Source organism: Clostridium sp. TF06-15AC (genome assembly GCF_003481165.1).
Lineage (GTDB): Bacteria > Bacillota > Clostridia > Lachnospirales > Lachnospiraceae > Otoolea > Otoolea fessa.
Genome location: NZ_QUKS01000010.1, coordinates 1 through 57,671, shown reverse-complemented (window position 1 = coordinate 57,671; position 57,671 = coordinate 1). Strand labels below are relative to the sequence as shown.

Below are 57,671 nucleotides of genomic sequence, written 5' to 3'. Positions count from 1 at the left end.
CAGCCATGAGCCGGGGGAAATCCGGGTGTGCCGCCAGCTCACACAAGAGGGAATTATCCACCCGCCCACTTTTCAATAGTTCAATCATATCATCGCTCAAACGCAGGTCTGCAAGATCGGCGTTTGGGTGATTTTTTGTTTGAGAACGCCCCAGCAGATAATCAACAGTCACTTCATAAAACTTTGCCAACTCAATAAGGGCATAATGGCTGATGTCCTTGAAATTATCCCCCTCATAACTGCCCAACGCAGACTTGGAGAGGTGCGTCTGCTCCGCAAGCTGTTCCAGCGTCAACCCACGCTCCACACGCAGGTCTTTCAATCGTTCTTGTATGGATAGTTCCATGCACTCCCCCTCCTTGTCTGTTTATGTTACCTGTTATATCAAAGTTTGTTCAGATACCCGATTTCATCTAATTCTGCCTTAATCTCGTCCCATTCACTACGCTTGGGGTTTAATGCAACAATCATCTCTTTTGTCACCGGCACCCCGTCTGCAAGCTGGCGCACAACTTCCAAAGGCAGGTCGGCGGGATAAAACCACTTCCCGTATTCCACATAGGTCTGCGGATTACCATCAATCATAGAGAGTAAATCCTTGGAAGCGTCCTCACCAGCCATAGGATTACAGTGCCAAACAACGCCATCTTCCGTCCAGACGCAAAAAGTGCTTTTCATCTTTTTGACTTCTCTGCTATTCATGAGCTTTTGCAAAGCGGAAGGCATCCCATTTGTCAAATCCTCTATCCGAGGGAGTTTTTCTTCCCAATCGTAAAGTTCAGAATCTACACCATTGATAACACAGCCTTCAGATGTGAACATGATAATCATGCTTTGCTCACTGCCATCGGTAGCCCAAAATGCTTCTTTTCCCTTTCTCCATATGGGATTGTATGTATAGTGACGGATGAAACTCCATTCCTTCTCTAACATGATGATGTCCAAAGCTGCAAGCCCTTTGCAGAAAGCCTTTAGGCGATTTACATCAGGTAATCCAGACAAATTTTTCGTTGAAATCATATCGCCACTCCTTTCAAACTTTAATTGCCATCCAAGTACTTTTATTTTACCACAATTCCGAGAGCGTGGAAATAGAGAGTTTTCCGAACTGATTTCCGACCTTATGGATATACGGGGCGGGCGGTCTTTTAGGTGTAGACTTAGGGTAGTTCATCGATGAGCTGCACCTTGAAAAATGAATGACCGTCCGAAAAGGAATACCCAGGCAGGGGAAGCACCGCAACGAGCCACTTCGGGACAAAATGTCCCGAAGTCCGGGGAGCGTGCCAACGCCGGAACACGCCGCAGAAATGGGGCAGGAAGCTTTTTCGGGGAGAACGGCAAAGGAAAAATGGAGGGAACACATGAGAGAGAACCCATATAAACGACTGCCGCCCATAGAGCGCAAGCAGGACGGTTCCCTTTACCGCATGACACCGGCACAGAGGAAACAGGCAAACGCCCTGATCCGCCGGGAGTGCTGCTGTTATGAGGACGGGAACTGTATGCTCCTTGACGATGGGGACACCCACACTTGCCCCCAAACCGTTTCTTTCTCGGTCTGCTGTAAGTGGTTCCGCTGGTCGGTCTTGCCGCAAATCGGGACGCTGGAAGCGGAGATTTTCCGGGATAAGGAGCTAAAACGCTGTGCGGTCTGCGGCAGAGTGTTCGTCCCAAAGTCCAACCGGGCGAAATACTGTCCCGACTGTGCCGCCAGAGTTCACAGGCGGCAGAAAACAGAAAGTGAACGGAAAAGGAGGTCTTGTGTGGACAGTTAGGGGCTGAAAAGTCCTTGATTTACAAGGCTTTACAAGCACAGAACAGGGGCAGGCAATAGAAACTACCGTCTGCCTCCGAAAACGGACTTCTAACCGTCCACAAAACACAATATGACAAACACCATTTATATCCATCAGCCGGAAAAAGCGGTCAGCTTTACCCGGCTTCCCAATTTCCTTTTTGAAGCCCCCACATTCATGCCCCTGTCCAACGAAGCAAAGGTACTGTATGCCTTTATCCTGCGCCGGACAGACCTGTCCCGAAAAAACGGGTGGGTGGACGAATACGGGCGGATTTACCTCTACTATCCCATCAACGAGGTAGTGGAGCTGCTCCACTGCGGGCGGCAGAAAGCGGTCAACACCCTGCGGGAACTGCAATACGCCGGACTGGTGGAAATCCAGAAGCAGGGCTGTGGAAAACCCAATCGCATTTACCCAAAATCCTACGAAGCGGTTCCAAACACCGACTTCAAGAAATACGGTTATGGAACGCCGGAGGACTGAAAACCGCACTCCACAAGTACGATAATCAATCCTCTTGAAGTACGAAAATCGGACGGTATATAGAAATACAGAGATTAAAACGATTTTATTTATATCTTATCCATTCCTATCCGATCCGAGATATTTTCTGCGGGATTTTCCTGTGGAAAAGTCCCGGAAAGGAACGGAACGGGGAAAGGAGTTTCATGGCACAACACGCAATTTTGCGATTTGAAAAACACAAGGGCAATCCGGCAAGACCGCTGGAAGCCCATCACGAACGGCAAAAGGAACAGTACGCCAGCAATCCCGACATTGACACCAGCCGGAGCAAGTACAATTTCCACATCGTCAAGCCGGAGGGACGCTATTACCACTTCATTCAAAGCCGCATTGAACAAGCTGGCTGCCGCACCCGCAGGGACAGCACCCGTTTTGTGGATACGCTGATTACCGCCAGCCCGGAATTTTTTAAGAAGAAGTCCCCAAAGGAGATACAGGAATTTTTCCAGAGGGCGGCTGATTTCTTAATCGGGCGTGTAGGGAAAGAAAATATCGTGTCGGCGGTGGTACACATGGACGAGAAAACGCCCCACCTGCATTTGGTCTTTGTCCCTCTGACAGAGGACAACCGCCTGTGTGCAAAGGAGATTATAGGGAATAGAGCCAACCTCACAAAATGGCAGGACGATTTTCACGCCTATATGGTGGAGAAATATCCCGACTTGGAGCGTGGGGAAAGTGCCAGCAAGACAGGCAGGAAGCATATCCCCACCCGTCTGTTCAAGCAGGCGGTCAATCTCTCCAAACAGGCAAGAGCCATTGAAGCCACGCTGGGCGATATTACCCCGTTCAACGCCGGAAAGAAAAAAGAGGAAGCCCTCTCCCTGCTGAAAAAATGGTTTCCGCAGATGGAGAACTTCTCCGGTCAGCTCAAAAAATACAAGGTTACAATAAACGACCTTTTAGCAGAAAATGAACAGTTGGAAGCCAGAGCCAAAGCCAGCGAAAAGGGCAAGATGAAAGATACGATGGAACGGGCAAAGCTGGAAAGCGAGCTGAAAGACATTCAGCGGCTGGTAGACCGTATCCCGCCGGAGGTGCTGGCAGAACTGAAACGGCAACAGCGGCACACAAGGGAACGGTGATTGATGGCAGAAAACATTTCACGCCGCAGCATGGCGGCACTGCACTTTGAAAATTAAATACGGAGGTACTATGGAGCATATCAGATACAAGAAAGAAACCGAAGTCGTGACTTTTCAGGGAAAGGAAATCACGCTGGAAAATCTCTCTCCGGTGTTCACGCCGGAGCAGGAAGCGGCAAAACGCCGGGAGCTGGAACAGCAGCTTTATGAGGTGTTCCGCAAGTATGCCGACAAACGGCAGAGTGAGGAAGCCGGGGCATAAGGTTTTCCGAAGCCATCGTTGATTTGCGGGGCTGCTGGCGGTATAATAAAGCTGTCAGCAGCTCCGTTTCTTTTTTAAGAAAAGGAGCGACAATATGAATAATCGAATAGACGCAATCTATGCAAGACAATCGGTGGACAAAAAGGACAGCATTTCCATTGAAAGCCAGATTGAATTTTGCAAATACGAGTTGAAAGGCGGTAACTGCAAGGAATACACAGACAAGGGGTACAGCGGCAAGAACACAGACCGTCCGAAGTTTCAAGAACTGGTGCGGGACATCAAGCGGGGCTTGATTGCAAAAGTCGTGGTTTACAAGCTCGACCGTATCAGCCGTTCCATTCTGGACTTTGCCAACATGATGGAGCTGTTCCAGCAGTACAATGTGGAGTTTGTGTCCTCTACGGAAAAGTTTGATACCTCCACCCCGATGGGGCGGGCGATGTTAAATATCTGTATTGTGTTCGCCCAGCTTGAACGGGAAACGATACAGAAGCGGGTAACGGACGCTTACTATTCCCGCAGCCAGCGAGGTTTCAAGATGGGTGGGAAAGCCCCTTATGGCTTCCATACAGAGCCAATCAAGATGGACGGTATCAACACAAAGAAGCTGGTGGTAAACCCAGACGAAGCGGCAAATATCCGGCTGATGTTCGAGATGTACGCCCAGCCCACAACCTCCTACGGGGACATTACCCGGTACTTTGCCGAACAGGGAATTTTATTCAACGGCAAGGAACTAATACGCCCCACGCTGGCGCAGATGTTACGCAATCCTGTCTATGTGCAGGCAGACCTTGATGTGTACGAATTTTTCAAAAGTCAAGGGACAATCATTGTCAATGACGCTGCCGATTTTACCGGCATGAATGGCTGCTATCTGTATCAAGGGCGGGATGTGAAGCCCAGCAAAAAGAACGACTTGAAAGACCAAATGCTGGTGCTGGCTCCCCATGAGGGCATTGTCCCCTCCGACATCTGGCTGACCTGCCGCAAGAAACTGATGAACAACATGAAAATCCAGTCTGCCCGGAAAGCCACCCATACATGGCTGGCGGGAAAAATCAAGTGCGGAAACTGCGGGTATGCCCTTATGAGCATTAACAATCCTGTGGGAAAGCAATATCTCCGCTGCACAAAGCGGCTGGACAATAAAAGCTGTGCCGGGTGCGGGAAAATCATCACTTCGGAGCTGGAAGCGGTTGTTTATCAGCAGATGGTGAAGAAGCTGGCAAGCTACAAAACGCTGACGGGCAGAAAAAAAGCGGCAAAGGCAAACCCGAAAATCGCCGCCCTGCAAGTGGAGCTTGCCCATGTGGACGGCGAGATTGAAAAACTGGTGGACAGTCTGACGGGCGCAAACAATGTCCTGCTCTCCTATGTGAATGTGAAGATAGCGGAACTGGACGGACGCAAGCAGGAACTTCTGGCGAGGATAGCGGAGTTGACGGTGGAAGCCATCAGCCCGGAACAGGTCAATCAGATTTCCGGCTACCTCGACACTTGGGAGGATGTATCCTTTGATGACAAGCGGCGTGTGGTGGATTTGATGATTACCACCATAGCCGCCACAAGCGATAGTTTGAATATCACATGGAAAATCTGACGGGCGGAACCCCTCCCGCCAGATACCTACCCTGTGTAGTCCCTTGTAAACTGTACTTTGTAGCGTTTAAAATAAATCCAAGACCTCGATACTGATAAGAAACGATAGAAACCATCGCAAGTGCTATGATAACCGCTGATATTGTTCTAGCTTTAGAACCATATTTCGTTTCAAGAAGCTGTGATACCGTGTAGCAGTTGCTTTCCCGGATTTTAGGGGTCAGATAACATAAAACACTCATACTGATAACCGGACAAATCGTAAAAAACAAACCACTCCACAATCCATAATTAAAAGCTAGGCTATTTCCACCACCGGTTACTGTACCACCACCTGTATATGTAGCCAAAATCGTACCAACTGCTACAATCTTTCCAAGACCTCTTCCTGCTAAGAAAAAATCTTCTTTTCCTTCTTTTTTTACAGCTGCTTTCTTTGCGAAATAAGCTCCCGTTCCAACCAGAGCAAGTAAATAAACAATAACAACCAGAAGCATTTTAGGCTGAGCAATTAATTCATGCATAATGTATCCTCCTTTAATGTCAATATCATTTTCCATATTCTATTACTAAAAGACCTTCTTTATATACCGCCGATAAATGTTCTGTAAACGCATGTAAATCTACCAATGGATTGGCATCCAGAACTACAATGTCTGCAATTTTTCCTTCTTCTAAAACACCTCTGTCTTTCACCCCAAGTTCCTCCGCTGCAGCCAAAGTTGCACAGCGAATCACCTGAGCAGCTGACATTCCATTTTCCTGCATTGCAACTAATTCTTTAAATATGGATGGGTGCGGGCCAAAATTCGGAGAACCTGCATCACTTCCCGCAACAATCTTCGTACCGATTTTCATGGCTGCTGAAAAAGCCTTTTTTTGATTTTCCTCAACAGCTGATGCCTTCTCTACGATAACATCTGCGATCATTCCTTTTCCTCGAGCCAGTTCTTTATATACCTGCAGAGTCGGAACCCACACCTGCCCATTTTCTTTCATCTTATGAAGAAGTTCTTCATCTAATGCACCTCCGTGCTCAATTGTATCAATTCCGGCATCAATACATTTTGAAATAGCATCTCGTGAAAGCGCATGTGCTGCGACCTTCATATTTAAACGGTGTGCTTCATATGTAATCGCCTTCAACTCATCCGGTGAATACATACATGGACCTACATCTTCCAATCCAGCTGCGCCTCCACTCGCCATGATCTTAATCCAATGAAGTGGTGGAATGCTCATCTCGATATTATAACCTTTCAAACGTTTAATTTTATCAATCAACTGCTCCTTTGTATTCGCAATATAGCCAATCATCGGACAATGTCCATAGGAACCTTGAATTGCACTTCCCGCCGGAACAATATGACTTCCTTTAATCAGTCCAATATTCACAGCTTTTGCCAGAGGAATCGAGCAATCATCATTACAGCCCAAATCGCGTACAGTCGTTACCCCGTTCTTTAAGGATTTTTCCGCCGAAGAAACACCTTTGGCAAAATTTAAATAGTTTCCGTCCCGTACAGTCTCATACATGGGGTCCTTGGCTGTTCCTTCCCATACAAGATGCACATGAGCATCCATAATACCTGGAATCAGATATTTTCCACTGCAGTCCACCTTCTTTGCTTCAGTCGGCGCCTTTTCCTGAACTGATGCAATTTGCTTACCAGTAATTTTTAAATCTGCCTTGATAAATTTTCCTGTTCTTACATCCAGAATTTCACCATTAACCAAATAGAATTCTTCCATCCTTCCAGCTCCTTCCTGATTTTTAATCCATGTTGAATGTAAATATCTGTAGCTAAAATCAAAATAATATAATAAAATGAGGATTAAGAATAATTATTTTGATGAACAGATTATAAAAAAAATATAAACTGATTACTTCGTATATCTGATACAATATCAAAAAAACATCTTGTGCAGAATGCACAAGTAGAAAGGAGTCCCTTATGCTATCATTCCTATCATTCATGCAAAAGCTTTCTGCTTATCACGCTTTAAAAAAAGAAAGCATCCGCTATCCAGATTCCCCAATTTTTCACGTTCAAAACAACCTCCCTGTAAGAGAAACATTTACAGAAGCTACCGCATATATTATTCATTCTGATGATTGCCTTCAAATCCCCAAAGACAACCAAAATATACTTTGGATCATTTTGCCGAACGGCACAGATGACACAGAAATCCCTAATTGGATCGAAAACTATGTTATGCTGGCTGAACCTACCATTCAAACTGAGCTTACATTCCAGCTGCAGCATATACTAAAAGTAGAGCGACGAATCGAAGAAGCTCATTACAAACTCAGCCAATGCCTGATAAACCGTAAAGATGTGAATACCATCCTATCTACAGGTGCAGAACTTCTCAAAAACCCCTTATTTTTATCGGATACATCCACCCGTGTTCTTCACTGGTCTGATCTGAACGAACTAAAGAAAGTTGATGACGAACTGATTCAATGCATCATCAAACACAATTTTGTAACCTCCGATCTATTCGAAAAATACGACTATAAAACACTTCTGCCCAGTATCGAACAAACCGAACATGCCTTTATTGAACATTCTAATTACCAGAAGAAGAAAGAACGTCTGATTGTAAAAATTGTTATTGAGCACCGATATTTTGGCTGGATCGTAGTAATTCCACAGAAACGTCCCTTTGAAGACGGCGATTGTCAAATACTAGATATTTTGGCAAACGTCCTATCGTTAGAATTAGAGCGAAATAAAATAGGCTTTGCACTCAGTTATCGTGAAAATCTTCTATTTGAACTTATTTCGGGACGCATCCGCAATCAGGAAGAATTTAATTTACGGGCAAAAGGATTTGGCTGGATTCCGGGAGAACACTTCTATACCATGGCTATTGGCTTCCGGGATGCGTACCAATCGGACAATCAAGAACGTTCCATCGCTGCTTACAAAAATCATCTTGGTATGATTTATCCAACCTATAAAGCAGTCTGTATCGGCAATATCTTATATCTGCTTCTTGAAACCGAAGATCTGGAATCAGTTGCCAATAACTTGGATAACTTCTTTCAAACTTATCATCTGGCCGCTGGTTGCAGTCACCATTTCTCAAATATCATTGAATTTAGTGCATCTGTAGAACAATCCTTAGAGATTCTACGAATTGGAATGAAACAGAATCCAAGGCAGAATATCTATCGATTTCAGGAATACAATATGCCTTACCTGGTTTCCACTTTGAAAAAATATAGTCAGCCGAACTATTTCTGCCTTCCAGAAATACTCAGATTACAGGCCTATGATCAAGAATTCGGAACCGATTATTTAGATACATTACAAACCTATCTCTTCTTCCGCAATGTAATAACTGCAGCAAATCATCTTCACATTCACAGGAACACTATGAATTACAGAATTCAAAAAATCATTGAAATTACGGGATTAAAGCTTACCGAAGGCGAGGATTTGTATAAAATATGGCTTAGCTGCCTCATTCTTGATGTTAATGGGTTCTGCCCCCATTAACTTTGAATCACTTTTTCTTTACCATGCAGCGTTTCTTAAAGAATGAAATACCATGCAAAGAATCTGACCAACGCCCCCACTGTGTATCACACACAGCGAGGGCTTTTTTTGCACTCCAGGAGTTCATTTTATTTCCGTCATAAACTATACACTTCCACCATAAGCCGTATCCCGACTTTCAGACCTTCCTGCTTCGGCTTCAGCTTCTTCCGACCTCCACCGGACTTTCTGACTTTATATGCTCTTTTCTCTCCCATAATTATTCGTGCAGCTCCAGCGGCAATCCGTCCAGGTCAAGGCAAAATCAAAATATAAAATTCTAAACTTGAAATTTCCAAGGTAATTTTGCTTGAGTAATTTCACAAAAAGCCGTTTTTCTGAAATCACTTCCGTTCTTTATTTTCACAATAAGTTGATTTCATGAAATTTCTATGCTAAAATAGCCTCAAAAATTTCAATTTCCATTTTTCGGAGGAAAAAACAATTATGACAAACCGAGCAGGAACACTCGTGAGTAATCTGTCAGGCGAAATGGCGTATGAATCCTTTCGACCAGCTCCTCTTCCACCAAATCCTCCTATTGAGGTATCTGGTGAGCTTCTCACGAAACTTATTGATGCAAACAAGAAAATAGCAACACTTGAAGGGATTTCCTCCCGTATACCAAACATGGGACTTTTTGTTTCCATGTATGTCCGTAAAGAAGCCCTTCTTTCCTCACAGATTGAAGGTACACAGTGCACCCTTGAGGATATCTTGAATCCTCTAATTGAAGACAACACCAATCGAGATGTTTCCGATGTTGTTAACTATATCCGTGCGACTGAGTTTGCGCTTGAGCGGCTGAAAACACTACCTCTGTGCAATCGTCTAATTAAAGAAACTCATGCAGTTCTTCTGGAAAGCGCGCGAGGACAGGAAAAGAATCCTGGCGAATTCCGGTATTCACAAAACTGGATTGGCGGTCAGGGAAGTACTCTCAAAAACGCTCGATATATTCCGCCAAATCCTGAAGATATGCTGACAGCCATGTCCGACCTTGAAAAATATATCAATAGTGATGATACTCTTGACCCTTTGATTCAAGCCGCATTAATCCACTATCAATTTGAAACCACTCACCCTTTCCTTGATGGTAATGGACGTGTTGGACGACTTCTCATTACGCTCTTCCTAATGGAAAAAGGCATTCTGTCTACTCCCGCACTCTATATTTCTTATTACCTCAAGATGAACCGTATTGAGTACTATGACCGTATGACTCAGGTGCGACGTACTGGTGATTATGAGCAATGGATTTCTTTTTTCCTTCAGGCTTTTGCAGATTCCGCAGAAGATGCGATTCATACAATTGATTATCTTACTGCATTACACGATAAAAGCACAAAATTATTTGATGCTCTCACAAAGAGACAGCGTACCAGCGTTCTTAAAGTGTTTGCCTATTTGGAATCAAATCCTATTATTGATATTCAGAAAACCTCTACAGCTCTTGAAATGTCCTATAATACTGTGTCAAAGGTAGTCTCCATTTTGGTCAATGATGGAATCTTGGAGCAAACAAACAAATCTGGAAAGGCGAAGATATATTCTTATACCGAATACCTCGATATTCTCCGTAAGGACACTTAACGCCTTGACTATCACCGCTAAAAGCGCTCCAAACAATGTCTTTTTCTCAATTTCTTTCACAATCTTCACTCTTATTCTACCACAGGATTACTACAAATGTCTTTCTTCCGTCAAGTCGCGCGAAAAAGCGCCTGCACATTTGCACAGGCGCCTTTTTCTAAAATAAATAGGTTGGTGAATAAGTAGTTATTGTATATAAAAATATAATGGAGGCATAATTAATAAATGACTACGCTTCTTTCTCTGCTTCCAGCTGTTTTTTCAGTGTTCTCAGCTGTCCGCCATTTAAGACAACTTCGATTTCTTTATCCGTCAATTCTAATTTAGCCCAGAAGGAGAATCCTTTTGTCTTATCGGTAATCTGTACACGGCGTGCTGCAATCTGCTCCCGCAGGTTATCGATATGAAGCTCATCTGTCTGCTCCAGGCGGTCATAATCAGCTCCATCCTCAAACAACATTGGAATTACGCCATGATTTACCAGGTTTCCCTTATGGATACGGGCAATACTCTTGGCAATGACCGCTTTTACACCCAGATACATGGGATTAATAGCCGCATGCTCACGGGAGGAACCCTGTCCATAGTTTTCACCGCCGATGATAACGCTCTGTCCCATTTCTTTTGCGCGAGCTGCAAATTCCGGATCATATCGATGATAGCAATACTGGGACATCAACGGAATATTGGAACGCATACTGCTGAACTCAGCACTTGCCGGTGTAATATCATCGGTGGATACATTATCACGGGCTTTTAAGCTGATAGGAGCATCCAGTGTCTCCTGCGGCGGCTCCGGAACCGGAAGAAACTTGATGTTCGGTCCGCGGACAATCTCCACCTTCGCAGCTTCCTCCGGAGACAGCGGCGGAAGAATCATCGAATCATCAATATCGTACTGATCCGGCTCGTGAATTGAATCCAGGATCTTCACATTTTCACCCATAATATCTTCTGCCGTTGCGAAGGTCCCCATAATCGCTGTCGCTGCAGCACTCTCCGGGCTTACCAGATAGATCTTGGCAGTCGGATTCCCGGCACGTCCCTTGAAATTACGGTTGGAGGTGCGGACTGCCACACCGTCGGTCGCCGGAGTCTGACCGATTGCGCAGCACGGACCACAGGCAATCTCCAAAAGACGGACACCTGCATCCAGAAGCATCTCCACATATCCATCGCGCATCAACTGACGGTACACCTGCTTGGAAGAAACCGCACAGGTACAGCTTACATCCTCATTCACATGATGTCCCTTAAATACAAGTGCTGCTTTTGCAATATCGGCATAGCTTGCATTGGTACAGCTTCCGATAAATACCTGCTGTACTCTCTTCTTTTCCGCCTGATGCAGCGGCATAACATTGTCCGGCTGGTGCGGACATGCGATCAACGGCTCTAACTCGCTTAAATTGATATCGATCGTCTCGTCGTACTCGGCGTCCTCATCCGGAAGAAGCTCTGTGTATGCTTCCGGACGTCCCTGTGCAGCCAGAAATCTCTTTACCTGTGCATCTGCCGGGAAAATGGAAGTGGTCGCGCCCATTTCCGCACCCATGTTTGCGATAGTCGCACGTGCCGGAATCTCCATCTCGGCAACTGCCGGTCCCACGTACTCATATACATTTCCCAGACCGCCCTTGATGGTCACGCGGCGAAGCATTTCCAGGATAACTTCCTTCGAGTTGCAGCCCGGTCTTAATTTACCGGTCAGGTTGACACGGACGACTCTCGGCATCGTCAGACGCATCGGAACACCCGTCATCGCCGTTGCTACATCCATGCCGCCGACACCGATACACAGCATACCGATCGCGCCGCCATGCGGTGTGTGACTGTCTCCGCCCATCGATACCTTGCCTGGCACACCAAAACGGGATACATGAACGGTATGGCAGATGCCGTTGCCCGGTCTGGACACATACACGCCGAATTTCTTTGCTGCGGACTGCAAATAAATGTGGTCGTCCGGCGTCTTATTATCTACATATAATAAATTGTGATCGAGGTAGCTGACGCTGCACTCCGTGCGGACACGGTCCAGCCCGATCGCCTCGAATGCCAGATAAGTCATAACGGCATTGATATCGTGTGTCAATGTCTGATCCACCTTGATAAAAATTTCTTTGCCCGGCGTCATATCGCCCGATACGAAATGTGACTCAATAATCTTTCTGGTAAGTGATTTCCCCATGTTTTGATTTCCTCCATTTGGTTTGTCATATTCTCTCGGAGTCTTTCCTGCACTCCGCCATCTCTATCAGCCCCGCAGCCTTGACCCGGCTGCCCGTCTGTTTTTTCCGTCCTTATTGTAACGCCTGCCTGCGGGGAAAATCCAATTAAGAAAGGGAATGAAGGTATAACTTTCTGTTATCAGGGCCTTTCCCCGTACTCCTCCCTACTCAATTCTTCGCTTCCATTTACGCCTCCTTATTTTCGCTCATTTTTCGTATATCTACAAAATTATATTATATCTTTTAGGTATCATCAAAAATTATTTTATTTTATTTTGTAATTTTATGTATCTTTTTGTATTTTTCTGACTGTTTTATGTTAGAATCCAGCCATGTTTGGGAGGACAATTTGTATTAGGGAGGAAATTCGAATGAGAAAAATTAAAATGATGACCAGTGCAGTGCTTCTTTCTTTATCCCTGGCTTTTTCTTTAACAGCTTGTGGAACAAAGTCTGAACCGGCAGCCGATACAACAGCGGCTGAAGCCGAAGTAACCGAGACAGAAGGCGAAGCAGAGACTGCCGAAGAAGCGGCGAATGACGAAGAAGAGAAAGTCAAAGTCGGCGTTTCATGGAATGCAGACGAAATCGACGAAGATGCACAGTTATATAGAGATGCCGTTACCAAAGCTGGCGGCGAAGCAATTTATCTTCCTCAGATCAAAACCGAGGATGACGCGAAAAATGCTCTGGCAGAAATCGATGCTCTGGTTATGACCGGCGGCGAAGATATTGATCCGAGCTACTACGGCGAAGAGCCAAACGAAAAATTAGAGACTGTAAACGAAGTCAGAGATACTTCTGATTCTCTTTTAATCAAGGCAGCTCTCGATGAGGATATCCCGATGCTCTGCACCTGCCGTGGCATGCAGTTCTTAAACGTATTAAGCGGCGGTACCTTATATCAGGATCTTCCGACTCAGAATCCGTCCGATATCGAACATCGCGATCCGGACCGTAAGGTATTCGCAAAACATGAGATTACCGTAGACAAAGATAACATCGTTGCTGCCGCATTTGGCGGAGAAGGCACCTACACTGTAAACTCCTGGCATCATCAGGCAGTCGATCAGTTAGGTGACAACCTGAAAGTCGTTGCTACTGCTCCAGATGGAATCATCGAAGCAATCGTCAGAGAAGATAAAGACTACGTGATGGGCTTACAGTTCCATCCGGAAGCTATGATCGCTGAAGGTGATGACAGTTTTCTTGCTTTCTACACCAACCTGATCGATCAGGCAAAAGAGGCAGAATAATCACATTTCTCCCAGACAAAACAATATTTTTGATGTTTTAATAACCTCCAGGCGGATGAATCAATCTTTCCGCCCGGAGGTTTTTTGTCCAAGACGCTCTTTTTTAATAAAAAAGAATGTGCCTTGGCACATTCTCGCGCCGAGCGCGGTCGCTTGCGACAAACTACATCTTCGCGCGAGTGCGCATCATTGGCACGTTAGTGCCTTTTTGTGTAATAGGGGATCCAAGGAATTTCCTATTACATAAAAAAGCAGAAGCCCCACGCTCCCGCATGAGACTTCCACCCTACTTTGAATCATTGAATCTTAATTAAATTGTCTCTGCTCCCAGCCAATCACATCCCAGACGTCGCTGGTTTCCAGCCCCAGCCGCCATCCGGCTACGCCTGCCAGGTCGTATTTCTTGATTAAATCCATCTTGAGTCCCAGAGACCTTGTCTCCTCCATCCAGAGCTGCTGTTCGCCGTTCTGGCTGTCCAGCCTGCCGTAATACTGACCAGCCGAATCATCCCAGGTCAGATCCATGCCGCTCTCCGACACCCATTTTGTCGCCTCGGAGATTCCCATCGCACGGGAGGACGCATTGTCGCCGCTTCCCGTCCAGAGCCTTGTGTAGAACGGGACTGCGTTGATTACCTTTTCCTTCGGAACCAGGGAAAGCATATCTTTGATGCCGTTTTCGACATATCCGATCGAAGAAACAGAACCGGCTTCACCGCCTGCATAGTGCTCATCATAACCCATGATAATCACATAATCTGCGACGTTGCCCTGCTCTTTCTGGTTGTAGAAACGGTTATATACCGCCGGAACATAGTTATCGACCGACAGCACCAGCCCTTTCTTTCGGCAGGAAACCGACAGCTCGCGGATAAACTCGATGTAATGGACGCCCGCCGCCGTCTTCAAACTCTCAAAATCCAGATTGATACCGTCAAACCCATAACGGTCCGCCTCTGTCATCATATTTTCAATCAGTTTTTCGCGCACAGACGTCCTGGAAAGAAGCACCTCCGCCTGCACGTTCTTGCTGCATTCGCGGCTGAAATTGTCGAGTACCGCCCAGACCTGAAGACCTTTTTCATGCGCCCGATCCACATAGGACTTATCTGCCAGAGATTCATACGCGCCGCTGTTGCTGCTAAGCGTAAACCACGTCGGCGCGATGACATTGACACCTTTCGTCTTTGCAATCAGAGAATCCATCGCCTGGTTTGCCGCCGCGATCGTTACCTGATGCCAGACCATCACAATCTTCTGATCCAGTGAAATATTCTGGTAGACCGGAGCAGTAAAATCACTCTTTAATGTCTCCTCGTGCAGATTTTTCATCTTCCACTTGTGCATATATCCAATATGACCGTCCGGTGTCATGACTCTCGCCCAGTTGTCATACTGTTCCAGCACCGTCACTGTCCCGCCGCGCTTTATCTCAGTCACAATCGGGCTTTTCAAGCCGCCTCTTAAGCGGATCTTGGCGCTCCACGCCGCATCTGCCACCGTAACCGGATCCCAGTTATTTTCCACGAAAACCCGCTTCTGTGCCTCACCATCATACGCCTGCAGACGCACATCGGTGTATTTCTGAATCAGAGCCAGTGAAAGATAAACTGCATCGCCATCCCGGTAAAGGATCTTTTTTCCGTCCTCATCCACTGTCGTCTCGTCGCTTTTCACGATCTCCTCCGGCAGGGTGTACACCAGTATTTCCTCATTGGCATCCCAGTAAAAACGTTCATTTAAGTTCGCATCTACCCACGCAGCCGGCAGATATGTCTGCCCGTCCACGTAGACCCCGCTCTCCTCCTGACGTTCATAGTTCAGATACAGCGCCACCCGGTCGCTGCCGCCCGCCGCGTACAGAGCATCCAGATCCGCCCTCTCCCGGCTTGGCATATATTTGACCGCTGCAATCACACCAACGGCTGCCACGATTAAAAACAGCACAAACCCGAAAATCCGTCCCAGACAGCCCGAACGTGCTTTCCTTGATCTTCCTCTTTCCATGTTTTCCTCCGGTGTATGTTAAGGTAATATCATAAGCACTAAGCTCGAAAATACCTCGCTAAGTGCCCTTATTATATCACACCAGCTCCATGGAATGTTGACTTTTTTCTTAACTCCTCTTTCATTTTCCCTGTAATAGGTTACTGTTTACGCATACGTGCCCAGTAACTGTAATAGCACCATCTAAACAGTTCTCACCATTTTCTCCGAAAGAAAAATCCGGCGGACTGTCCAGATACGGACAAAACGGCACCTCTCTTATCACCGGTTGTAAACCCGGTCAAAATGTATCTCTGTCAGCACTCCTGTCTCCGCTCCGACGTAATCAGCCATATAAAACGAGCCGTCCTCCCGGAACTCACACAGCTTCCTGTATTCTTCTGGCCTGCACTCCCTCCCATCAATTAAAATCTGGATTCCTTTGCTTTTATATCGCTGTAATCCCTCGACAAATATTCTCTGCTGTTCCCTACGCCTCCTCTCCGCTTCTTCTTTTTTACTTTTTCTTACTACCATTCCACACCTTCTCCATTCCGCGAAAACAGACCATTCTGCCTTTTCTGACCTTTCGGAGATAATCGGTAATTTATAACCCCTGGTCTGCCTCGCTTATCGTAGGAATTTTCCAAAAAAAGTCATGGACTCTCCCGTAACCATCAATGCGTTCTTCTGCAGTGGGATTCGCCGGATCCGGATATCCAGATATTGCTCTGCCATTTTTACAGCTTCCTCTTCTCCAAATGAGACGAAATACTCACACCATTTTTTCCATTTTTGCTTTTCTGCTGCCAATGCCGCAAAATCTGCCAGCTGCCATCCGCTGACCGAACCGACCAGAAAACAGCGGCTGCATCGAAAAAAGGCATCCTGATTCTTCTGTGTCAAGGCTCCGAAGTCGATCACCATCGCCTCCATCCCCCTTTCCGAACAATCGTACCATTCTGCACGTTCACCCTTTTGATAGAAAAAAATTCCCCTAATTTCAAACGGCTGTCCTGCCCCGTCTATAACCGGTTTTTCCCTTCTTTTTCCCGTCCGGTATATCTTTTCAAGCTGTGCAAATGAGCCGCTCTCATTTTGTTCCAGAACCGCCGTTCGCCGGCACAGAACCCCGGACAGATATGCTGCCGTCATAAGCGAAAAGTGTGTCACCCCAACCGATGGTCCGCTCCCGGCTATCCCGATACATTCCAGGCGTTCTGTCCCGGCCTGCTTTGTGTCTGGCACTGGTTTTTGCCTGAATTTCCGCCCCACTTTTGAGCCTTCGCCCCGTTTTCCGATTCTAATCTGTATTTCCTCCTATTTCCACTGCCACGGGAATCCACCCATAAAGCGCTCCCACCTTCGCCGGATGTTCCGCCAGAGTCCCCCTTCTTTTGCTGCCTGTCTGGTCCCCCGTCCTTTTTTGAGAGCTGCCTCCCGGAAAATCCTTTCAAAAAATTCTGTCTCCTCCGCTGCCTCATTTTCCTGCCCCCGCCTTCCGCCTGCATCGAACGGCGGAGTTAAAAATGGAAGCCGCAGATACCTAAGATGCCGGACCTCCTCCGGAAGATAATCCCGCCCGCATTTTCTGTGATTTAATAAAATCTGGAGTCCCTCTTCTCCTCCCAGAAACCGGATCGCCCGCAGAGAATCTTCTTTCTCCCACGGCTGCAATCCACAGACGAAAAGAATCAAATCATACTCCCCCTCCAGAACCGTCTGGAGCCCGGTTCCGCAGTCATCTAAAATCACTTCAAACACCGGCTGTTCCAGCTGCACCACATCGCTGTATCTGGGTTTCAACGCCAGACCGTCCATGTAATAAATCCCATGTTCATCCGGCACCATCCCATACCAGGATACCAGCCTGCGGACTGCCCCCGTGTCATTCTGCTCCCTGTAAAGGCAGGAAACTCCTTTCTGCCGCAGATATCGGACCGCGCCAAGTGCGGTATGTGTAACCCCGATTCCGCTCCGGCTGCCTGCTGCGGCAATCCTGAGAAGTGGTATATGACGTTCTGCAAATATGCGCGCCTCCAGTTTTTCCAATGCCTCTAACACTTCCCGGACACTCTGGCAGCGCTCTTTTTTCTCTGTTCTGAGACATCGCCCCATAAGAATGTACAGATCTCCCCGACAGCTTCCCTGTCCTGCTTTTATCTCCCCCTCTGGGGCATGCCCTGTCCCCATATAGTACAGGAGGGCGCCAATGGCATAGATGTCGGTCCTCTCATCCAGAGTCCCTCCCTCGTACTGTTCGGGGGCTGCAAAGCCTTTTGTTCCATAGCAAACAGATCGTTCCTGGCTCAAAGACGCCAGTGCCGCCTGATCAAAATCAATCAATTTTAATTGTTCCCGGCAGATTAGAAGATTCCCGGGGTGGAGATCTAAATATAAGATTGGATTTGGTTTGAATGAATGCAGATAATTCATGATCCGGCAAAGCTCAATTCCCAGACGGATAAGCTCTCCCGTTTGCAGACTGCCCGTTCTCTCAATTCGGGCATACAACGACTCACCGCACAGATATTCCTCGATGAGATAATAATAATTTTCGTCAATTTCCAGATCGTAGATGATCGGGATTCCCGGATGGCGCAGCCGCTTCAAAAGCGCTGCTTCCTGAATGAAACCGCTCTCTGTCCGCCTGACACGCTTAATCGCTCTCTCTTCATCAAGCCCCAGATGCCTGGCTAAAAAAACAGTTCCGCTCCGACCGCGTCCGATCACACGTTCCAGCTGGTATTTTCCAAATAGAACGGCTGTTTCCGTACCGCGCCTCCTTTCGGTCTATACCACCTCTCAAGATTCATTGTATACGATCCCCTCACTTCCCGCAACCGTTTTTAGAAAGATTTTATGCTTTTTTTTCATATTCAAATTGCCAAGTGATTATATTATATAGTATGATGAATACCAAGGTTCCAAAGTCCAAAACATGAGTAAGCAGCCTTTTTCCGCAGAAAAATGAGCGGATTACGAATGTCTTGCAAAATTGCGGAAGTGCGAAGCACGAAGCATTTGGTATCTTAACCACCCAAAAGACAAGGAAGTGAAAATCCATGAAAATAGAACGCATCAACGAAAACCAGATCCGCTGCACCCTGACAAGCAGCGATCTGAGCGCCCGCAACTTAAATCTGGGCGAACTCGCCTATGGCACAGAAAAGGCGAAAAAACTGTTCCATGAAATGATCCAGAAGGCATCGAATGAAGTCGGCTTCGAGGCGGACGATATTCCTCTGATGGTGGAAGCAATTCCGCTCTCCAGTGAGAGCATCATGCTGATCATTACCAAGATCGAGGATCCAGAAGAGCTGGACACCCGCTTTTCACGCTTTTCCCCGGGAAACGAGGACGAGCCTCTGACAACGCTTGCCAACGAGCTTTTAGAGGGCGCGGACGGGCTTTTAAGCCTGTTTACTGACAATGGCAAAAATACCGCCGCAAGCCCGCTGACCGGTTCGGACGCGCCTTCCACTGAAAAGGCAGAGCCAGGTTCCAAACTGCCGGCAGCGCGTATTTTTACTTTCGGCTCCCTCGACGAGGTCTGCCGGGCAGCGCGCATCGCAGCTCCAGTCTGCGAAACACCGAACACGCTTTATAAACACCCGTCCGACGGTCGTTACTACCTTGTTGTCCGCCAGACAGCCGACAGCACCGACGCATTCAACCGCCTGTGCAATCTCCTGTCCGAGTACAGCGAACCATTAAAGACTGCCGCTGCCCCGAATGCATTTGAGGCATACTATGAGGAGCATTATGAGACGATCGTCCGGGAGCACGCGCTCTCAACGCTCTCGACCTTGTAGGAATGCTGACTTCCAGAAAAATCGTTTTTTTCCATTGCTTCTATTTTAGAACATGAAAACCATCAATTTCTCCTTGAATATTTCGCATTTTTAGTATAGAATATAGCCAAACGCATAAATATAAAAGGAGGATTTTATCATGGCATTTGTAATTACTGATTCTTGTGTAAGTTGTGGTTCCTGTGCTGGCGAATGTCCAGTTGGAGCAATCTCTCAGGGAGATGGCAAATACGAAATCGACGCTAACAGCTGCATCGACTGCGGTACATGTGCAGGCGTATGTCCGACCGGCGCTATCGAGCAGGGCTAATTAAACACAAACAAAAACGAAATATCTACATAAAAAAGCCTGTCGTTTCCGACAGGTTTTTTTATGCCCTTTTGCAGAACTTATCACATCTTATTTCCATTCCGTCCAAATTTCTTTTTCTTTACACGGGACCGGAAAAATGGAAACCGCCCTGGCGCAGCAGCCGCTGCTTCCGCTCGCCCCTGGTTTTCCCGCTGATACGCGCGGATGACCTCGTCGAGGCGCTTGAAGCGCTCTTCCTCCCGCTCATCAGAGACCCGCATCAGGTATTCCAGCTCCTTCATCAATTTATCATGCACCAGATAGCTGACATCCTGGCTCAGTTTTTCGCTGTTTTCCTCGATCGCGCGCCCGATGACCTGGTTCATGATCTCCTGAAACTGGCGCATCTTCTCCCCCGCCAGAGGCTGGGAAACCTCTGCCTGCGGCAGTTCTGTTTCCTTGTTTTCTACCTCTGTATTTTTTTTCATTTCCATATTTTCCTGCCTGCTCATGTTACGCTCTCCTGTTCCCGTTTCCCGGAAAACCGCCTGTGCCTGCGCTTCCAGAAGCGCTTCCGGTTCTGTTTTCTGATTTTCTTCCACTTTTCCGAGGATTCCCCGTATGGCTTTCAACTGGTACCCCTGTTCCTTCAACTGCTTGATCTGACGGAACAGCTGGATATGAAACTCCGTATAGTACCGATGCCCCAGTTCATTTCTCGGAATCGGAAGCCCCAGCTCGTCCTCCCAGTACCGGAGCACGTGAGCCTCCACCTGCACCTGTCTGGAAGCATCCGAAATCAGGTAATGCTTGTTCTTATTCATTCTGCTTGTCCTCCCCGGTACCTTACTACTACTATATGCGGGGTTCAAAATAAATATGAATAGCATTTACATAAAAAACAAGTTCCGGAACTCCTTCACCATCGGTCGGAACGATTACCATATCGTAGCTAAATGCCATCTCGCTGACGGTAGAAGGCGAATGAATGACATAAATAAAAAGAGGGGATTAAATTTCCCCTCTCCATTCTACAGCTTCTTCTCAAAGCACCAGTAATCATGCCCCTGCAGCACATACTCACCGACCTTCTCAAAGACCAGCTTCTCGTACGACCGCAGCGCTTTCACATTGTCCTTCGCCACCAGCATATGGGCACTCTTGCAGCCGCGTCTTCTAAGTTCCTCCATCGCGCCTGCCAGAAGCTCGCGTGCGATGCCTCGGTTCTGGTACTTCTCCGCCACACCCAGTCTGGAAATTTCTGCCGACGGCTGCAGCTCCTCCGACCAGCAAGCAATCGATTCCACCTCCGGATCATCATCGATCGAAACCAGCCCCGCGATCTCCCCCGACACATCATCCCGGATACAAAAAAGCGAATCCCTGGAAAAATCCGACTGTAGCTCCGGCTCCCCTGGATAGATGTCCGTCCACGCGCAGAACTCGGTTCCAGCTAAGGCGCGGTAAAAATGGCGGACGGTATCCAGATCCGATTCTTTTATCAATTCAAACATTTCTCATATTCCTTTTTACATAATAATCTTTTATCAATCATATATTTATCCGGTCCCGTCCCTTACACGATTCTATCGTTATTTCGCCAAATTCGCAAACTTCGTCAGCTCCGGTCTCCACATCAGCTGCACCGTTCCAATCGGACCATTACGCTGTTTGGCAATGATTACCTCCGCGATATTCGGCGTATCCGTATCCTTGTTGTAATAATCATCACGGTACAAAAACATAACCACATCGGCATCCTGCTCAATCGCACCAGACTCACGCAGATCCGAAAGCATCGGGCGGTGGTCCGGACGTGTCTCGCAGGCACGGGAAAGCTGCGACAGGGAGATAACCGGCGCATTCAGCTCTCGCGCCAGCGCCTTTAGTGAACGGGAAATCTCCGAGATCTCCTGCTGGCGGTTCTCTCCGCTCTTTCCGCTGCCGCTCATCAGCTGTAAATAGTCGATAATGACAAGGCTTAAACCGTACTCCAGCTTCACCTTGCGGCATTTCGAGCGCAGCTCCGAGATCGAGATACCCGGCGTATCATCGATGATCAGCTTGGAACTTCCGATCGTGCCGATGCCTTCCACAACGGCATCCCAGTCGGAATCCGTCAGCGTACCGGTACGCAGCTTCTGGGAATCGACATTCGACTCCATCGACAGCATACGGTTGACCAGCTGTTCCTTCGACATTTCCAGGCTGAATACCATGCACGGAAGCCCTTTTTTGACCGCCACATGCTCGACGACATTCAGAACAAACGCCGTCTTACCCATCGAGGGACGCGCCGCAATCAAAATAAAATCGGACGGCTGGAATCCCGACGTCCGGTAATCCAGATCGATAAATCCGGTCGGAATACCCGTGACGGTGCTGTTGCTCTTCGACGCCGCCTCAATCTTTTCCAGAACATTCAACGCCACCTGCCGGATCGGCACAAACTCTCCGCCTCCGCGGCTCTGGAGCAGGTCAAACACCGATTTCTCCGTGTGCGCCAGAATATCCTCCAGCTTGTCCCTTCCGCCGTAACAGAGGTTTTCAATCTCCTCATTCACTTTTATCAAACGGCGCAGGACTGCCTTTTCCCGCACGATATTGGCATACGATTTGATATTGACCGAGGTCGGCACAGATGTCATGATATCCCGGACAAAGTCCAGGCTGCTGACCTCCGGCGGAACATCTTTTTCGCGCAGCCGATTTTGAAGCGTCACCAGATCGACCGGCTTTCCTTCATTGAAAAGCTCGACCATCGACTCAAACATGACGCCATACTGGTGCTGGTAAAAATCGGCGCCTGTGATAATCTCAGACGCCGCGATAATTGCTTCCCGATCCATAAGCATGGATCCGATGACTGACTGTTCCGCCTCTACACTGTGCGGGAGAACCCGCTTTATCAGGGCTTCATCCATGATTCAGTCCTCCATATTAAGCTTCTACAACCTTTACTGCCAGTTTTCCGGTTACTTCTTTGTGAAGCTTGATCGGAACTTCGTGTGTGCCAAAGGTCTTAATCGGCTCCGGCAGAACCAGTTTCTTCTTGTCAATATCCAGATTTAACTGATCTTTGATCGCCTTTGCAATCTCCTTGGAAGAAACAGAGCCGAATGCTTTTCCGCCCTCGCCTGCCTTGATGGACAGGGTGATGGACTTATCCTCCAGATGTTTTGCCAGATCCTTCGCTGCTGCCAGGTGCTCTGCCGCGATCTTCGCCTCATTTGCCTTCTGCAGCTTCAGATCATTTAAGTTCTTCGGTGTTGCCTCGATTCCCAGTTTCTTTGTCAGAATAAAGTTGCGTCCATAGCCATCGCTTACCTTTACAATCTGACCTTTTTTGCCAAGTGCCTTTACATCCTCTAATAATACAACTTCCATCGTTATATTTCTCCTTTCTCCATCATATCCGTAATGAGATCTTTTAATTTCTCTCTGGCTTCATCGATCGTCACACCCTTAAGCTGTGCGCCCGCAATCGTGCGGTGTCCGCCGCCGCCTAAGCGCTCCATGATAATCTGCACGTTGATCTCATCGATCGAACGCGCGCTGAAATAGATCGTGTCGCCCATCTGCGTCAGGATAAATGACGCCTTGATGCCTACAATATCCAGCAGCTCATTTGCCGCCTGTGCGCCAACCACGGTAGGACTTTCAAGTCCTTCGGACGGACACACGGAAATCGCAAATGCGCCGTGATAAATCTCTGCTTTCTGGATCGCCTCAGCTCTCGCCCGGTAGTCCTCCAGCCGGTCGCGGAACAGCTTTCTCACACGCACGACATCCGCGCCGTTTCTACGCAGGAACGCCGCCGCCTCAAAGGTGCGGACACCTGCCTGGTTCATGAAATTGTTTGTGTCAATCACGATACCGGCGTACATCGCATCCGCCTCCGCCGGCTTGATCTTGATGCCGTCGTCGCCGATATACTGCAATACCTCGGCTACCATCTCACACGCCGAAGACGCATACGGCTCGACATAAGATAACACCGCATTGTCGATGATCTCGCTGCTCTGGCGGTGATGGTCGAGCACCACGATCGTTTTGATCTGCTTGAGCAGTTCCGGTGCCTCCGTGATACTCGGGCGGTTGACATCAACCACAACTAACATCGTGTTGGAATCCGCCCACTCTGCCGCTTCCTCGCCGGTTAAGAACAGATCCTCCGGGTAATCAGAGCTGTTTTCAAACCGCGCCATCATCGGTTTCACGGAAGAATTGACCCCATTGATGACGATCCGCGCCTTTTTATTAAAAGAGGTCGCAATCCGCCAGATACCAATCGCCGCACCAAAGGAATCCGTATCGCCGATCTTGTGTCCCATGATCAGCATCTTATCCTTCGTATCCATCAGCTCGCGCATCGCATGCGCTTTGACACGTGCCTTGACACGGGTCGTTTTTTCCAGCTGCTGCGATTTGCCGCCGTAGTAGCGGATCTTCGTGCCATCCTTGACGACCGCCTGATCGCCGCCGCGTCCCAGCGCCATATCAATCGCCGTTCTCGCATACTCATAGTTGCGGATGTAGCTGTCGCCGTTCATACCCATACCGATACTCAGCGTGACAGCCATATCATTTCCGATATTAACCGTCTTGACATCCTCCAGGATCGAAAAGCGGCTCTCCTGAATCTCTTTCGTGTACTGCTGCTTGATCACAAACAGATACTTGTCATTTTCCAGCTTCTTGACGATACCTTCCATCGCCATAAAATACTTCGTAATTTTCCGGTCAATCAGGGCAACCAGCAGGGAACGGCGTACCTCCTCGACACTCTCCAGCGCCTCGTCGTAGTTGTCGAGATAAATAAGTCCCGCCACCAGACGCTGGTTGTTGATCTGCTGCTTGCAGCGCAGAATCTCCGTCTCATCGCAGAGATACAGCACTAAAAGCATCTCACCGCTGTCCTCGTCCACCGCGCCAAGCTTCATACCTTCCGTCTCGCTCAGCGCCACCTGCTGGATATCGATCCGGTAAAATCTGCCGTCAAATGAAGAATGAACGCTCGTTTTTTCGTCCATCTCATCCAAAAATTCCCGCGTCAGTTCCGGAAAGACCGCCGCGATATTCTTACGGCAGTTTTTATCTTCTCCGACGATCTCCGAAAAGGAGTGGTTCAACCAGAGGAAATGTCCCTCTGTGTCCGCGATGGCATACGGCACCGCCATCTCATAGAGGAGCTGTTTCTGCACCCACGCATACTCCGCCGAAAACTCCACCAGTCCGCCCATCAGACGTTTTCTCCGGTATATGAACAGCCAGAGTGCCACCAGCACATATATAACCGTAAATCCGGACATCACAAGACCGGCAGCCGGGCTCACAATCCCAACTGCCAGGTTCGCCGCCAACAGGAATACCGACAGTATGATCGGCCACTGCAGATACGTCCGCAGCTGACCTCGTATTTTCATATTTTCTTTCATCTCATTCTCCCGTGCATACAATGTTGCTGTCCATGTGCCGGTTTTCAAAATACCTGCCATGAGCAGTAACGATAAAGCAACCAAAATGACTTGATGCCCCTTATTATAGCATAGTGAGGGGGATTCGTCCAGACAATCCCCCATTGACAAACCAGAGCCGCCGTGCTAGTTATTGTGCACGCATACGTGCCCAGTAACGGAATTTGCCGTGGCTTCACATTTAAATACGGCAAATTCCTGCTACCACCACGTTTTCTTACGGCACTTTCGGTTCCAAAAGTGCCTACCCGCGAACAATAACGTGCTGGTTACTATTCACGCATACGTGTACAGTAACCTGCGCTCGTATATCTTTTACGAAATGCTTTATATGCTTTAGTCTCGACTATAAAGTTGGTCGAGCTAGTAATAAGACACAAAAATAACCGCCCCGGTCCTGCAAACTTGAGCGGTTATTTTTAACTTATCATTTAAGGGTCCAACCGTCTATCGGTGAGATCCTTTATATATAGATAACATAACTACAAAAAATTTCAATCATCTTCTTTGCATCTGTTATCTTAGATATCCTCATATCGACTGCATGAAACTATAAATGCCACTCTTCTTTTACTTCACCGCCTGGCAAATCAACTCCACGCACTTCTCAATTCCCAAATCTCCGCTGTTCAGCATCAGATCATAGTTTTCCCTGTCGCCCCAGCGCTGATTTGTATAGTTTTCATAGTAGATCCGGCGGCGTTTGTCGGTCTGGTGCATAAATTCATCGATATGCTCTTCCAGATCCCCATATTCGTCAATCGCGCGGCGGAGCCGGATATCACGATCCGCATAAACAAAGACACGCAGTACATCCGGACGGCTTCTCAGAATATAATCAGCACATCTTCCGATAAATACGCAGCTTCCGCGCTTTGCCGCCTCCTCGATCGCCTTCTTCTGCGCCACATAGATCTGCTCTGTCAATGGCAGCTCACTGAGCTTCGGCTCCTTCGGATAGGAAAGTCCATACAAAGTTCCCATCGCGAAATTGTAAAGCAGGCTGTTTGTCAGGCGCTGCTCACGATCCGCAATAATTTCCGCTGGAAAACCGATCTCCTTCGCAGCAGCATCGATCAATTCCTTATCATAAAATTCCATTCCCAGTTTTTTAGCGGCAGCCAGACCAATCTGACGACCTCCGCTTCCATATTCACGACTGATAGTGATAATCTTTTTCTCCATACAACTGCCTCCTCCCTGTTCCTCCGGAATCTCCCTCTTTTTTCTGTCTTTAGTATAACACACGCCCCGAAATTGTTCAAGTTTAGTCACACTCACTTCTTATTTTTCTGTATTTTATTCCATATATGTGATTATTTCTGTTTTCTTTTACCTTTATTTTTTCTTTTCTTCTAAGTTTCTATAAAATGTGAACCAACTTCTTCGTTTCATTCAACAAAAAAAGATGGATGAAAGCGTTTTATGTATTCCACTTTCACCCATCTGTCCTTCATTTTAAATATCATTTTATCTAAACAGTCATTTTTACAGCCAGACGCTTTTTACTCTCCTAAGCGGTAAATTTCGCGGCGCAGCTTCGGTCCGATCAAAGCTGTGAAAATGATTTTGACTGCATCGCCCGGCAGATACGGGATAACGCCCACACCCAGTCCGGCTACAAAGGTCATGTTAAGCTGACCTGCCAGCCATACCGTTCCGAAAATATAGCAAATCGCCAGTCCCAGTACCATGCCAACGATATGCAGGGCTACTTTGCCCGGAAAATGATCCACGAAAAATCCAACAATCAGCGCCATCAGGATAAATCCGACGAGATAGCCACCGGTCGGTCCTGCCAGCTTACCGACTCCTGCTGTAAATCCGGAAAATACCGGAACGCCCACCATGCCAAGCAGCATATAAATCAGGTAACTGATCGTGCAAGCTTTCATTCCCAGCACATATGCCGCCAGATAAATAGCAAGATTTGTAAAGGAAATCGGAACCGGGCTGAATGGAAGCGGAATCGAGAACGGTCCCAGAATACAGGTTACCGCCGTCATCACGCCAATCAGCGCCATCCGTTTGGTTGTAAAGTAAGGTTTGTGCTCCGCTTCTGCGGAAAGTGTTTTACTCATGATATGGATACTCCTTTTTTATAATGTGAAACCCATAGCCGCCAGCATCTCCTGGTCCTCGCTGATGCGGTTTCCGGAAGTTGTCAGCATATCTCCGGTGATGGCTGCATTCGCGCCGGAGCGGAATGCCCGTTCGCCGGAATGTTCCATTGAATTTCGTCCTGCTGCCAGACGGACCATCGCAGTCGGATTGATATAGCGGAAAATAGCAATCGTCCGCAGGATCTCATCCTCCGAAAGCGCTGCCTGATGTTCCAGCGGCGTGCCCGGAATCGGACGCAGGATATTGATCGGAATTGACTTGATCCCGAGCTCGCTCAGCGTGATCGCCATGTCGATCCGGTCTTCCCAGGTTTCTCCCATGCCGATGATGCCGCCGGAACAGACGGAAAGTCCTGCCGCCTGCGCGCGCCGGATGACCTCCAGCTTGTCCTCAAATGTATGTGTTGTACAGATATTCGGGAAATTTCTCCGGGAAGTCTCAATATTGGCATGATACCGTCCCACGCCCGCCTCTTTCAGACGGTTGAAATCTTCCTGTGACAGAAGTCCGTGGGAGGCGCAGAGCTCTACCTTGCATTCCTTCTTCATAGCGCGGTATGCCCGAAGCGCCTTCTCCATTTCCGCTCCCGTCAGCGCACGTCCCGCCGTCACGATGGAGTAACGATGTACTTTCTTTGCCTCATGACGCTTGCAGTCCTCCAGAATCTCCTCTGGCTCCAGAAATGGATATTCTTCCACCTTCGTATGATGACAGGCTGACTGCGCGCAAAACTTGCAGTCCTCGCCGCAGCGTCCGCTTCGTCCATTAATGATAGAACACAGATCCACATGGTTTCCGCAGAGCTCCTTTCGGATTTTATCAGCCCCCGCACAGAGCTCATCCAGATCCTCACTCAATAAAAAGCTTAAATCCTCGCCCCGTTTCAGACGGCGTCCTTTTATAATATCTTCTGCCAGTTGTAAACTCATATCTTCTACTCCTTATCAAAATCAAAACACTTTTTTTGGTTATCCTTCGGTCCAACTTAAAAAATATCCTATTTTTCTCATTTAGCTAACTTTCGCTATTATAAACCGTTGATTTTTAAATGTCAACATATTGGATTAATATAGTTTACATTCTGGCATCTGCGAAATCTAAAAACTGCTTCGCGCAAGTGCGCATCCTCGCGGAGCGTTTTTTCATAGGACGCAATTTCCTATGAAAAAAGCTGCTGTCCGACAGGCATTCCCATCGTCCAGCAGCTTTGTCAGCCTTTATTTCTAAGTTTCGTAACTGTTCAGTATCTTCACAGCCACGCGCAAAAATCCATTAAAAATTTCCTACCTGATCGGCTCCAGTGCCCCCATGCTCCGTTTCAAAATTCCCTTCATATAGGCAATCAAAATCCCATAATTGGTCATCGGGATCTCCTGATCGGCAGCGCTTCGAAGACGGCTCTTCATCTCCCGCGCATTCAGCATACAGCCGCCGCAATGAACGATCAGCTTATAACCGGACACATCCTCTGGAAATTCCGTCCCCGATGTAAAATGAAACTCCGGCGCTTTTCCCGTGTACTGGCGGATCCAGTCCGGCAGCTTCTCCGTGCCGATGTCACCACACTGGCGATGATGCGTACAGCCCTCAGAAATAAGAATCGGATCTCCGTCCTGTATCATTTCCAGCGCTTTGGCGCCCTCCGCTGCCTGTTTCAGATCCCCCTTATACCGCGCAAACAAAATGGAAAAGGAAGTCAGACGCACCTGCGGCGGCGTCAGCCGGTCTACCAGCGGAAATACCTGGCTGTCCGTGATTACCAATGCCGGAGCTTCTTTCAATTTTGCAAACGTCTCCGAAAGTTCACTTTCCCGGCAGACAAACGGCATCGCACCGATGTCCAGCAGATCCCGGATGACCTGCTGCTGCGGCAGAATCAGCCGCCCCTTCGGCGCCGCCTTGTCAATCGGAACAACCAGAATTACCGTATCAAACGGTTTTACTAGATCAGCAGCCAGCCGTTTTTCATCCGTCTCCTGTGACGTAAGACGTGCCATTTGCTCTTTTAACTGCTGGATTCCTTCTCTCGTCCGGGCACTCACATAGGCGGTATGTTCCACAACCGGTTCCTGTTCCGATTTTCCCGTCAGCAAATCCATCTTATTGTAAACCACCAGATACGGGATTTCCTTCTTCTCAAACAGCCGGATCATCTCTTCTTCCCAGCTGCTGATTCCTTCCACCGCATCCACCACCAGGACTGCCAGATCCGCCTTATTTAAGACTTGACGAGTCTTGCCAACTCTCTTTAAGCCCAGCTCGCCCTCATCGTCGATTCCAGGCGTGTCGATGATAACCACCGGACCGAGCGGCAGAAGCTCCATCGATTTATAGACCGGATCGGTCGTCGTCCCCCGGATGTCCGACACGATCGCCAGCTCCTGCCCGGTCACCGCATTGACCAGACTCGATTTTCCCGCATTTCTCCGTCCAAAAAACGCGATATGTACCCGCTCGCCGGACGGCGTCTCATTCATTCCCATTTTGATCCTCCTGATTTAGCTAAAACCTGAAATCCCGCTGCCCCTTTTCAATTTCAACCAGATTTTTCCTCACGATCTCCTGCACTTTTTCTTTCGGAATCGAACCGATCTCCGCCTGAATCAGCTTCTCTCCAATCTCTTTCGTCCCCGGCGCCGCATAATCTTCCAGATACTCCTTGAGCGTCATCAGCGCATTCGGATGACAACAGTTCTGAATCTGCCCGCTCTTGCACAGGCTCATAAAGCGGTCGCCCGTCCGTCCTTCCCGGTAGCACGCCGTACAGAAGCTTGGGATATAGCCTAATTCCATCAGCCAGCGGACCACCTGGTCGAGTGTCCGGTTGTCGCTCACATCGAACTGCGCCGAATTTTCCTCCTCCGGCTCTTCCTCTGCATATCCGCCGACACTGGTGCGGGAACCGCCGCTGATCTGCGATACGCCCAGCCGCAGCACCCGCTCCCGACAGGCTTTGCTCTCTCTCGTTGAGATAATCATGCCCGTGTACGGAACTGCCACCCGGATGCAGGCTACGATCTTCTCAAAAATATCGTCGCTGATGCCGTTGTCAAAGGTCGATGGGTCGATATCGTCCGCCCGGCGGATGCGCGGCACACTGATGGTGTGCGGACCAACACCAAAAACTGCCTCCAGATGTTCCGCGTGCATCAAAAGTCCTGCAAATTCATACCGGTACAACTCCAGACCAAATAAAACGCCAATTCCCACATCGTCGATACCGCCCTCCATCGCGCGGTCCATCGCCTCCGTGTGATAACAGTAATTGTGCTTTGGTCCCGTCGGATGCAGGCGCTCATAGCTCTCCTTATGGTACGTCTCCTGGAACAGGATGTACGTTCCGATTCCCGCCTCTTTCAGCTTCCGGTAATTCTCCACCGTCGTCGCCGCAATATTGACATTGACCCGGCGGATCGCCCCGTTTTTATGCTTGATACTGTAAATTGTCTTGATACTGTCCAGCACATATTCAATCGGATTGTTGACCGGATCCTCGCCCGTCTCCAGCGCCAGACGTTTATGTCCCATATCCTGAAGCGCAATTACCTCCCGGCGGATTTCCTCCTGCGTCAGCTTCTTTCTGGCAATGTGCTTGTTTTTCATGTGGTATGGACAGTACACGCAGCCATTCACGCAGTAATTCGACAGATACAGCGGCGCAAACATGACGATCCGGTTTCCGTAGAAATCCTGCTTGATCTGGCGCGCCAGCTCAAAGATCTCCTCCACCTTTTCCGGGATCTCGCAGTCAAGAAGCACTGCCGCCTCGCGGTGGCTCAGCCCTTTTCGAAGCCGCGCCTTCGCCAGAATCTGGTCAATCAGTTCCACGTTGTTTTTGTTCTTCTCGGCATAGGAAAGAGTCTCTAAAATTTCCTCATGATTGATAAATTCCTCTGCCTTTTGGGATGATGGGTTGTAATTGTAACTCATAGTTTCTTCTCCTTTTCTTACAGGTCAGGATGATAGCTGTCATGTTTTCCTCCGGAATTTTCAATTTCAAAAATGCCAGCATGGTCAGCCGTCCTTCGCGTCCTTCCCCGTCAGTTTATTTATCTGTAAGCATCTTTCGATGCCAACAAACCAAATCGCAGGCTTTTACCCCTTATAATCTCCCCGGTCGATGACTACCTCGTACCCGATGCTTTCCATGCGCCTCTTCATGCAGTTGATGCACTCCGCCGCCTCGTCTCCCGTGCAGATTTTATTGTCATAGAGCATATATTTGGCGCGCACCCCGACCGGAGACAGGTTCGGCATCACGACGTTTCCGCCTGCCAGAATCCCCAGTTCGCGTCCCATCGGATGAATCGTTCCGAGCGCTGTCGTCGCCGGAAGCAGCACTTTCGGCTTCAGCAGGCGAAGCAGCCCTAAAAGAAACAGTGTCTCTTCCAACGTTCCTGCCGCCTCCCCGCCAAACGGAGTGTCGTGCTGCGGAATAAACGGACCGATTCCCACCATTTCCGGATCCAGTTCTTCGATAAAACGCATATCTCTCGCCAGACAGCGCGCCGTCTGGTGCGGCGAACCGACCATAAAACCGCATCCGGTCTGATAACCAAGCGCCTTTAAATCACGCAGGCACTGCATCCGGTGTTCAAATGACATCTCTGCCGGATGCAGGCTCGCGTAATGGCACGCGTCCGCCGTCTCATGGCGCAGCAGATACCGGTCCGCCCCTGCCTCTTTCCAGCGTTTCAACGTATCATACTTCTTTTCTCCGAGCGACAAAGTAATCGCACAATCTGGAAATCCTGCCCGGATCGCCTGCACCATCTCCATCACCCAGTCGTCCGTCATCGCCGGATCCTCACCGCCCTGCAAAACAAAAGTGCGGAATCCCAGCTGATAACCATTCTCACAGCAGGAAAGAATCTCCTCCCGACTCAGGCGGTACCGGCTTGCATTTCGGTTGCTCCTTCGGATACCGCAATAAAGACAGTCGTTTTTGCAATAATTGCTGCACTCAATGAGTCCCCGCACATACACCGCTTTTCCGTACTCTCTTTCCCGGATGCAGCGCGCTTTTTCAAAGAGGTAGTCCGCCAGCTCCGGTGAACGTCCCTCGATCAGACTGACCCACTCATCCTCCGTCAGGGACTCCCCCGCTTCAAGACGGTCAATCAATCTCTTTAATTCTGTAATCGTTTCTATCTGTTCAGCGCCTGGACGGACCGCCTCCCGCCACCAGTCAGACGGTCGAAGCCCCGCGCGTGTAAAATCTGTCATTCCGTCACCTCGTTTTCATTCCTGTGCTTCCGGCGCCTTCGAATACAGCGCCTTCGAAGAAATCCCACGCAGCATCCCCAGCTTCCCGGACAGCGCACTGATCACATCACCCGGCGCGTCAATCACGACGCTGATAATATTCACGTTCCGTTTGTGGTAAGGAATCCCCATCCGCCCTACGATATACTGCCCGTACTGATGCAGTACCTTATTCAACTCTTCCGTATCTCCCGTCTGATCGACCACAATACCGATCACGGCAACTCTTGATTCTGTCTCCATGTTTTTCCCTCATATCTTCCTGTTTATCTGTCCAAATTTTTCTCTACAACAGATACCATTTCAAATATCTCTGCTAAAAACCATGCTGCGATCCTGTCCTGCAAAATCTTCCATCCACAGGCACCACTTTTTCCAGCTCCGCCTTTCTATAGAGCAAATGGATCAAAAAGAGCCCGCGCAGACGCGGACTCCATCCATCTCAAAAAGGGTATACGAATCTCCATGAACCGCTCCCCTTTCCTTCAAGACCCGTCTCAAACGTCAGCATCGCTTTTCACCACTTCCAGCATCGCCGGAACACTCGATTATTTCTGTTCCATTCCTTTTTGAAAGGTATCTACTGCCTCGCAAATCGGAATACTTGATAAAAGCGTATCACATTTACTGTAAAATTGCAAATAACACTTATATGCTTCCCCATAAAATGCTTCCCCATAAAAAACGGGCGTCGCCGATTTTCTACTCCAAAACCAGCAACGCCCATCTTCCGTTTCCCTAATTATTTCTTACAGAATCTTCCCATACCGTCCCAAAAAGCTCTTCGTTCTCTCATTATCCGAAGCAAACACCTTCTCCGGCGCGCCCTCCTCGACGATGAGTCCGTCTGCCATGAAGATCACGCGGTGGGAAATATCTTTCGCAAACGCCATCTCATGGGTAACAATCACCATCGCGATGTGCAGATCCGCTAACGACTTAATAACCTTCAATACTTCTCCCGTCAGCTCCGGATCCAGTGCGGAGGTCGGCTCGTCGAAAAACAGAATCTTCGGATTCAGTGCCAATGCACGGGCGATCGCCACACGCTGGCACTGACCGCCGGAGAGCTGGTACGGATAATAGTCCTCCTTATCCTCCAGACCCATTTTTTTCAGAAGCTCGCGCGCCTCTTTATAAACCGTCTCCTTGTCGCGCTTCTGCACATGGATCGGCGCGTCTGTGATATTTTTCAGCACAGAATAGTGCGGAAACAGGTTAAAATTCTGGAATACCAGACCGTACTGGCTGCGGATCTCCTTCATGTCCTTCTTATCCGCATAGCTGACCTTGCCATCCGCGCCCGTCCAGGCTGCTCTCTTTCCTAAATATACGATCTCGCCGTGGTCCATCGTCTCCAGCATCGTCGCGCAGCGCAGAAGCGTCGATTTACCCGAGCCGGACGGTCCGATGATGGACACGATCTCGCCCTCGCTCACACTCAGTGAAATATCCTTTAAAACCGACAGATCGCCGAATGATTTTTCCACATGATTTAATTCTAACAGGTTCATTTTCCACATTCCTCCCGCTTCTATCGGTAATAATCCAGCTTTTTCTCAATCCATTCCATTGCAACTGCCACAACCAGATTGAAAATATAGTAAAAGACGGCTGCTGCCACAAACGGCATCATATTCGTCTGGGATGCCGCCAGCGCCTTGGCGATTGAGAACATCTCCGCCACGCTCAACGTAAACGCCAGAGACGTATCTTTTACCAGCGTGATGACCTCATTCGTCACCGACGGAAGAATCCGCTTGATTACCTGCGGCAGGATGATCTTGAAGAAGGTCTGTGCCTTTCCATAACCCAGAATCTCCGCTGCCTCATACTGTCCGACCGGCATCGACTGGATGCCGCTGCGGTAAATCTCGGCAAAATATGCCGCATAGTTAATGACAAAACCGATGAAGGTAGCCCACAGACGGTAACTGCTGCCGACTTTGATGCGGAACAGATAATACGGTCCAAAATACACCACCATCAGCTGCAGCATCAGCGGTGTGCCTCGCATAATCGAAATATATACTTTTACAATCGTCTGGATCAGCTTGTTCTTCGACATACGCCCGAACGCGATCACGAGTCCTAACGGAAGTGAAAATAGCAGTGTGATCACAAAAATCTGTGTGCTGACTGCCATACCACCCGCAAGCTGTGTAATCATCTGCTGGAGTGTCATCTTACCCATAATTATCCCATACCTGCTTTCTAAAATGTAGATTCGTTACTGTTCACGCATACGTGCCCGGTAACGGAATGTGCTGTGACTTCACAGTTAAACACATAAACCGCGAATGGGGACTGCCATGAAATCATTCACAGCCGTCCCTATTCCTATTATTTAATAATGTTTCGTTTTTACAATCAACGATTAATTACTATTTGCCGATGGTAGTTACGTCCTTGCTAAACCATTTCTCAGAAACTTCCTGTAAGGTTCCGTCCTCTGCCATCTCTTCCAGAGTGCTCTGAACTTTATCTCTTAACTCGGTGTTGCCCTTCTTGAAGCCTACGCCGTATTCTTCCTCAGAAAGGGAATCGTCCAGAATCTTGAAATCAGCGTTTCTCTGCTGAATCTGATAGCCAGCTACGATTACGTCCATCGCAATGGCATCAACGGCGCCCTGCTCCAGATCCATGAATGCGGTGTTGTAATCAGCGGTTGTCAGAAGCTCCTTGAAAGTAGCGGTCAGTTCCGGTGCCTCTTTTAAAGCTGCCTCTGCAGAAGAATCTGCCTGAACCTCTACGATCTTGCCTGCCAGATCCGCCTGGCTGTTAATATCCGAATCATTGGCTACGACAAATACCTGCTGGTTTGCCATGTACGGCTCAGTCCAGGTGTAATCATCCTCACGACCCGTCATCGTAAATCCATTCCAGATGCAGTCGATATTGCCGGACTCAAGCTCCATATCTTTAGAATCCCAGGCAATCGGCTGTGCCTTATATTCCAGACCCAGACGTTTTGCAACTTCCTGTGCCAGCTCCAGGTCAAATCCAGTGTACTCGCCGTCATCGCCTACAAATCCCATCGGCGGGAAATCCTGATCAAAACCAACAATCAGAGTGCCGCCGTCGGTTGTCTTCGCCTCTTCTGCGGTGGTTTCCTCTGCCTGGCTCTCAGCCGCCTCTGTGTCTGCTGCGGTTGTCTCTGCTGCGCTGTTGCTGCTGCCACAGGCGGTCATGGAAAGTGCCATTACTGCAGCCAGTGCTGCGCTCACAAATCTCTTTTTCATAATTGGTGTCCTCCTCGTTTTCAGACAGTGGAAGCCGTTCTCCCTTTGCCGGTTTCCGTCTCGCTTTTTAGTATGCTACCATATTAGCATACTAAAGCGTTTTTGTAAAGCACTTATTTTTGAAATCTGTCTTTTTGTGTAATAGGGAATTCCATGGAATTTCCTATTATACAAAAAGGGATCCCACATGATCTCTCACATGGAATCCCAATCATTTTTATCCTCAATAATTGAGTGAAATTTGAGTAAAAATCTTCTTTTACCCTTAAAAAACCCTTATTTTACAAGGATTACTCGCAAACATACGGCATCAGGGACAGATGTCTTGCTCTCTTGATAGCTACAGTCAGAGCTCTCTGATGTTTAGCACAGTTGCCAGTGATACGTCTCGGAAGGATTTTTCCTCTCTCGGATACGTATCTCTTTAATTTATTTGTATCTTTGTAATCGATTTCGCCGTTCTTCTCGCCGCAGAATACACAAACTTTTTTTCTTCTACGCATACCGCCTCTTCTGATCTTGGAAGCGTCTGTTTTATCGCCTTTATTGAATGCCATTGGTCTTTCCTCCTTCACACACATCAGCCTGATGGCGCTCTCGCGCACTCCGTCCGCCGGGGGACCGATTCCCGAACCTAGTTGAACGGAAGGCCTTCGTCTTCTACTCCATCAGGAATATTCATGAATCCATCGCCGATTGCGCTGGACGGAGCCGGGCGCTCTGCCGGACGGTAACCGCCGTCGCTGTTGCCAGATGCCGCATTCTTGCTCTCTGCAAATTCCTGATCCTCTACAATCACTTCTGTCGTATATACTTTCTGACCGTCACGATTGGTATAGCTGCCAGTCTGAATTCTTCCGGTTACTACGAGCTTGGTTCCCTGATGAAAATACTTCTCAGCGAATTCGCCTGCTCTGTCAAATGCAACACACGGAATGAAATCCGCTGTCTGTGCGCTGTCGTCTCCGTTTCCGCCTCTGCGGCCTCTGCGGTCTACTGCCAGCGTGTATCTGGCGATTGCCATAGCTCTCTCGCCCTGAGAGTATCTCACTTCCGGATCTCTCGTTAATCTGCCCATCAGAATTACTTTATTCATACGATCACTCTTTCTTTATCTACTCTTACGCATCCTGTCTTACGCATAAGTATCTGATAACCGGCTCCATGATGCGGATGTGGTTCTCCACCTCATTCGGGCATACGGAATCAGACTCGAAATGTACGAAGTAGTAGAATCCTTCTTTCATTTTCTGAATCTCGTAAGCAAGTCTCTTCTTGCCCCATTCATCAATGTCAGTTACTGTACCGCCGAAACGTGTGATGTAACCTGTTACTTTCTCCATCGCTGCGGCTCTCTCTTCGTCCTCGAGTTTTGCGCTAAGAACAACTGCTAATTCATATTTGTTCATGCTCTTTCTTACCTCCTTGTGGTCACTGACCCCCTGACTCCAGCAGGGAGTAAGGATTTTTGTGTTATATATTACCGAATATCTATGATACCAAAAAAGGAACGGCTTGGCAAGCACTTTTTCGAGATTTTCTATGTAAATTTTCTCGTTTTTTCCGGGCTTTCTGCCCCTTCTTACTGCATTCTTTTACTGACTGCCAGATCATGAAGCTGCCTGCATCTGTACGCCCACCCGCCGCTCTTATTCGGACTTCTCTCCCGCTTTTTTCAGTCCTCTGGTACTCTTTTCTACCAATGGTCGTGCCATCATCACCTGATGCCCGCAGCCGGCACATTTCAAACGGAAATCCGCGCCGACCCGCAGGATCTCCCACTCATGGCTGCCGCACGGGTGCGGCTTTTTGAGTTTTACAATATCTCCAACCTCGTATACCATTTCCTCTCTCCCCTGTTACTACCTTATACTCCGACCGCGTCCCCCAGCACCTTCCCGATGCTGTCGCTGATAACCAGATCCGCCTGACCATCGCGCGAGGTCGCTGATTTATTGATCAGAACCAGTTTATTTCCATGATAATAATCAATCAGCCCCGCTGCCGGGTACACCACCAGCGAGGTGCCGCCGATGATCAGCATATCTGCCTTGCGGATATGGGCAATTGACCGCTCAATTACCTCATTGTCCAGTCCTTCCTCATACAGCACGACATCCGGCTTGATCACGCCGCCGCAGCCGCACTTCGGCACGCCCTTCATCTTCAAAATATCATCCAATCCGTAAAACCTGCCGCAGCGCGTACAATGGTTGCGGAGCACCGATCCGTGCAGCTCCAGCACCTCTTTGCTGCCTGCTGCCTGGTGCAGCCCGTCGATATTCTGGGTAATGACCGCTTTCAGCTTTCCTTCCTGCTCCAGCTTCGCCAGTGCCAGATGCGCCCGGTTCGGCTTTGCATTCGGGAACAGCATCTTATTGCGGTAAAACCGGTAAAATTCCTCTGGCTTTCTCATATAAAAGCTGTGGCTTAAAATCGTTTCCGGCGGATAGTCATACTCCTGATGGTACAGCCCGTCCGTGCTTCTAAAATCCGGGATATTGCTCTCGGTCGAAACACCCGCCCCGCCAAAAAACACAATATAATTTGACTCATTAATCCATTTTTTTAATGTGTCTGTCTCTCCCATCTGACGCACTCTCCTCTCCTTTTTCTGAAAACATAAAAGCGGTTGCTATTAGTTTACATAAAATCAGCATATTCTCTATCCTATACAATTACAGCACACACTCTACACAATCTCATCCAGATACACGCCGTTCACCGTATCCACCTGTGCCAGAATCTCTGCCAGCCCCTTATTTTCAAGCTGTCCGCCCCAGATTTCTTCCGCTTTCCGGCAGCCAAACAGCCAGCTCACCAGCTCTTCCGGCTTCGCCTCCAGCCATATGGAAACATTTTCCGTGCAGCCGCAGGTATTCGGCTCCGGCTTCCGCGCCTTCAGGCTGGAACCTGTCTCCCCAATCGTCCAGACAAACTCACCGTTGTTCATTTCCAGAATCGGATCATTCATACGGATGCCCAGTGTGAGCATACGTTTTTCTTCTCCCTGCTGCTCTGCCTGTTTTAAGCCAAATGCCGCCAGCAGCGCCCCGATATTCGTCAGGCGCGCCATATTCCACAGCTTCTCGCCCGTCTTGACCGTGTATGCGTCCTCCGCATACAAAAGCCGATGTTCACGGACTTCCCAGCCCCAGTAGGCATCCAGGCCAACCAGCCTGCCGTCCTGTTCCAGGAATTCCAACGTGCCATTTTCAGAAGCCAGCTCCTTGATGAGACGGCTCACATACGCCGCATCCCGGCGCGTATACATCTCATACCGTGCGCCCAGCCACTGTTCCATATAGACAGCAGCCCGCCCGCAGTCCTCCGGCGTATCCTGGCACACCGTGCGCGTCAGCGTCTTTTTCGCCTCCTCGGTCAGCTCATAGGATGCCACATTTCCGATGAATGTAAATCCCATCGGCGCATACACAGCCGGGTTGACTGGAACCAGATACGTGATCGGCTTTCCGGCTGCCTCCTCGTCGTGAAGCATTTTCACAAATACGTCCCGGAAATGTCCTTCGCGGCGGCGGCTCTCCTCGGTTGCTACTCCGACCAGGTAATCAAGCTTCCAGAGGCGTCCACGCAGCTTCACCGCATACGGATTGTACTGCACCATCGAAATCAGAAGTCCATTATCCTTTTTCACCAGAATCTCGTTATCCTTCGTCTTTTCCTTATAATAATACTCGATAAAACTCTCCGAATCTTCCGGGAAACACATATGCCAGAGATGCTTCGTCTCGTCCTTATCCTCCGCGTCCAGATACGTCAGCACACTTCCCGCCGTCGTATTGGCGATCTGCTCCGCCCAGTGATAGCCCTTGCTGCCGTTTAACAGCTGTTCTACCAGATATTTGCGTGCATAATCCGCCGGATAATACGTCATTTTCGCCTTCCGGAGTCCCTCTAATCCCATATCGTCCTCGCGGTTGACCCACTCAGCCTCAGGAAATTCCTCTATCAGGAACTGTTGGTTGATAAACTGGTACAGACCGTTGATCTCCGGGTTTGCCTTCTCAATATGGATAACCGCCATATGTTCCACCGGATTGTAGCTTCCGATCGTAAATGCCTCCATCTGACCGTCGATATACACGCCGCCCATGTGGATGCTGAATTCTGAACAATTTTTCAGAATATCGTGAATGCCCTTTACCTCATAATCGAGATGTTCCTCGACCTCCTCGCCCTTCTGCTGTCTCCAGCGGTCCAGAAAAACCCAGACATCGTGGCTGTCCGAACAGCACAGACGGCGGTACTCATAGCGCCCCTCATATTCGCGCTTAAATGCGTTGACGCGGTTTTTCTTCTTATGCAGTTTCTTTCCCGCCAGGGAACGCATCGCATCGCCGTTGTAGAGATAATCCCTCGAATCGACCTGCTCTTCCACCAGATATTTGTCCTCCGGCAGATTTAAATATTTCACTGCATACTCATCCGCCAGATTGATAACCAGCGGATATCCCAGTTCTTCATTAAAATACTCCTCAATCGCCGCAAACGCCCCAGGCAGGTCTTCCTCCCGGCACAGCGGCATCGCGGAAAAACAACGTCCTTCATTCTCCATCAGCCATAAAAGCGCCTTATTTTCCCAGATTGCATAACGGACATTATAATAATCTTTCCAGACATAGCTCTCCAGAAATACGCTGTCGCACGTCATATTGTGGCGCATCGCGTAAAACGGAAGCATCTTCTGGATACTGTTAACTTCAATTTTTTTAAACTCTAAACTCATGAAACCTCCTGTGTAAAATCAAAGTGGGTTTTATTTGCCTTCTCATATTATACCATAAATACTAAATTCAGCTATCGCCTTTGGCTCTGCTTCATTAAGTATTTAGGTATGACTCGCACTAAGCTCGAAAACACCTCGCTAAGTGCTCATATTATACCACAAATTTCCTACTTAAAAACAAGGATTTTCTTCCCTTGACTCTATAATTATTGTAGACATTATAGTTATTTCTGATAAACTATACTCAGAAAATGATTTCTGCGGCGTTTTCTTTCTGACGGCCGACGGCAGAGTCATCTATTTTTACCAGAAAGACGAGGATTTATTCATGGAAAAGAATCTCACCTCCGGCAGTGTGCTGAAAACAGTTATCTATTTCTCCCTGCCATATTTGTTATCTTATTTTTTGCAGACACTCTACGGCATGGCGGATCTGTTTATTATCGGGCAGTTTGGCGGTGTGGATGGGACGACGGCGGTCTCGGTCGGCAGTCAGGTCATGCATATGCTGACGGTTATGATCGTTGGTCTGGCGATGGGCGCAACGGTTCTCATCGGACGCGCGGTCGGCGCGGGTGACCGGAAGCTTGCGGCGCGCGGCATCGGTAACACGATTTCCTTATTTGCAGGTCTGTCCATTCTTCTGACCGGACTTCTGCTGACGACGGTTCACGGCATTATCAGGCTGCTGTCTGTCCCGGAGGAAGCGGTAAACGGCACCGCGGCATATCTGATGATCTGCTTTGCCGGCATCCCGTTCATCACCGCCTACAATATCATCAGCTCTATTTTCCGCGGCATGGGAGACTCCAAAAGTCCGATGTATTTCGTTGCAATCGCCTGTATTATCAATATTGCGCTTGATTACCTTTTAATGGGCGTGTTTTCGCTCGGTCCGTCCGGCGCGGCGCTCGGCACGACCCTGTCACAGATGTGCAGTGTCCTGATCGCCCTGGTCGTAATCATTAAAAAACGGATGTTTCCGGGTTTTCGTCTCCGTGACCTCCATCCACATAAGACTACCATAGCCTCCATCCTGCAGGTCGGAATCCCAGTTGCAGTTCAGGACGGCTTTATACAGGTTTCTTTTCTGGTTATTACCATGTTTGCCAACCAGCGCGGATTAAATGATGCGGCGGCGGTCGGAATCGTTGAAAAGCTGATCGGAATCCTGTTTCTGGTTCCATCCTCGCTTCTCTCCACGGTTTCCGCCCTCTCCGCTCAAAATCTGGGTGCCGGAAAACCTGAGCGTGCCCGTCAGACGCTGCGCTACGCGATCTGCATCACATTTTCTTTCGGGCTGATCATCGCAATCGCCATGCAATTTGCTGCCGGTGCCGCCGTCTCCCTCTTTACTGATGAGGCAGAGGTTGTCCGGCTCGGAACCCAGTATATGAAGAGCTATGTGCTGGACTGCATGATCGCCGGTATCCATTTCTGCTGCAGCGGTTTCTTCTGCGCCTGCGGACTGTCCGGGCTGTCGTTCCTGCACAACTGCATCTCGATCGTGGTAGCGCGCATCCCGCTCGCATGGCTCGCATGCCGCTATTTCCCGGAAACACTGTATCCGATGGGACTCGCAGCGCCGATCGGATCTCTCATCTCCGTTGCCATCTGCCTGATTGCATTACGGTGGATTAGACGGCATCCGGAAAAGCTGGTTATGAATTTACATCCAGTTGAAACTGAATAAATGCTGCATTCCCATCTGGATCTTGAAACTTCCATCCGCCAGTTCGACAAGTCTCAGACTGAAACAGCGGTCTGACCTGGAAAGGCGATGTCGGCATTTCGCCGGAAGCTTTCTCCGTTCCGGGCACAGACAAATGGCAGGAAACCACCTGCATGGTTGTCCGCTTTCGCGGCAGCCATCAGGAAGCTCCTGCCCCATATAAAACTCTTCTGCAATTTATCCGGGAGCATTCTCTCCCCATCACCGGATTCTACCGTGAGATCATCTGCTTACTTTTCCCGCATCTCCAGCAGTCTCCATGCCTTCTTATTCTGGACTTCCAGCACGGAACCACAATATTCACACTTTTTCAACCCCAGCTTCTGAATCGGTGCACCGCAGTTTGGACAGATAAGCGAAACCTCTGCCCCTGCTGTTTTCGCATCCTCATAGACATATACCAGTTCCGTCTCATAAACCGTCTGAATCAGATTCGAATGCAGTTCTGACTGCATCTCAGGCGTTTTCTCATATTCAGTCATTTCCTCATACTCGACCGCCGACTCACACAGAATCCGGCAGAGTCCTTTTTCCTTCTGATAGCGGCTAATGACCGTCCGGTGGATATGTACCTTCTGATACTCTTTTTCCAGTTTTTTTCTCAATTCTGTCTCGAGCTGAGCCTTCCACTCGCTCCAGTTAAACTCCGGGAAATCTTTTGCAATCTGCGGCAGGCACAGCCGGTCCATTCCCGCCAGCGAACGCGGTTTGGATGCGTCTGGCTGCGTCAAATCACCTTCCGATAAATGCTTTGCCACATACCGAAGCACCTGTACCTCCGGCGTACTCGCCAGCTGCCGCATTTTCCTCTTTATTTTGCGGTAAATCCACCAGACAAGCGCTGCCGCAATCAAAATGCCAATGATCCACCCTATCGTTTCTGTCCGCACCGCTGCCTCTCTTTCTATGTTGCTGCACACACACGTGACCAGTCACTTTTCTTTATCTCCGTGCATGATACTTAAACCTGATACTCCTTATTCCGCCTTGCTCGCAGCCTTGTCGCTCATCGCCTTTGAATTTACCATGATCCGCAGATGGGACCCTTCGCCACATTTGCCCTTCTCATCGTTTACTTCAATATCAAACCACATTTTCCGGCGCTCAATGCTGCGGAGTTTTGCAGTCGCTGTTACCTTCATTCCCAACGGCGTCGGCGCCAGATGGCGACAGTGAATCTCCGCTCCGACCGTCGTCTGTCCTTCCTCCAGATACGATTTCGCCAGTTCCAGCGCTGCCGCCTCCATCAGGGCCACCATATTCGGAGTAGACAAAATTTGGGAACCTGCGCTTCCGATTCGCTTTGCCGTCATCTCATCCGTTACTTCCCAGGTCAGGCTGTATTCCTGTAATTTTTCTGCCATTTTCGCTTCCTCCATATTATAAAATAATTTTGTCGCGGCTATTTAAAATGCCGTTTCGTGAATGATTCTATTATAGCAGAAGATGTGAAAATCGGATAGCGCCATCTTACTTCACAGCTAATCAAACAGTTAAAATTCCGAAAATTCTTGTAAAACAAAAAAAGGAACCATCTTTCGATGATTCCTCAGAGGCGACAACCAGATTTGAACTGGTGATCAGGGTGTTGCAGACCTTGATCGCCAGTCTCTGGAAGCCGCATAAATACTACGTTCCCAGACACGGTGCACTCATTTGGTGCCCTATTGGTGCCTTATTTTTTATAATTGGACAAAATCTGTCGCTGTCATAATCTTCGGATTTGTTACACCAGACTCTAAGAAGTCTTTATCTCCCGTTAAAAGTACATCTGCATTTGCATGAATCGCCGCCCGAAGAATCGGTCGATCCTTCACATCCCTTATCTGCTCTTCCGAACTATGCTCTTCCAGCGGAGTAGGAACAATCTCCAGTGTCATTAATGACAATGATAAAAATCGTTCCAAAGCTGATATCTTTTTAGGAAATTTTCGATTAAAAATTCTCCGCATCTCATCTATGTTTTGTTCACAGACAAGTCCGTGATTCGGATACGTTACCGCCTTCACAAATGCCTTGAAAGGTGTACCCGTACTGCTAAGCGCTGCCGAAATGAGAATATTGGTATCAATCAGAACTCTCATTATGCCTCACTTTCCGCACGAACCTCTTTTACCAAGTCCATTACCGCCTCATCCGATGTAAGCCCTGCTTCTTCTGCCTCCCCTGCCATCTGTGCCTGTAACATCTGCATTGCATAAACGGCTGAATTAATGAGTCTAACGCTTCCATTCTCTACAACAAAGGTAATTCTATCCCCGCTGGAGACACCCAAAATTTCACGTACATCCTTTGGAATTGTAACCTGACCTTTCGCCATTACTTTCGCATTATCAATAAATGTATTCGCAAGCATAAAAACACCTCCTATTTCAAAATAGGGAAAGTAGGGTTTTCCCTACTTTTATTATATACACTTACTTTCAAAATATCAATATTTAAATTTTCCAGTTTTTGCAAGACGATTTTCTGCCAGCCGCATCCCAATCTCGTCAACAAATGCCTTTGAAATTTGTCGCGACTGTCAAAAAATCTTCTTGCAAAAAGTAGGTGTAGATAATTTCATCTCATATAAAAGAAATACATTTTATTTCAATGCAACCAAACGCTTTAATTTATCTTCCTCCTGCTGTTTCTCCTCTTTAATTCTATACCAATTTTCATATCTTTCATTGAGATCAATCGTATCATCCAACAAATAATAAACCGGAACCGTCCTTTCAAATCCGTTATCGTTAATCAATGTTTTTGTTTCTGATGACTCGACATATCTAAGAAAATAGGAACCTGATTTTGAAAAAGGATTTTTTTGAGACGAATAGAAAACAACCTTTTCATCTCCTATATCCTGCCCGTACATCGTATATGTCACATTTACACCTACCCATTCACTACCTTCAACCTGTCGATAACTGTCAACTTCCTTTCTAATATCGCCTGAAATGGTATCATCATATTTGGTTTCCAATCTTTGTGAAATGTACCATTCCCCTGTTGCGCAACTATCATACACCTTTGATATATCAAAACTTTTCTTTCCTATTTTTATACTTTGAACTTGCTTTAATTTTTCATCCAAAGTTTTAACCTGATTAACCTGATTGATAATTTCCCTAATATCTTCCACTCCATATAAGGTTTGGTACATTTCACAGTAAAGCTGCATGTTTTTAAGCCTCAAAACATCATTTTCCCGCATTTCTGTTTTCATTTTATCTAACAGAAATTCCTTTACCTGTGTCTCATCTTCCTTCTTCAATTTTTTTATCAATTTTTTATTTGATTCGTCAGACCACTCATTTACAAACTCTTGCATCCGATTTCTAAACTCTTCTTGTTTCGCAATGTCTGCTTCCCTGACTTTTTCCAATTTTTCCTGGCTCTCCCTTGCGGTCAATTCTTCCTGTTTCTTACTCTCGGCTGCTATCAACTCTTCCTGTTTTTTACTCTCAGCTACTATCTCCGCTTCCCTTTCCTTGCTTGCAGCTACGATTGACTCTTCCAGATTCCTGCTCTCAGCTTCGGCTGATTCTTGTGCAAGGCTTTCATTTACCTTTTTCTTCTCATCAACATTATTCAGAATTAACTGAATTTTTTCTTGCTGTTCTGCTGAAAATTCATCCATTATCTCTGTTATCTTTTTTTCAAGCGCTCCGTCAAAATCCGCTATATCTGACAGCTTTTCCGAATATCGTTCTATGACTTCTTCTGCTCCTGAATAATCTTCCGAAACTTCCCATAACTCTATATATTTTTCCGCCACATCTTTTGTCACATCTTTATCTGCCTTACTATTTAACACTTCTTTTGCGGATGAATAATTTTTTTCATTCAAATATTTCTGATATTCTCTCTCCCATTTCGAATCAACAAACCATTCTAGAAATGCCATTGAATACAGAACTAGCCATGCCATGTTCCATATAAAAGCTATTTTACTTCTTATTTTATATCCCTTTTCTTGGTCAATTCTGTCTTTAAATCTCAGTATTGTCAATACTAATGAAGCTGGGTAAAATAAAAAAAACGTTAAAATCAACATCGGATATGAATAATACCATTTCTTTCTCTGTTTTTCCATAAAATCTTCCCTTCTTCTATATAGTACAAAAGAAGCGCTTGCCTCCTATTGAAACAAGCGCTTTAATATTTCTATGATGCAAATTCCATTAAGAAATATAACGCTGTACCAGCTCTAAAACTCCAGCATTTCTATTGGGACTGCTATAGTCCATATAAACAGTTCCATTTGCTTCATAGAACATCATATACATAGGATTTCCTTCTTCACGAATTTCATAAACCGCATCATAATTTGATATACTCCAATCTCCCGCGCTAGTACATGTATATACTGGAATATGCTCTGACTCACAATTACCTCCATAATAAACACATACATCACCAACTTCATCTGTATCAATATCCGAACCAACACTAAACTCGATTGTATAGCCAGCGCCTTCATACCGTCCTGCATAAGCTGATGGATCCGAACCATAATTACCCGCAGGTACTTCATTGGATACGGGTGCATTTTCTGTATATTCTTCAGCAGGAACTGTCGCTGCCGTCTGTGTCTGATACTTACCAGAAAAATATCCGCCTGTAATTTCACTTATTCCCTGATTTTCTATTACGGATGCCACCATTACTAATGTGAGCACATCTGTTCCTTCAAGATTTTTATAAGAACTATATGCTACTGGCATAGCTACAACCCTGGCAAAATCCCCTTCTACTATTTGTGTCTGTTTTCCTATATAATAAATATAATAGCAATTTCCATTTACATCATATGAGTTTAAACAAGTTACATAATCATATGGCGAATCCCCTTCTCCAAAATTTTCTTCCCATATTTGCTGCACGGTCAACTGCTCCATAAAAGCAAATCTGCCGGATATATCTTTTGGATTTTTTATCATATGAGAATAATCTAAAGTGGTATCAATATATTGTGATAACTCATCCAGACACTCATTTGAAGCAGGGAACAGTTCCAAATGTGATTGAATAAACTCCGTTTGATTGCTAGATAGTTCAAATTTAGGGTCTACCGTACCTATATTTGTTATTGTGCCAATAATGTCTAACTGGCTTTTCGAAGTTTTTAACCCATCCGCATTCTTTTCGCTGTTCAACTGTTCTTCTGCACTCTCAGCCTCCGGAACTTTTACTGTTTCCTCCGACTCTTGTGGGAAACTCAAAGCGATAACTATCACAACCATAACTACCACGGCACCTATACCCAGTAATATTTTTTTCAATTTCCCAAGAGATTTTTTCTCTTCATCCTTTTTTTCATAATTTTGAGAAACTATCATATTTTCGGTCTGGAAATTATCTAACAACGGGTTTCCGCATATACTGCAAAACCGTTCGCCTCCTGTTAATTTATTTCCACATTTAGGGCAATAATTAATTTTCCTATTTTCCACGCCATCTACCCCCTTATCTTAATTTTTGAGTCACAATTCGTACAAATCTAATTAGTATATATTCTTGTTTTATCTGTACTACACGAAGAAATTAGGCTATTTTAGCCAAATATCTTTCTATTGCAGTCTTATACTCTTGCATTGTAATTCTTCTACGTTTTCTCATTACTATCACTATTGCCTCATCCATAATTGCTACCCTTGCATATCTCCTAGGTTCTCCAGATCTAAACATATTCTGCAATATTTGCTCTAACTCTGGATGAGCAATCGTATCATTAAGTACCTCATCCCTTTTATAATCCATATACCGATTCCTATCACCAATAATATCAAAATAATTTGCATATAATACTTTCTCCTCCGTTTTAATAAAATTCTCCCCTTCTAAAACTAATAAATTTCCTCTTGGGCATTCGTTTTTGCTTTGGTAACCCCCTCTTCTTTAGCTATTTGCATTACTCTCCTTGAACTCAAATTCAAATACCTAGATATTTCTTGTATTGACTGAACTCCATAATTTTCACATATGTATTTCTGAACAAAACCCTTACTGTATAATTTTTTAGGGAACGTAATGGTTGTTCCATTATATTGCTCGTAAATTTTCAATATCGTATTTTCGTCTGTTATTGACAATAATTCACCATATATTCCTGAATATCGCTTCATACGCTAAAGCATCACCTCTTTATCCACCATTTTATCTCTATTGCAGAGAAATTATCATTTGAAATTTTCATCTATATTTTTCACATCCAATCTCAACACACTTAATAACAAAAAATCAGGAAGACTACTTTTACCTAGTCTCCCTGACTTTTTCATTTTCTATGCTACCTTAACCGTAAACCTGCTACTTTTCCTACTCTGCACATACTCCCGATAGACCTCCGGTTTCTCCTGCTTCAGACGTTTTATATCCAAGCGTTCTGAAGCAATTTCCTGCCACACTACCCGGTAATGTTCGCTGTTTGCCTCCCCGCATCCATCCATAAATACCTTTACCTCCTGCTCAATCTGCGCCTTTTCCCTCTCCAGCTGTTTCATTTCCTCTGAAATATCCCGCCTGCGGTTCAATTTTGTTTCCATCGCCGCTGACAGCTCTCTTGTTTCCGTCTTTTTGAACCGATGAAAATATTCTTCCAGCACAGCGCTACATGATGCAGATCCATCCGGTTCTGGCATCCGCCTCATCAAGATATGATTCTTCCAAAAATCCTCTTCCAATGCTATCAGCTGGTCTGCCATTTCTTCATCCCAGTCAATCCGAGAATATACGAATCCCTGTCCCAGTATGACCGCCGCGATATACCAGGTACGTTTTCCGGTTACCACCATGTAATGAATACACTGCATCAGATAATGCATAGGAATCGCTCCATTCTCCCATTTTCCCGCATTGTAGGCGCTTACCGTCTTACACTCCAGACCTGCATCTTCCCTCACAAGCAGCCGATCCACATCCGCATACATAAACGGATGCGTTTCGCTCCAATACATCTTATTAGAACGCCGCACCTTTTTACCCGTCTCTTCTGTAAACCGCTGTGCAACATAGTTTTCCAAATCTCTTCCCTGCCGCATTGCTTCATTATCCGATAAATCCAACGTATCCGTTGTCTTCTCCCAATAAACCGCCATTGGACTTCTATATGGATTCAATCCACACACAGCTCCAGCGTCCGAACCTCCGATTCCTCCTTTCCGCAACCTCAACCATTCCTCATGCTCCATTCCCATTGTTGATATTGTCTTACACATAACTATTTCTCCTTTCCTTGTCCCATTTTAGGCAGCCGCTACGGGGTTCGACTTTTTCAGTCCACTCATCGCATCCCGATAATGCTCCGGCTTCATCTGCTCAATCCTTTCTAAATGATAACGTGCCAATACCTGTTCCAGTGAAATCCCTGTTCGCTCTAATTCTTTTTGCAAATCCCGCCGCATCTTATCCGACAGATGTGCTCTGGCTGTTTCAGACACTCTTCCTGGCTTGTTAGAAGAAGTTCCTGCTGACTGCTTTCTAAATACGACGCCTCCTTTGGCGTTACAGATCTCCAGACTTTCTATTTCCCGGTTTAATGTGTAGCTGATAGCTGACACCCGAAAATGTTCAGATGTTATATATCTTTTCCCATCATATGAAATCGCTGCTTTCTCTACCGGAATCCAAATGAACGGAGCCGAATATAGCTCTCTCCCAATTCCCCAGTTGACACAGGCACGTTTGAAGCTGTCCGATGCCTGTCCCTTTTCTTTTTCCGTGTAACTTTCCGTCCCTACATCCTGCTTGGCTATCCATTGCTGTTTCTCGGCATCCCACACCTCTACCGTACAATACAGATTTCCGCCTATCTCCTGATGCGTCCTTTTCCACCCACATGGAGAAAAGCATTCATCCAAAATCTTTTGATCCACACGGGCATCTTTATATAGAAGCAAACTCAAGCCATTTTTCCCTATACTTCCGACCCTGCATTCAATTTCACTGGCTTCTAAAAGACGAATTTTATTTCCGATCATGTCTCATCCCTCCTGATTTTTCTCAAATGGGCAAAAGAAAAAGAGTACCCGCTTCTGGACGGATACTCTCATTTTTACCACTATGCCGTTTTTACCATTTCATACGCCTTATCTATCATCGCATTCCCATCCACTGTCCGGGCAAATAAATTCTCCCGGTAACCGCTCCGCGTTCTCAGCGGCTTGGCATGAGTCGCAAAATCAGATACCGCATTGATAAAACGATATGCGTTCTTTCCTATATGCTGTAAATCTGGCGCATCAAAATACCTCGCTTTCATATCCTCTTTCATACGCATAATATTTTTTACCTGTTGTTCCGACGGATTCAGCAGCAATGGGAACATAGAATCTATGTATTCCAGCACCTGACGATCGGATAATTTCTGTTGATTCAGATAATCAATCGTCTTTCCCAGTTCCGCCATATATTTATCCGCATAAAGCAGCGTGTTCTTCGCATCTTCCAATTTTCCCCGGATATCTCCCGTATGATTGGTCGCCCAGCACCGCTTCGCCGTTGATAGCGCCAGATTCAACGTATTCTGGCACACAACACGAATTGGTGTCATAGCTGCCTTAATTGCCCCGCTTCCGTCATGGCTGTTCATGAATACCAGATACGGCGTAATCTCATCCCCACTGATAATATAGCGGGTGGGAAGTTTCGCTAAAATCCAAGTCCGGCGACCATTCTGCAAACTGCCCGCCGTTTCATATGTGACTCCCTCACCAAGTAATTCATCCGTAAAAGCAAACGCTTCTTCATTCTGGACTACCTTGTAGCGGTCACTTACCACACCTAACACCTGATTATCTGTCTCTCTTAAATTCGCCCGAAATCCCGGAACGGTGATCCCTTCCTCCGTCACCAGATTTTTCTGAACCACTCTCCAGTCCAAACCAGCCAGTTCTAACGCCGCCCCCGATGTTGGTGCTTCTTCCACCATGGTTCCCAGACCATGCCACGGTTTCGTTCTCGTATAAAACATTGTCTCCACATTTGCTGCCATCTTAGTTTCCTCCTTCCAGTCTGTGTGCCAGCCAAATAATCAGCTGTGCCGATGCTTTTCCCATTAGTTTCAAAATTTGTGCTCCTGTTTTCATTTTGTATCCTCGCTTTCTGATTTTCTTTGATTCAAACAAATGATGTATGATTTCAAAATCGAAGAGTACGCAACAGCCGGAGGGAAAAACACTCATATAAACCAATGAGGACTACCACAGCCCAAATTATTTTTTGAAAGGAATGATTCTATGTTCGAACAAACACCGGATATCCTGACCTTTAAAGAATGTCAGGAACTCTTAAAGATAGGAAAAAACACCTTGCTGGATTTACTCCATAACGAAGAAATTGAAGGTTTTAAAATCGGCACACGCTGGAAAATTCCTAAAGCTGCCGTGCTGGAATATATTTATCATAAATATTAAAAAATGTGCCGATGTGTCAATGTGCCAGAACTTTTTTACCTTTTCCCCATTTTGTATTAATTAAAATACAATTTTCTTCTGTCCGCGCCCATAATTATCTCAACCAACCATTTTTACTAATAAAATCAAGGTTTCCCCGGCACATTGACACATACTTTTTTCTTCAAGAAACTGCGATGTGACGAATTGCGCGATCAAAACAAGTTGAAAATTTCTTCAACCGTTCTATACTAAGCTCACAGGAAATCATTTTACTAGGGAGGTAGTCATATGGAAAGAACAATTAACTTTATTCAGGTTGTCTACGAGTATTATAAGAATGAACCGCCTTACAGCGACTTCACGCTTGAAGAGCTTCTTGAGAAAGAAATTCCTACAGGCAAAAAAGCAGCTTCCGTTCCGGTCGCAGAATTTGAACAAGCCCGCCAGGACTTTACCAAAGATTTCCGTGATATTGTGCGGATATTCTGCATCGAGGATTTTATCGAAGATTTCAAAATAAACGGTGAATATCAATTTACTTTCGCTGATCGTGATTTTCTCGTTACGCTGGTTAATCATTACCGCACAAAACAAGCCTGGATAAAAGCTCTGAAAAAGGCGTTTAATTATCCGCTTGATAAGCGTAATTTCGAAAATCTCAACCGCGAATATTTTTGCAAATTCCAGCATTCGGATGAACTCATTGCCGAACTGAGATTTGCTGTCGAGGGATTTCTTGAAATGTATAATCGCCTAGAGACTATCTCTAAGGATGCCAAAAAGAAATTTGAGCAGACCATACAAATCGCAACACAGTATCCAATCATGGCGTTCAAACAATTTTTTTCGAAAAGAATTTTTAATATGTGTACTTCCGCTATCACATTAGAGGATGTAACGCATTCACTTGATGGTGTCATTCTCAACGACTACTATCAGTGGCTTCATACCACCGCTTCCCAGCTCGATTCCGTTATATCCAACGCACAAGATAGCCTTATCGCTATCCGCAAAAAACGAGCCAAAGAATTTCAGAACGCGATGAATAAAGAGGCTGAGCTACGTATCGTCTCCGGGTGTGCCGAACGATTAAATCAGTATGTACGCGAACATTGTCCGGAAGCACTTGATGAACATGATGAATGGGAGGATAGTTCAATGAAGAGAACACTCGCCGAAAGTAAAAAGCAACGAACCAAAAACAGCCGCCACCGTCAGGTATGGAAGGATGCCTTGATGAATGAACAAAAGAATCATCCAGAGGCTTTTGAAATTATGGCTAAATTTTATAATATCATCTAAAATTAGCTTGACATCCTTGAATTTAGCCTCATAAAACAGTTCAAAAATATGCATCTGCAATGTATTTCAAACGTGGGAGATTTTGACAAAAAATCTCCCACGTGTTTTTTTCTGCCTCCTTTGCTATACTATCCCCATCATCAGTGCTGAAGAAAATTTAAAATATAAGGAGGAACGGTAACGCAGCTCCGGAACTGTGCTACCTATATAAAAAAATATGAACGAAACATCAATCGAAACAAAAAACGCTGTTTTGGCAGGAGTAGAGGCAGCAAAGCAGCCTAAGAGTTCTGCTATTCTCTTCCAGCTTCTCAACAAGGGCGCTGCTGCTAAGTTGGATGTTTATGATTGTTCAAAAATAAGCAATGCCTATATCTGTATCAGGCAGAACCACTCTTCTATGATCTGGTCTGTCCAAGATGGAGAATATGTATCTTGTCCTACATCCTTAATGATATGGATTAAAAATTCAAAGAAAATGGGAATTGCCGTTAAATCAACCGAAACATCCGAATCGCAGTTTATTTTGAATAATGGCAAAGACTTTTTCTTTCCAGAGGATTTTTCCATCCACGGGTTCGTTGAAAATCAAGAATATGGCATCGCTTTTTTCTTCTCTCATGATAAACAGGTCTTTACACGGGAGGAAAATAATGAAGAGGGATTTTCTTCACTCTGTACCTTATTGACTCTGTTTATGCAAGATAAAGATGGTTCTACCGTGGAGGAAGATGAAAATGACTACATGGAATACTCCTTCTGATAAAGGCTTGAAATCCAGAACAGAAGACTCAAAAAATAACTCCGAAAATATTTGGGGGGATTTTACCGAAGATTTTCATCAAGCGTTACATGACACAGAATACACAGAAAATCTATCGGACAATCTCTTGCTGTCCACGGAACATAAAGAAAATGCTCCGAAGAAAAAAGCAAAAAAAACGGATAAAACGCGAAGACTTGGCAACCGGTCAACTAAAAAATCAAAATTTGAACCTGATGAGGATGATTTTTTCCAAAATCTTATCAACTCATCCATTCCACCAAACGAGGATGAGATATCAGTAAAGCCTTCTCCGAATCCTCCGGCAGAAAAAATAGCACCTGTATCAGTGCTACAGCCTACAGTAATCCCCGTGGCACCCCAAACACTGATGTCAGGCAAAAATAAATCTTCAATGAACATAGACCAGATAGCGAATGCTATTACCAAAGCTCTGACTATCATCCTGCATGATAACTGTCTTTATTATTATACAGGTAAATGCTATCAGATTATCGAGGATTCCGAAGATCTTCTGAGGGTTGTCCGCTCGAAAGTCAGACAGGATGCGTTCTCCAGCTATTCGAGAAAAAAATTTGACGATTTATTTACCTATATGCGGGTAGACGAACGCCTGATTCCAGATGATTATGAGGAAAAAATCCAGAAATCCGCTAATTATGTCAGTCTCAAAAACGGTGTCCTGAATTTGAAAAAAATGAAACTTCTTGCTCATAATAAGAAATTTCTTATTTTCTATTCGCTGGATGCCGACTGGATAGAAGATCCTGAAAGCCAGAGTTTTGATGGATTCCTATCTACTATCAGCGGTGGGAATCCTGAAATTAAAACTCGAATTATAGAATCCATGGGGTATTTACTTTCTTCCTGTAATAAGGGGAAATGTTTCTTTGTAATGGGAACTGCTCCAAACAGCGGTAAAAGTACGTTAGGCGAATTTCTTCAGAAAACACTTGGCAGTAAACTGGTTACCAGTAAATCCATTGCCCAGATTCCCGGACGTTTTTCAATGGGCGATATTCAGGGAAAACTTCTCAATCTATCTCTGGATCTCCCTAAAGGAAAATTTACCCCCATCGTCGTATCTATCATCAAACAGATTACCGGTGGGGACAGCATTTCAATAGAACGAAAATATGACAAACTGCGGGATATTCACAGCACAATACGCTTTCTATTCGCAAGCAACTATCCCGTTACGATTTCACGTTCTGATGAAGACGATGCTTTCTGGGCACGTATGATCGTAATTCCTTTTCTTTACACCATAGAAAAGGAAGACGCAGATACAGAGCTTTCCCGTAAGCTGCTACAGGAAAAAGATGACATTATATCCATCTGTCTACGAGCTTTGAGCAATGTAGTCAATAACCATTACATTTTCTCTCCCTGTGAAGCTGCGGACAAGATAAAAGAACGCTGGCGGTATCAAGAGTGTGACTCTATAGAAAGTATTCCGCTATTTGTAGAAGAATACCTAGAGGTCACTGGAGAACCGACCGATATGGTTTACTCCCGACAGTTATACGAGATTTATTGTAATTTCTGTGAGGAGTCCGATTTTTCTCCCCTGCGCTACCACACGTTCATCAGCTGGTTTTGCTCCAATATCAATGGATGCTCTACCAAAAGGCGGCATGAAACAGGGAAAAATCCAATGGCTGCTCTTACAGGTATCCGGGTAAAACAATGGGATGACTAGGCAACAGGTAAATTTCATTTTTTAGATTATACATCATATCTGTGAAATACACAGAAAGGAGATTTTGATATGGTTTACAGCAATTTATATTCATTTTCCGACTTATTAACGATCTTTCCATTTGGGAAAACAAAGCTCCGGCAGCTGCTGCTCGCAGGTGTCCTTCCGGTTGTGAAAGTCGGTCGCCAGTATGTTACCAGCGATGAAGCAATCCAGCGATGGGTTCTGGAAAATGCAGGAAAAGAAATTTTATATTGATTTTTAACAGCGGCGGATTGTGACATCTGTTACTCGTCACAATCCGCACCTTTAGACGAAAGGAGCACTAAAATGCCATCTACTACAAGTACCCGAAAAAGAAAAGGCGCTGGAAACATCCAGAAGAAAGCAAATGGTTCTTATCTTGGGCGCATCCGTATTACCGGATACGATACATATTATTATACCGGAACCTCTGAAAAAGATGTTCAAAAGAACCTTAATGAATTTTATGAAAAAACACAGCGGCATGAAATAATTGCGCGCAAGGAGACCGTCAACACCTATATCGAGCGATGGCTTGAAAATGTAAAACGGCACACCATGAAACCAGCTTCCTACGATCGTCTGGAACGCACTTACAACCGGCAGATCAAGCATTCTCCGGTAGGCCGCAGTCAGTTAGGAAGCCTTACCAGCATGGAAATACAAGCCTTAATCAATTCATACACATCATCGTTAGCTTATTCAACTCTAAAGAAGGTCTATGACCTCCTGAATAATTGCTTCCGATATGCTGTTGCCGTCCGTGATATCGGATACAATCCAGTTGACGGGGTACAGCTCCCCAAACAGGAAAATATGGCGATTCAGCCAAAAGAAATTGAGATATTATCAAGCGAAGATTTAGCAAAGCTTGAAAAAGCGCAGTATTGCCTCTATTCAAGCGGAGAACCGCGATACTGGTACGCTTCCGCCTATGTGCTAATTGCCAATACCGGGCTGCGCTCCGGCGAAGCACTCGGACTGACATGGGATAAAATCAACTTCAAAACCAAGACACTGACCGTATCACAAAATGCTTCCAGAATCAAAAACCGTGATGGCATCAATGCACATGGAAGTAAACAAATTATCGTTTCTACGAAAACCCGTTCTGGAACTCGCCAAGTTCCCCTGAACGATAAAGCGCTGGCTGCTCTTAGCCATCTAAAAGAATTGCATGACAGGAAACGGATTCAGAGCAATTTCGTAATCTGCACATCAACTGGAAAGATGGTGGTTCAAAGTTCTTTCTATCACATCTTTCAAAATATGCAGCGGTCGCTTGGCATCACGCCTGTAACAATTCACGCACTGCGCCATACATTCGCCAGTCAGTTGATAGAAGCCGGTGTAGACATTAAGGTAGTAAGTCAGCTATTAGGACATTCCTCCGTGAAAATCACTTATGATACCTACGTTCATACCAGCCTGGAGCGTGCATTTTCTGCCGTACAGACTCTGGTATAGCCATCCAATAAATGGCTGAAAAATTTGGTGCCCTATTGGTGCCTTATTTTTCGTTCAGGAGCAGTAAAAAATGACCTCTAACGGAAATTTACAAGGAAATTTTCCTATAGATATTTCACAGTTATTTTAAGGGTTAAAATCCCGGAAACCCTTGTAAAATAAGGCTTTCCAGGCACAAAAAAAGGAACCATCTTTCGATGATTCCTCAGAGGCGACAACCAGATTTGAACTGGTGATCAGGGTGTTGCAGACCCACGCCTTACCACTTGGCTATGTCGCCATAAATGACCCCAACGAGATTCGAACTCGTGTTACCGCCGTGAAAGGGCGATGTCTTAACCGCTTGACCATGGGGCCAGATATTAAATTAAAACTCCCCGAGTAGGACTCGAACCTACGACAGCGCGGTTAACAGCCGCGTG

At 46.6% G+C, this 57,671-nt stretch carries 59 protein-coding genes and 2 tRNA genes (1 of these 61 running past the window's edge); 17 read left to right on the top strand and 44 right to left on the bottom strand.

Translation table 11 applies throughout. The features are described from left to right. Both DXC57_RS14945 and DXC57_RS14940 read right to left on the bottom strand, forming a co-directional pair. A protein-coding gene (locus DXC57_RS14945; protein ID WP_118653366.1) for a helix-turn-helix transcriptional regulator crosses the window boundary here: on the bottom strand, window positions 1–346 show its 5' end (the start). It extends 455 nt beyond the left edge of the window; only the first 346 of its 801 coding nucleotides appear in the window; it begins with the start codon at window positions 344–346; its stop codon lies beyond the left edge, outside the window. A 38-nt stretch (window positions 347–384) separates the two neighbouring features. Beyond that, the gene (locus DXC57_RS14940) at window positions 385–1,020 is read right to left on the bottom strand and encodes a hypothetical protein (protein WP_025494559.1); all 636 of its coding nucleotides are present in this window, start codon (window positions 1,018–1,020) and stop codon (window positions 385–387) included. 344 nt (window positions 1,021–1,364) lie between these two features. Between DXC57_RS14940 and DXC57_RS14935 the strand changes: the two genes are divergently transcribed. The 5 genes from DXC57_RS14935 to DXC57_RS14910 all read left to right on the top strand — a co-directional run bounded on the left by DXC57_RS14935 (window position 1,365) and on the right by DXC57_RS14910 (window position 5,280). Beyond that, window positions 1,365–1,778, top strand: coding sequence for a cysteine-rich VLP domain-containing protein (locus DXC57_RS14935; protein ID WP_002566028.1), 414 nt, complete (start codon window positions 1,365–1,367; stop codon window positions 1,776–1,778). Between the two features lie 111 nt (window positions 1,779–1,889). Further along, on the top strand, window positions 1,890–2,285 hold the full coding sequence (locus tag DXC57_RS14930; protein WP_002566027.1) for a replication initiator protein A: 396 nt from the start codon (window positions 1,890–1,892) through the stop codon (window positions 2,283–2,285). Between the two features lie 185 nt (window positions 2,286–2,470). Next, entirely contained in the window at window positions 2,471–3,412 is a 942-nt protein-coding gene (gene mobV, locus DXC57_RS14920; protein ID WP_002566026.1) for a MobV family relaxase, read from the top strand. Window positions 3,413–3,482: 70 nt separating this feature from the next. Further along, complete coding sequence (locus DXC57_RS14915; protein ID WP_002566025.1) at window positions 3,483–3,674, top strand: hypothetical protein; 192 nt, start codon at window positions 3,483–3,485, stop codon at window positions 3,672–3,674. A gap of 94 nt (window positions 3,675–3,768) precedes the next feature. Continuing rightward, complete coding sequence (locus DXC57_RS14910) at window positions 3,769–5,280, top strand: recombinase family protein (RefSeq protein WP_118626660.1); 1,512 nt, start codon at window positions 3,769–3,771, stop codon at window positions 5,278–5,280. On the opposite strand, the gene DXC57_RS15570 is transcribed toward DXC57_RS14910, so the two are convergent. Beyond that, window positions 5,264–5,803 carry a hypothetical protein gene (locus DXC57_RS15570; protein ID WP_182457349.1) on the bottom strand — a complete coding sequence of 180 codons (540 nt, stop codon included), beginning with the start codon at window positions 5,801–5,803 and terminating at the stop codon, window positions 5,264–5,266. The two genes, DXC57_RS14910 and DXC57_RS15570, sit on opposite strands and share 17 nt — an antisense overlap. A 25-nt stretch (window positions 5,804–5,828) precedes the next feature. Then, on the bottom strand, window positions 5,829–7,031 hold the full coding sequence (locus tag DXC57_RS14900) for an amidohydrolase family protein (protein WP_118653364.1): 1,203 nt from the start codon (window positions 7,029–7,031) through the stop codon (window positions 5,829–5,831). A gap of 203 nt (window positions 7,032–7,234) precedes the next feature. Here DXC57_RS14900 and DXC57_RS14895 point away from each other — a divergent pair, with 203 nt between their 5' ends. Further along, window positions 7,235–8,788 (top strand): helix-turn-helix domain-containing protein, encoded by a 1,554-nt coding sequence (locus DXC57_RS14895; RefSeq protein ID WP_118653362.1) that lies wholly within the window; start codon window positions 7,235–7,237, stop codon window positions 8,786–8,788. Between the two features lie 486 nt (window positions 8,789–9,274). Continuing rightward, entirely contained in the window at window positions 9,275–10,420 is a 1,146-nt protein-coding gene (locus DXC57_RS14890) for a Fic family protein (protein ID WP_118653360.1), read from the top strand. 229 nt (window positions 10,421–10,649) lie between these two features. On the opposite strand, the gene DXC57_RS14885 is transcribed toward DXC57_RS14890, so the two are convergent. Continuing rightward, window positions 10,650–12,611, bottom strand: coding sequence for an aconitate hydratase (locus DXC57_RS14885; RefSeq protein ID WP_118522515.1), 1,962 nt, complete (start codon window positions 12,609–12,611; stop codon window positions 10,650–10,652). A 411-nt stretch (window positions 12,612–13,022) separates the two neighbouring features. On the opposite strand from DXC57_RS14885, the gene DXC57_RS14880 reads away from it, so the two are divergent. Continuing rightward, window positions 13,023–13,907, top strand: a complete 885-nt coding sequence (locus DXC57_RS14880; RefSeq protein WP_182457347.1) for a gamma-glutamyl-gamma-aminobutyrate hydrolase family protein — start codon at window positions 13,023–13,025, stop codon at window positions 13,905–13,907. A 306-nt stretch (window positions 13,908–14,213) separates the two neighbouring features. Here DXC57_RS14880 and DXC57_RS14875 read toward each other — a convergent pair whose 3' ends face one another. From DXC57_RS14875 to DXC57_RS14860, 4 genes are all read right to left on the bottom strand, one after another. Next, entirely contained in the window at window positions 14,214–15,914 is a 1,701-nt protein-coding gene (locus DXC57_RS14875; protein WP_118653356.1) for a glycosyl hydrolase family 18 protein, read from the bottom strand. 261 nt (window positions 15,915–16,175) lie between these two features. After that, window positions 16,176–16,430, bottom strand: a complete 255-nt coding sequence (locus DXC57_RS14870; protein ID WP_022358865.1) for a hypothetical protein — start codon at window positions 16,428–16,430, stop codon at window positions 16,176–16,178. Window positions 16,431–16,523: 93 nt separating this feature from the next. Next, window positions 16,524–17,141 (bottom strand): hypothetical protein, encoded by a 618-nt coding sequence (locus tag DXC57_RS14865; protein ID WP_147354113.1) that lies wholly within the window; start codon window positions 17,139–17,141, stop codon window positions 16,524–16,526. Window positions 17,142–17,213: 72 nt separating this feature from the next. After that, window positions 17,214–18,635 (bottom strand): serine/threonine-protein kinase, encoded by a 1,422-nt coding sequence (locus tag DXC57_RS14860; RefSeq protein WP_118653352.1) that lies wholly within the window; start codon window positions 18,633–18,635, stop codon window positions 17,214–17,216. Between the two features lie 323 nt (window positions 18,636–18,958). Here DXC57_RS14860 and DXC57_RS14855 point away from each other — a divergent pair, with 323 nt between their 5' ends. Beyond that, window positions 18,959–19,708 carry an adaptor protein MecA gene (locus DXC57_RS14855; RefSeq protein ID WP_118653350.1) on the top strand — a complete coding sequence of 250 codons (750 nt, stop codon included), beginning with the start codon at window positions 18,959–18,961 and terminating at the stop codon, window positions 19,706–19,708. Between the two features lie 139 nt (window positions 19,709–19,847). Next, a complete protein-coding gene (locus tag DXC57_RS14850) occupies window positions 19,848–20,018 on the top strand; it encodes a 4Fe-4S binding protein (protein ID WP_022358869.1) in 171 nt (56 codons plus the stop codon). Window positions 20,019–20,101: 83 nt separating this feature from the next. Here DXC57_RS14850 and DXC57_RS14845 read toward each other — a convergent pair whose 3' ends face one another. The 21 genes from DXC57_RS14845 to DXC57_RS15905 all read right to left on the bottom strand — a co-directional run bounded on the left by DXC57_RS14845 (window position 20,102) and on the right by DXC57_RS15905 (window position 40,855). Further along, window positions 20,102–20,824, bottom strand: coding sequence for a helix-turn-helix domain-containing protein (locus DXC57_RS14845; RefSeq protein ID WP_107001810.1), 723 nt, complete (start codon window positions 20,822–20,824; stop codon window positions 20,102–20,104). A 207-nt stretch (window positions 20,825–21,031) separates the two neighbouring features. Beyond that, window positions 21,032–21,514: a GNAT family N-acetyltransferase gene (locus tag DXC57_RS14840; protein ID WP_118653348.1), complete on the bottom strand. Its 483-nt coding sequence runs from the start codon at window positions 21,512–21,514 to the stop codon at window positions 21,032–21,034. A 78-nt stretch (window positions 21,515–21,592) separates the two neighbouring features. Then, window positions 21,593–22,924: a replicative DNA helicase gene (gene dnaB / locus DXC57_RS14835; RefSeq protein WP_118653346.1), complete on the bottom strand. Its 1,332-nt coding sequence runs from the start codon at window positions 22,922–22,924 to the stop codon at window positions 21,593–21,595. Between the two features lie 16 nt (window positions 22,925–22,940). Then, a complete protein-coding gene (gene rplI, locus DXC57_RS14830; protein ID WP_022358874.1) occupies window positions 22,941–23,387 on the bottom strand; it encodes a 50S ribosomal protein L9 in 447 nt (148 codons plus the stop codon). A 2-nt stretch (window positions 23,388–23,389) separates the two neighbouring features. Continuing rightward, window positions 23,390–25,438 carry a DHH family phosphoesterase gene (locus tag DXC57_RS14825; protein WP_118472512.1) on the bottom strand — a complete coding sequence of 683 codons (2,049 nt, stop codon included), beginning with the start codon at window positions 25,436–25,438 and terminating at the stop codon, window positions 23,390–23,392. 609 nt (window positions 25,439–26,047) lie between these two features. Next, a complete protein-coding gene (locus DXC57_RS14820; protein WP_118638463.1) occupies window positions 26,048–26,662 on the bottom strand; it encodes a cytidylate kinase-like family protein in 615 nt (204 codons plus the stop codon). Between the two features lie 320 nt (window positions 26,663–26,982). Continuing rightward, window positions 26,983–27,558 (bottom strand): biotin transporter BioY, encoded by a 576-nt coding sequence (locus DXC57_RS14815; RefSeq protein WP_118653344.1) that lies wholly within the window; start codon window positions 27,556–27,558, stop codon window positions 26,983–26,985. An 18-nt stretch (window positions 27,559–27,576) separates the two neighbouring features. Further along, complete coding sequence (gene bioB, locus DXC57_RS14810; protein ID WP_118653342.1) at window positions 27,577–28,530, bottom strand: biotin synthase BioB; 954 nt, start codon at window positions 28,528–28,530, stop codon at window positions 27,577–27,579. Between the two features lie 354 nt (window positions 28,531–28,884). After that, complete coding sequence (hydF, locus tag DXC57_RS14805) at window positions 28,885–30,084, bottom strand: [FeFe] hydrogenase H-cluster maturation GTPase HydF (RefSeq protein WP_118653340.1); 1,200 nt, start codon at window positions 30,082–30,084, stop codon at window positions 28,885–28,887. A 19-nt stretch (window positions 30,085–30,103) separates the two neighbouring features. After that, the gene (gene hydG, locus DXC57_RS14800; RefSeq protein ID WP_022358886.1) at window positions 30,104–31,531 is read right to left on the bottom strand and encodes a [FeFe] hydrogenase H-cluster radical SAM maturase HydG; all 1,428 of its coding nucleotides are present in this window, start codon (window positions 31,529–31,531) and stop codon (window positions 30,104–30,106) included. A 165-nt stretch (window positions 31,532–31,696) separates the two neighbouring features. Then, a complete protein-coding gene (gene hydE / locus DXC57_RS14795; RefSeq protein ID WP_243101499.1) occupies window positions 31,697–32,752 on the bottom strand; it encodes a [FeFe] hydrogenase H-cluster radical SAM maturase HydE in 1,056 nt (351 codons plus the stop codon). 90 nt (window positions 32,753–32,842) lie between these two features. After that, window positions 32,843–33,109 (bottom strand): TM1266 family iron-only hydrogenase system putative regulator, encoded by a 267-nt coding sequence (locus DXC57_RS14790; protein WP_022358889.1) that lies wholly within the window; start codon window positions 33,107–33,109, stop codon window positions 32,843–32,845. A gap of 506 nt (window positions 33,110–33,615) precedes the next feature. Further along, the gene (locus DXC57_RS14785) at window positions 33,616–34,380 is read right to left on the bottom strand and encodes an amino acid ABC transporter ATP-binding protein (protein WP_022358890.1); all 765 of its coding nucleotides are present in this window, start codon (window positions 34,378–34,380) and stop codon (window positions 33,616–33,618) included. 20 nt (window positions 34,381–34,400) lie between these two features. Next, window positions 34,401–35,051, bottom strand: a complete 651-nt coding sequence (locus tag DXC57_RS14780) for an amino acid ABC transporter permease (RefSeq protein WP_333489850.1) — start codon at window positions 35,049–35,051, stop codon at window positions 34,401–34,403. Between the two features lie 199 nt (window positions 35,052–35,250). Continuing rightward, entirely contained in the window at window positions 35,251–36,108 is an 858-nt protein-coding gene (locus DXC57_RS14775; RefSeq protein WP_118538604.1) for an amino acid ABC transporter substrate-binding protein, read from the bottom strand. Window positions 36,109–36,398: 290 nt separating this feature from the next. Then, window positions 36,399–36,665, bottom strand: coding sequence for a 30S ribosomal protein S18 (rpsR, locus tag DXC57_RS14770; RefSeq protein WP_022358893.1), 267 nt, complete (start codon window positions 36,663–36,665; stop codon window positions 36,399–36,401). A 77-nt stretch (window positions 36,666–36,742) separates the two neighbouring features. Beyond that, complete coding sequence (locus tag DXC57_RS14765; RefSeq protein WP_022358894.1) at window positions 36,743–37,204, bottom strand: single-stranded DNA-binding protein; 462 nt, start codon at window positions 37,202–37,204, stop codon at window positions 36,743–36,745. 25 nt (window positions 37,205–37,229) lie between these two features. Then, a complete protein-coding gene (rpsF, locus tag DXC57_RS14760; RefSeq protein ID WP_107001800.1) occupies window positions 37,230–37,517 on the bottom strand; it encodes a 30S ribosomal protein S6 in 288 nt (95 codons plus the stop codon). 240 nt (window positions 37,518–37,757) lie between these two features. Beyond that, window positions 37,758–37,952, bottom strand: a complete 195-nt coding sequence (locus DXC57_RS14755; protein ID WP_022358896.1) for a DUF951 domain-containing protein — start codon at window positions 37,950–37,952, stop codon at window positions 37,758–37,760. A 23-nt stretch (window positions 37,953–37,975) separates the two neighbouring features. After that, a complete protein-coding gene (locus DXC57_RS14750; protein WP_117796749.1) occupies window positions 37,976–38,698 on the bottom strand; it encodes an NAD-dependent protein deacylase in 723 nt (240 codons plus the stop codon). A 102-nt stretch (window positions 38,699–38,800) separates the two neighbouring features. Further along, a complete protein-coding gene (locus DXC57_RS15905; protein WP_118538606.1) occupies window positions 38,801–40,855 on the bottom strand; it encodes a GNAT family N-acetyltransferase in 2,055 nt (684 codons plus the stop codon). Window positions 40,856–41,183: 328 nt separating this feature from the next. Between DXC57_RS15905 and DXC57_RS14740 the strand changes: the two genes are divergently transcribed. Continuing rightward, the gene (locus DXC57_RS14740) at window positions 41,184–42,548 is read left to right on the top strand and encodes an MATE family efflux transporter (RefSeq protein ID WP_107001797.1); all 1,365 of its coding nucleotides are present in this window, start codon (window positions 41,184–41,186) and stop codon (window positions 42,546–42,548) included. Window positions 42,549–42,601: 53 nt separating this feature from the next. Here DXC57_RS14740 and DXC57_RS15845 read toward each other — a convergent pair whose 3' ends face one another. The 12 genes from DXC57_RS15845 to DXC57_RS14680 all read right to left on the bottom strand — a co-directional run bounded on the left by DXC57_RS15845 (window position 42,602) and on the right by DXC57_RS14680 (window position 51,567). Next, entirely contained in the window at window positions 42,602–42,727 is a 126-nt protein-coding gene (locus tag DXC57_RS15845) for a hypothetical protein (protein ID WP_270228607.1), read from the bottom strand. 90 nt (window positions 42,728–42,817) lie between these two features. After that, window positions 42,818–43,477 (bottom strand): hypothetical protein, encoded by a 660-nt coding sequence (locus tag DXC57_RS14730; protein WP_118653336.1) that lies wholly within the window; start codon window positions 43,475–43,477, stop codon window positions 42,818–42,820. Window positions 43,478–43,564: 87 nt separating this feature from the next. After that, window positions 43,565–43,951 carry a thioesterase family protein gene (locus DXC57_RS14725; protein ID WP_182435066.1) on the bottom strand — a complete coding sequence of 129 codons (387 nt, stop codon included), beginning with the start codon at window positions 43,949–43,951 and terminating at the stop codon, window positions 43,565–43,567. Between the two features lie 318 nt (window positions 43,952–44,269). Then, a complete protein-coding gene (locus DXC57_RS14720) occupies window positions 44,270–44,671 on the bottom strand; it encodes a putative toxin-antitoxin system toxin component, PIN family (RefSeq protein WP_118653334.1) in 402 nt (133 codons plus the stop codon). Beyond that, window positions 44,671–44,943: an AbrB/MazE/SpoVT family DNA-binding domain-containing protein gene (locus tag DXC57_RS14715; RefSeq protein ID WP_118653332.1), complete on the bottom strand. Its 273-nt coding sequence runs from the start codon at window positions 44,941–44,943 to the stop codon at window positions 44,671–44,673. The genes DXC57_RS14720 and DXC57_RS14715 overlap by 1 nt, the downstream gene beginning before the upstream one ends. Window positions 44,944–45,174: 231 nt before the next feature. Then, window positions 45,175–46,668, bottom strand: coding sequence for a hypothetical protein (locus tag DXC57_RS14710; RefSeq protein ID WP_118653330.1), 1,494 nt, complete (start codon window positions 46,666–46,668; stop codon window positions 45,175–45,177). 88 nt (window positions 46,669–46,756) lie between these two features. After that, entirely contained in the window at window positions 46,757–48,028 is a 1,272-nt protein-coding gene (locus DXC57_RS14705; protein WP_118653328.1) for a zinc ribbon domain-containing protein, read from the bottom strand. Between the two features lie 91 nt (window positions 48,029–48,119). Further along, window positions 48,120–48,335, bottom strand: a complete 216-nt coding sequence (locus DXC57_RS14700) for a hypothetical protein (RefSeq protein WP_118653326.1) — start codon at window positions 48,333–48,335, stop codon at window positions 48,120–48,122. A gap of 86 nt (window positions 48,336–48,421) precedes the next feature. Further along, entirely contained in the window at window positions 48,422–48,700 is a 279-nt protein-coding gene (locus DXC57_RS14695) for a hypothetical protein (protein ID WP_118653324.1), read from the bottom strand. Between the two features lie 159 nt (window positions 48,701–48,859). Beyond that, window positions 48,860–49,792: a lambda-exonuclease family protein gene (locus tag DXC57_RS14690; protein ID WP_118653322.1), complete on the bottom strand. Its 933-nt coding sequence runs from the start codon at window positions 49,790–49,792 to the stop codon at window positions 48,860–48,862. A gap of 27 nt (window positions 49,793–49,819) precedes the next feature. Next, window positions 49,820–50,554 (bottom strand): hypothetical protein, encoded by a 735-nt coding sequence (locus DXC57_RS15805; RefSeq protein WP_243101498.1) that lies wholly within the window; start codon window positions 50,552–50,554, stop codon window positions 49,820–49,822. 80 nt (window positions 50,555–50,634) lie between these two features. Beyond that, entirely contained in the window at window positions 50,635–51,567 is a 933-nt protein-coding gene (locus DXC57_RS14680) for a DUF932 domain-containing protein (RefSeq protein WP_118653320.1), read from the bottom strand. 244 nt (window positions 51,568–51,811) lie between these two features. Between DXC57_RS14680 and DXC57_RS14675 the strand changes: the two genes are divergently transcribed. The 6 genes from DXC57_RS14675 to DXC57_RS14650 all read left to right on the top strand — a co-directional run bounded on the left by DXC57_RS14675 (window position 51,812) and on the right by DXC57_RS14650 (window position 57,249). After that, window positions 51,812–51,988, top strand: a complete 177-nt coding sequence (locus tag DXC57_RS14675) for a helix-turn-helix domain-containing protein (RefSeq protein ID WP_022358914.1) — start codon at window positions 51,812–51,814, stop codon at window positions 51,986–51,988. A gap of 270 nt (window positions 51,989–52,258) precedes the next feature. After that, complete coding sequence (locus tag DXC57_RS14670) at window positions 52,259–53,272, top strand: hypothetical protein (RefSeq protein WP_118653318.1); 1,014 nt, start codon at window positions 52,259–52,261, stop codon at window positions 53,270–53,272. 253 nt (window positions 53,273–53,525) lie between these two features. Further along, window positions 53,526–54,035, top strand: a complete 510-nt coding sequence (locus tag DXC57_RS14665; protein WP_147354111.1) for a hypothetical protein — start codon at window positions 53,526–53,528, stop codon at window positions 54,033–54,035. After that, window positions 54,010–55,758, top strand: coding sequence for a phage/plasmid primase, P4 family (locus DXC57_RS14660; RefSeq protein ID WP_182457343.1), 1,749 nt, complete (start codon window positions 54,010–54,012; stop codon window positions 55,756–55,758). The genes DXC57_RS14665 and DXC57_RS14660 overlap by 26 nt, the downstream gene beginning before the upstream one ends. A gap of 69 nt (window positions 55,759–55,827) precedes the next feature. After that, window positions 55,828–56,016 (top strand): hypothetical protein, encoded by a 189-nt coding sequence (locus tag DXC57_RS14655; protein ID WP_022358918.1) that lies wholly within the window; start codon window positions 55,828–55,830, stop codon window positions 56,014–56,016. A 72-nt stretch (window positions 56,017–56,088) separates the two neighbouring features. Beyond that, window positions 56,089–57,249: a site-specific integrase gene (locus tag DXC57_RS14650; protein ID WP_022358919.1), complete on the top strand. Its 1,161-nt coding sequence runs from the start codon at window positions 56,089–56,091 to the stop codon at window positions 57,247–57,249. Between the two features lie 209 nt (window positions 57,250–57,458). On the opposite strand, the gene DXC57_RS14645 is transcribed toward DXC57_RS14650, so the two are convergent. Continuing rightward, window positions 57,459–57,529, bottom strand: a tRNA-Cys gene (locus DXC57_RS14645). A gap of 5 nt (window positions 57,530–57,534) precedes the next feature. Then, window positions 57,535–57,606: transfer RNA gene (locus DXC57_RS14640), tRNA-Glu, on the bottom strand. Window positions 57,607–57,671: the final 65 nt, after the last annotated feature.

Coding starts and splice junctions, on each gene's coding strand:
- DXC57_RS14775 (WP_118538604.1), bottom strand. CDS start 36,108: ATGAAAAAGAGATTTGTGAGCGCAGCACTGGCTGCAGTAATGGCACTT.
- DXC57_RS14690 (WP_118653322.1), bottom strand. CDS start 49,792: ATGTGTAAGACAATATCAACAATGGGAATGGAGCATGAGGAATGGTTG.
- DXC57_RS15905 (WP_118538606.1), bottom strand. CDS start 40,855: ATGAGTTTAGAGTTTAAAAAAATTGAAGTTAACAGTATCCAGAAGATG.
- DXC57_RS14675 (WP_022358914.1), top strand. CDS start 51,812: ATGTTCGAACAAACACCGGATATCCTGACCTTTAAAGAATGTCAGGAA.
- DXC57_RS14930 (WP_002566027.1), top strand. CDS start 1,890: ATGACAAACACCATTTATATCCATCAGCCGGAAAAAGCGGTCAGCTTT.
- DXC57_RS14725 (WP_182435066.1), bottom strand. CDS start 43,951: ATGGCAGAAAAATTACAGGAATACAGCCTGACCTGGGAAGTAACGGAT.
- bioB (WP_118653342.1), bottom strand. CDS start 28,530: ATGAGTTTACAACTGGCAGAAGATATTATAAAAGGACGCCGTCTGAAA.
- DXC57_RS15805 (WP_243101498.1), bottom strand. CDS start 50,554: ATGATCGGAAATAAAATTCGTCTTTTAGAAGCCAGTGAAATTGAATGC.
- DXC57_RS14780 (WP_333489850.1), bottom strand. CDS start 35,051: ATGACACTCCAGCAGATGATTACACAGCTTGCGGGTGGTATGGCAGTC.
- DXC57_RS14825 (WP_118472512.1), bottom strand. CDS start 25,438: ATGAAAGAAAATATGAAAATACGAGGTCAGCTGCGGACGTATCTGCAG.
- DXC57_RS14720 (WP_118653334.1), bottom strand. CDS start 44,671: ATGAGAGTTCTGATTGATACCAATATTCTCATTTCGGCAGCGCTTAGC.
- DXC57_RS14715 (WP_118653332.1), bottom strand. CDS start 44,943: ATGCTTGCGAATACATTTATTGATAATGCGAAAGTAATGGCGAAAGGT.
- DXC57_RS14880 (WP_182457347.1), top strand. CDS start 13,023: ATGAGAAAAATTAAAATGATGACCAGTGCAGTGCTTCTTTCTTTATCC.
- DXC57_RS14680 (WP_118653320.1), bottom strand. CDS start 51,567: ATGGCAGCAAATGTGGAGACAATGTTTTATACGAGAACGAAACCGTGG.
- DXC57_RS14710 (WP_118653330.1), bottom strand. CDS start 46,668: ATGGAAAAACAGAGAAAGAAATGGTATTATTCATATCCGATGTTGATT.
- DXC57_RS14895 (WP_118653362.1), top strand. CDS start 7,235: ATGCTATCATTCCTATCATTCATGCAAAAGCTTTCTGCTTATCACGCT.
- hydG (WP_022358886.1), bottom strand. CDS start 31,531: ATGAGTTACAATTACAACCCATCATCCCAAAAGGCAGAGGAATTTATC.
- DXC57_RS14890 (WP_118653360.1), top strand. CDS start 9,275: ATGACAAACCGAGCAGGAACACTCGTGAGTAATCTGTCAGGCGAAATG.
- DXC57_RS14815 (WP_118653344.1), bottom strand. CDS start 27,558: ATGAGTAAAACACTTTCCGCAGAAGCGGAGCACAAACCTTACTTTACA.
- hydF (WP_118653340.1), bottom strand. CDS start 30,084: ATGGGAATGAATGAGACGCCGTCCGGCGAGCGGGTACATATCGCGTTT.
- dnaB (WP_118653346.1), bottom strand. CDS start 22,924: ATGGATGAAGCCCTGATAAAGCGGGTTCTCCCGCACAGTGTAGAGGCG.
- DXC57_RS14845 (WP_107001810.1), bottom strand. CDS start 20,824: ATGAATAAGAACAAGCATTACCTGATTTCGGATGCTTCCAGACAGGTG.
- DXC57_RS14855 (WP_118653350.1), top strand. CDS start 18,959: ATGAAAATAGAACGCATCAACGAAAACCAGATCCGCTGCACCCTGACA.
- DXC57_RS14910 (WP_118626660.1), top strand. CDS start 3,769: ATGAATAATCGAATAGACGCAATCTATGCAAGACAATCGGTGGACAAA.
- DXC57_RS14670 (WP_118653318.1), top strand. CDS start 52,259: ATGGAAAGAACAATTAACTTTATTCAGGTTGTCTACGAGTATTATAAG.
- DXC57_RS14820 (WP_118638463.1), bottom strand. CDS start 26,662: ATGGAGAAAAAGATTATCACTATCAGTCGTGAATATGGAAGCGGAGGT.
- DXC57_RS14870 (WP_022358865.1), bottom strand. CDS start 16,430: ATGGTAGTAAGAAAAAGTAAAAAAGAAGAAGCGGAGAGGAGGCGTAGG.
- DXC57_RS14915 (WP_002566025.1), top strand. CDS start 3,483: ATGGAGCATATCAGATACAAGAAAGAAACCGAAGTCGTGACTTTTCAG.
- DXC57_RS15570 (WP_182457349.1), bottom strand. CDS start 5,803: ATGCATGAATTAATTGCTCAGCCTAAAATGCTTCTGGTTGTTATTGTT.
- mobV (WP_002566026.1), top strand. CDS start 2,471: ATGGCACAACACGCAATTTTGCGATTTGAAAAACACAAGGGCAATCCG.
- DXC57_RS14650 (WP_022358919.1), top strand. CDS start 56,089: ATGCCATCTACTACAAGTACCCGAAAAAGAAAAGGCGCTGGAAACATC.
- DXC57_RS14695 (WP_118653324.1), bottom strand. CDS start 48,700: ATGAAGCGATATTCAGGAATATATGGTGAATTATTGTCAATAACAGAC.
- rpsR (WP_022358893.1), bottom strand. CDS start 36,665: ATGGCATTCAATAAAGGCGATAAAACAGACGCTTCCAAGATCAGAAGA.
- DXC57_RS14750 (WP_117796749.1), bottom strand. CDS start 38,698: ATGGGAGAGACAGACACATTAAAAAAATGGATTAATGAGTCAAATTAT.
- DXC57_RS14765 (WP_022358894.1), bottom strand. CDS start 37,204: ATGAATAAAGTAATTCTGATGGGCAGATTAACGAGAGATCCGGAAGTG.
- DXC57_RS14785 (WP_022358890.1), bottom strand. CDS start 34,380: ATGAACCTGTTAGAATTAAATCATGTGGAAAAATCATTCGGCGATCTG.
- DXC57_RS14875 (WP_118653356.1), bottom strand. CDS start 15,914: ATGGAAAGAGGAAGATCAAGGAAAGCACGTTCGGGCTGTCTGGGACGG.
- rplI (WP_022358874.1), bottom strand. CDS start 23,387: ATGGAAGTTGTATTATTAGAGGATGTAAAGGCACTTGGCAAAAAAGGT.
- DXC57_RS14940 (WP_025494559.1), bottom strand. CDS start 1,020: ATGATTTCAACGAAAAATTTGTCTGGATTACCTGATGTAAATCGCCTA.
- DXC57_RS14755 (WP_022358896.1), bottom strand. CDS start 37,952: ATGGTATACGAGGTTGGAGATATTGTAAAACTCAAAAAGCCGCACCCG.
- DXC57_RS14885 (WP_118522515.1), bottom strand. CDS start 12,611: ATGGGGAAATCACTTACCAGAAAGATTATTGAGTCACATTTCGTATCG.
- DXC57_RS14700 (WP_118653326.1), bottom strand. CDS start 48,335: ATGGATTATAAAAGGGATGAGGTACTTAATGATACGATTGCTCATCCA.
- DXC57_RS14660 (WP_182457343.1), top strand. CDS start 54,010: ATGACTACATGGAATACTCCTTCTGATAAAGGCTTGAAATCCAGAACA.
- DXC57_RS14655 (WP_022358918.1), top strand. CDS start 55,828: ATGGTTTACAGCAATTTATATTCATTTTCCGACTTATTAACGATCTTT.
- DXC57_RS15845 (WP_270228607.1), bottom strand. CDS start 42,727: ATGGCTGCCGCGAAAGCGGACAACCATGCAGGTGGTTTCCTGCCATTT.
- DXC57_RS14900 (WP_118653364.1), bottom strand. CDS start 7,031: ATGGAAGAATTCTATTTGGTTAATGGTGAAATTCTGGATGTAAGAACA.
- DXC57_RS14790 (WP_022358889.1), bottom strand. CDS start 33,109: ATGGAGACAGAATCAAGAGTTGCCGTGATCGGTATTGTGGTCGATCAG.
- DXC57_RS14935 (WP_002566028.1), top strand. CDS start 1,365: ATGAGAGAGAACCCATATAAACGACTGCCGCCCATAGAGCGCAAGCAG.
- rpsF (WP_107001800.1), bottom strand. CDS start 37,517: ATGAACAAATATGAATTAGCAGTTGTTCTTAGCGCAAAACTCGAGGAC.
- DXC57_RS14840 (WP_118653348.1), bottom strand. CDS start 21,514: ATGTTTGAATTGATAAAAGAATCGGATCTGGATACCGTCCGCCATTTT.
- DXC57_RS14850 (WP_022358869.1), top strand. CDS start 19,848: ATGGCATTTGTAATTACTGATTCTTGTGTAAGTTGTGGTTCCTGTGCT.
- DXC57_RS14740 (WP_107001797.1), top strand. CDS start 41,184: ATGGAAAAGAATCTCACCTCCGGCAGTGTGCTGAAAACAGTTATCTAT.